The following is a 56,381-nucleotide window of genomic DNA, read 5'->3' on the forward strand; positions in this document are numbered from 1 at the left end:
CCTGGCCTATCTGAAGAAATTCCCGATCAGCACCCTGAAGATCGACCGCTCCTTTGTCATCGGCCTGCCGTATGAAGAAAACGATTGCGCCATCGCGCGCGCCATCGTCACCATGGGGCAGCAGCTGCGCCAGGAGATCGTGGCCGAGGGCGTCGAGACGGCCGAGCAGATGAGCTTCCTGCGCGAGCTGGGCTGCGACCAGCTGCAAGGCTATCTGTTCAGCCAGCCGATCCCGGCGGCCGACTTCGCCGGCATGCTGCGCGAAGGCAAGCGCCTGGCCTTCGGCGGGCGTTGACGTGCGGCCCGATTGGCCTCCTGAAAAATCCCGCGATTGGCATGCCGCCGGCGGGTCGTCCCGGTGCACAATAAAAACATGATAGATCTCTACTACGCCGCCACCCCCAACGGCTTGAAAATGACCATGTACATGGAAGAGTCCGGTCTCGACTACCGCTTGATCCGTGTGAACATCGGCAAGGGTGAACAGTTTGCGCCGGAGTACCTGCGCATCTCGCCGAACAACAAGATCCCGGCGCTGGTGGACCACGCGCCGGCCGACGGCGGCCCGCCGCTGAGCATGTTCGAGTCCGGCGCCATGCTGCAGTACCTGGCCGACAAGAGCGGCTTCGGCCTGCCGCGCGATCCGCGCGCGCGGCTGGAGGCGCTGCAATGGCTGACCTGGCAGGTGGCCGGGCTGGGGCCGATGGCGGGACAGATCGGCCACTTCAACATCTACGCGCCGGAGACCGTGCCTTACGCCATCGACCGCTACACGCGCGAGACCAGCCGCCTGTACGGCGTGCTGGACAAGCAGCTGCAAGGGCGCGACTTCATCGCCGGCGAATTCTCGATCGCCGACATCGCCTGCTATCCGTGGATCGTGCCGCACGAGGGACACGGACAGAAGCTGGCCGATTTCCCCGACCTGCAACGCTGGTTCGAAGCGATGCGCGCGCGGCCGGCCACCGTCAAGGCCTACGTCGGCGTGGAGAACGTCTACGCCCGCAAGGAGCGCAATATCTCGGCCGAAGAGCGCGCCATCCTGTTTGGGCAGGCACGGCCCGTTTGATACGGATGGGACAAAGCATGAAATCCCGGAAGATGACAGAATAGGGACGGCCATGGTTATTATGGCAACCCACAGCTCATACATTTCTTTCGGAGACTTCCATGCAAAAACGTACTTTCCTGGTCCGTAGCACCGCAGCGCTGATGTTCGCCGGCCTGGCGCTGGGCGGTTGCACCACCACCACCTCGGCCGGCAAGGCCGATTCGTCTGCCGTGCGCACCGAGATCGAGCAGGGTTCCTACGCGACGCTGGAGCGCCTGTATTCGGAAGTGAAGGGTTCGCGCGAACTGGTGCGCAAATCGGCCGGCGTGCTGGTGTTCCCGCGCGTGCTGGCGGCCGGCCTGGTGGTGGGCGGCGAATATGGCAAGGGCGTGCTGCGCACCGGCGGCCAGTCGGTTGACTACTACAGCGTGGCCTCGGTGTCGGTCGGCTTCCAGGCCGGCGCGCAATCGAAGGCCGTGGTGCTGCTGTTCATGACCCGTGAAGCGCTGGATAAATTCCGCAACAGCAAAGGCTGGACGGCCGGCGTCGACGGTTCGGTGGCGCTGCTGAAAATCGGCGCCAACGGCGAGCTCGACACCACCACCGCCAACAATCCGGTGCAGGCGCTGGTGCTGACCAACGCCGGCCTGATGGCCAACCTCAACCTCGAAGGCACCAAGATCACCAAGCTGGCGCTCTGATCCTTGGGCCCGGCGCGGAAAAGGCTATGCCGCCGCGCCGGTTTGCGGCTACTCTTACTCATCTATCATTCATGAGGAATACCGATGAGCCGTAACATCCTGGACGAAGCCCACATCCACCCGGCCGTGCGCGAGCGCGTGGGCGGCTATCACCGCGACCTGGTGGCCGAAGTACAGGCCGCCGTGGCGGCCAATGCCGTGGTGGTGGTCGGCATGGGCTTGAATCCTTTCCCGCGCAAGGCCCGTAAAATCCTCGACGGCCTCGGCACTCCCTACCAATACCTGAGCTATGGCAGCTACCTGTCCGAATGGCGTCCACGCACGGCGCTGAAGATGTGGACCGGCTGGCCGAGCTTCCCGATGATCTTTGTGAAAGGCACGCTGATCGGCGGCGCCGACGATCTGCAAAAGCTGGTCGAGCAGGGCGAATTCGCGCGCATGGTGGCCTGATGCAAACGCTGGCGCTGCGGCTGGCTCCCGGCGACGATCTGCGCGCCTCGGTGGTGGCGGCGCTGGTCGCCAGCGGCCACCAGGCGGGCTTCGTGTTGCAGGGCATTGGCAGCCTGAACCTGGCGCAGTTGCGTTACGCCGGCGCGCCGCAGCCGGACGAATTGCGCGGCGACCTGGAGATCCTGAGCTTGGCCGGATCGATCTCGGCCGACGGCGCGCATCTGCATATGTCGGTGTCGGACGCGCAGGGGCGGGTGCTGGGCGGCCACGTGTGTGCGGGCTGCATCGTGCGCACCACGGCGGAACTGCTGCTGGCGCTGCTGCCCGGCCGGCGCTTCACGCGCGAGCTGGATGCGCGCACCGGTTATCCGGAATTAAAGATCGGCTAGTCGGGCTCGACTTCCGAGAGCTTGTCGGTGAGTTCCTTCAGCGGCGGCGGCACGGCGTCCAGGTGATAGCGGATGCAGTGCGCCTGCGGGCCCTGGTCCACCTTGAGGTCGTACAAAAAATCCGACGAGCGCGGTGCTGGCTTGAGCAGCTTGTCCGGCAGCGCGAAAAAGTCGGAGGCCGCCAACAGGTGCTCCAGCTCATGCGCCTGGTGCGGCGGCAGCAGCGACAGGTCGACGGTGCGCGTCTGCGCGCCGGCCGGGCCGGTAAATCCTCCGGTGCATCGCAACGATAAACGTGTCATACGATTTCCCCTAAACGACGCCGACCACTTTCCATGCCGCCCGCACCGCGTGCTGCTCGGCCGAATCGACGCCATACAGCAGCGTGGCCGCCTGCGTGGTGGCTTTGGCCATGTCGGCAAAGGTGGCGTTCGATGTCAGCAGGCCGAGCGCCTTGTACCAGACCGGTCCGGCCTTGTCCCACGAGTTGCCCTTGAGCGCGATGGCGGCCGCGTAAAAAGCATGGTTGGGTATGCCGGAATTGATGTGCACATCACCGCCCTCCACATATCCTGCCATGGTTTTCGGTTGATCGTCGCCCGACCAGGTGAGTTCCTTGTTGCCGGGATCGGCCATCGAACGCAGCGCCTTGCCGACGCTGGGCGCCAGGATGCCGGCGCCGATCAGCCAGTCGGCCTGATCGACGCTCTGCTTGAGCTTCCATTGCTTGACGATGCTGCCGAACACGTCCGAGATCGATTCGTTCAGTGCGCCGCTCTGGTTTTCGTAGACCAGGCCGCCTGGCACGGCGTGCTGGGTCACGCCGTGGGTCAGTTCGTGCGCGATGACGTCGAGCGCGCCGGTGAAGCCCAGGAACAGTTTGCCGTCACCATCGCCGTAGACCATTTGCTGGCCGTTCCAGAAGGCGTTGTTGAACTTGTTCAGGTAGTGGACGGTGGAATCGATGCGCAGACCCTTGTTGTCGATCGAATTGCGCTTGAGCACTTCGCGATAGAAATCGTAGGTGGTGCCGGCGCCGTCGTAGGCCTGGTTGACGGAGGCGTCGGCCACCGCCACGCCGCCTTCGCTGCGCGCCAGCTTGCCGGGCAGGGTGGCTTTGTGTTTGGCGTCGAAGATGGTGCGGCGTTTTTCGCCGACCGAGGCGATGCCGGCCACGACCGGCGTGACCGAACGCTGGCCCCGCACGTAGGCCGAGGATTCACACTGGTCCAGCAGCAGGTGGCGGTCGGCCGGCGTGGTGGCGGCATCGGCCAGCTTGCGCAGCATACTGGACGGGATGATGAAGCAAGTGCAGCTGTGCGGCTCGGTCGCCATGACGTTCTCCTTCGGAATTGCAATAGTGCCTTCTTTATACACTTGTTTGCTGGGTCGGGACGTCACGATTGCCCGCCAAGACATGCGGCTTATCTGTTATCTTGTTGTCATTCTAAAATATTAATGCGTAGCCCGGAGTTCCTGCATGCCCAAATTCAGCATCATCTCGTTTGTGTTGGTTCTATTGATTGGCAACGTTCCTGCACAAGCGGAGACTTGGCAACCATCGTCGGGTCGGGAGCAGGTGCCGATCTGGCCCGGCGCGGTACCTGATGCGATATCCGCGCCGAAGGCGGAGTCGGTCGCGCCGCGCGACGGGCACGGCGGCTGGCTCCAGGTCAGCGATGTCAGCCAGCCAACCATGACGGTGTACCCGCCCAAGGGCCGGAACACCGAGGCGGCGGTCGTGGTCTTTCCCGGTGGCGGATTCAAGGTGCTGGCCATGGACTTGGAAGGCACTGAAATCTGCGATTGGCTGACCTCGCGCGGCATCGCCTGCGTGCTGCTCAAGTACCGCGTCCCCAACGGGAATCATCACTGGGACGAGCAGTGTCAATGCCACATCACGCCCAAGGTTCCGCGCGCGTTGCAGGACGCGCAAAGGACGATCCGGCTGGTCCGATCCAAGGCCCAGGAACTGCACATCAATCCCGGTAAAATCGGCGTGATCGGCTTCTCGGCGGGCGGCTATCTGGTGGCGCAGACCAGCAACATGGTCGCGCCGACATACCAGTCCGTCGATGCGATCGACAAGCTCAGCAGCCGCCCCGACTTTGCCATTGCGCTGTATCCAGGCCATCTGTGTCGCGCCGGCGGCAAGTTCGACCCCGGCATCCGCGTCACCAGCCAGGCGCCGCCAACGTTTCTGTTGCAAGCCTGGGACGACCCTGTCGACCCGATCTGTAACAGCATCCTCTACGCGCGGGCGCTGGACCAGGCCGGCGTACCGGCGGAGCTCCATCTGTTTGCCAAGGGCGGGCACGCCTTCGGCCTCAGGGACAAGGAACATCCGGTTTCGTCGTGGCCGTCGCTGGTTGAAAACTGGCTCAAGGATATCGGGATGCTGTAGAACGGGGCCGCAGCATGTTGGCGACGATCTGTAATATTGTTTGCCTCGGTAGCATTCGAGGCAACCATCCAAGCATCCGATTTGCTCCGCCGGGAACGATGTGGCTGCGGCCGTGATCCAACGCCTGCAAGCTGGCGTCGACCACCGTATCGGCGGACATGCGCGTGCCGACTCCGGCCTCCGCAGCGCCGACCACATCAAAGAAAGCGGTATCGGTGGCGCCCGGACACACGGCCAGCACGCGCACGCCGCGGGTGCGATATTCCTGCCACAAGGCTTCCGAAAACGAGAGCACGAAAGCCTTGGTGGCGCCGTAGATGGCCATGTAGGGCAGGGGCTGCAAGGCGGCGGTCGACGCCACGTTGATGATTGCGCCTTCTCCCTGTTGCAACATGGCGGGCAATACCGCGTGGCTGAGCTCGACTACGGCCCGGCAATTGAGCGCTATCTCGTCAAGCTGCCGTTCCAGCGACAGCGCTTCGAAATGGCCGTGCGTCGCAAAGCCGGCGTTGTTGATCAGGATGTCAGGCCTTAGCCCCAGCGCGCTTGCCCTTGCATGGACGCCGGTGGCGGCGCCAGCCTCGGTCAGGTCGGCAGCCAGAGCGTGGGCCCGGATGCCGTGGCGCTGCGCCAGTTCCCGCGCCAGGACGTTGAGCTTGTCCTCCGACCGCGCGACAAGGAGCAAGTTCGCGCCGCGTGCCGCCAGCGTGTGGGCGTATGCCAGGCCGATTCCGGATGAGGCGCCTGTTACCATGATGGTGGTGTTGCGATAGTTGAGTGGTCGCATGATGAAATGATTTGTTGAGAGAGCATTGACTGTAAAGCGTGGACCAAGGTCCACGGTCAATCACTGTTTTCAACGATAAGAAGGGAAATGCTAATGCGCATTGGTGAAATTGCATCCAGGTCCGGCGTGTCGCGCGACACGGTCCGATTCTATGAACGCATGGGCTTGCTCAGCGAGGCCGCCCAGCCGCATCTGAGCAACAACTACAAGGAGTATTCGGCGCTGGCATTGCGGCGCATCGAGCTCATTACGCACGCCAAGGCGCTCGGCTTTACGCTGAAGGAGATCGCCGGCGTGATCGGCGCCTGGGAGCAGGAAGCGCTGGCGCCAAGCAAAAAACGCCTGCTGATACGCGAAAAAATTCGTGAAGTGGAGAGCAAGGCGCACTCGCTGTCGGTGCTACGCCTTGCGCTGTCAGAAGCGTTGGATAAAGTGGAAAGCGGTTGCAGCGACGAGGACCCGGTGCGGCAGGCGGGGTGACCTGACAGACCGGCCGCTCAGCGCGACCGCCCCCGGCGCAGTGGATCGAGCAGGCTGCGCAGGTCGTTGTGGTCGAGCTCGTACATCAGCGCGATCAGGCCGCCCAGTTCGCCGGAGGGGAAGCCCTCGCGCGCGAACCAGCCCAGGTAGTGGCCGGGCAGGTCGGCGATGACGCGGCCTTTGTATTTACCGTAGGGCATTTCACGCGTCAGCAGCAGGGCAAGTTTCTCGGAATTCATCGTGGCGCCATAGTACAACCGGTTGCTATTCTACCTATCTTAACTCCGAGCGAAGATGGCTGTCAGGTCAAAATGACCGCCGATGGTGCGGAGCCGACCAGGGTGGAATAATGATTGTTGCTGTTACTTCAAATATCTTTGCCAGTTTGGAGTCTTTTTCTCATCAAAGAAAATCCTGATACTGCATGACATCAACTTTTCAGGAGTGAATGTCATGCCTATTGCCTTGCTGGCGCTGACCATCAGCGCTTTTGCCATCGGGACCACCGAATTTGTCATCGTCGGCCTGTTGCCGACCATCGCCGCCGATCTGGGAGTGAACCTGCCCTCGGCCGGCCTGCTGGTCAGCCTGTACGCGCTGGGCGTGGCCGTCGGCGCGCCGGTGCTGACCGCGCTGACCGGCAAGGTGCCGCGCAAGGCGCTGCTGGTGTCGCTGATGGTCCTGTTCACCCTCGGCAATCTGCTGGCGTGGAAAGCGCCCAGCTACGAATCATTGGTGATCGCCCGCATCCTGACCGGCTTGGCGCACGGCGTGTTCTTCTCGATCGGTTCGACCATCGCCACCTCGCTGGTGCCCAAGGAGAAGGCCGCCAGCGCGATCGCCATCATGTTCACCGGCCTGACCGTGGCGCTGGTGACCGGCGTGCCGCTGGGCACCTTCATCGGCCAGCACTTCGGCTGGCGCGAGACTTTCCTCGCCGTGTCCGCGCTGGGCGTGCTGGCCTTTGTCGGCAGCCTGCTGTTCGTGCCGTCCACCATCAAGCACAGCAAGCCGGCCTCGCTGCTGCAACAGGTCAAGGTGCTGGGTGAACCGCGCCTGCTGCTGGTGTATGCGATCACCGCGCTGGGCTACGGCGGCTCGTTCACCGCCTTCACCTACCTGGCACCGATCCTGCAAGACGTCACCGGTTTCAGCGCCAACACGGTGGGCCTGGTGATGCTGGTGTACGGCGTGTCTGTCGCCGTGGGCAATATCTGGGGCGGCAAGCTGGCCGACAAGCGCGGCCCGATCGGCGCGTTGAAGATCATCTTCCTCGGCCTGGCCGCCGTGCTGTTCGTGCTGAGCTTTGCCGCGCCGTACAAATGGCTGGTGCTGGCGACCGTGCTGGCGTGGGGCGCCGTGGCCTTCGGTAATGTCGCCGGCTTGCAGGTGTATGTGGTGCAGCAGGCCGAGCACTTCACGCCGCGCGCCGTTGACGTGGCCTCGGGCCTGAACATCGCCGCCTTCAACGTCGGCATCGCCGGCGGCGCCTGGGGCGGCGGTTTGATCGTCGATCACTTCGGCCTGGTGCATACCGGTTGGGTAGGCGGCCTGGTGGTATTGGGTGCGCTGGGCCTTACCGTGCTGAGCGGCCGCCTGGACCGCCTGAATCCGCGTCCCGCCAGCGTCGGCGGCGAGAAATCGCTGCATGCGGTAACCCATTGAAGGTGTTGCACTTGGTTCTTGAGAATGCCGATTCTAGAGTTTGGCGGAGTCTCATTAAAATCCGCCTAGATAGAATTGGAGAGATTATGAGAAATTCCGCCGTGTTAATCTTCGAGGCTGTTAAAGGAAACTCATGAATATTCGTACGGTAAATTTTTCAACGCTGGCATTGGTTTTCTCCTTGACGCACTCTCAGTTTGCTTATGCCGATAACCCGCCACTTGCAGTGCAAAGCATCTCTGCTGCTGGGGAGGAGGCGGTTCGCTTCGCCCAGTACTTCGCGATGCATCCGGAAAAAATCTCGATGGATAGTTTTAAGCGGGTTATCTCTCACTTTGATTTGGCAGAGTGTTTTGATTCGGAATCAAATCGGCGTTGCACTTATAGAAGGCCCAAAGCAAATGCGACCGAGACGCTGAGTTTGATTACCTTGGTAACCAAGAAAGATGGCTCTTCGCTCGGTGGCATACTGATCTGGGAGCTATCAACCGAGCATTTCTGTATCAACGATCGCGATGTGAAAAGAATTTTGAAAACCGCGCCTGACTCTCCCGGTTTGCCGACCACCACGTACGCTGGACCAAGTAGTCCCGCCGCTCCACCGCCAGTGTCGAAGCGTTTAATTTACCCGATTGATAACGCCGACGTTACTACTGAATCGGGAGATTGTGTAACGCGCATTGAAGTCAACGCTGTGCTCTCCTCAACCTTAGCTAAGGACAACTAATGGCCCATACGTCGATCAGCTTTCCGATTGAAACCACGCTGAGGAACATTCAAACCCCGACTATAACGCCGGTCATTAATAATTATTTCAATAATGGCGGTAAGATTGTCATGATGGAGTCTTCGGTTGCGCAGTACACCAGTGGTGGGCATCTGAATAACAACGGGCTTGAAAAAAATGGGACTATCGTCATCGGAACTTTTGCCATAGACGCTTACGCAAAGACAATGAATATTTCTCCGTTGTGGGCCGCACGTGATTTGACGGTGCATGAGTTAGGACATGCTTACTACCAGCAGCGAGATTACATCACTAATCCTGGCGATAACGCACCTATCGCGGCAAAAGTAGAGTGGTGCATGACCAGGGAGGCCGAAGCCACATTTTTCTCATTCACCGTGGCCGTCGAGAACCATGCGCAAGGTGGAAATCTTCGGGTGCCAGGTACCGACTCGCAGCCTGATCTCTACAGTGCGATGCTGTCGGCAATCGGTGGCATCGATCCGAGGTCCAGTCAGTATGAAATTCAGGGAATCGCGTTTGCGAAAAATATATTCAAGAACGATACGAAGTATGTCAGTTATTGTAGTAACCCAGACAACTGGAAGCGACCTTCCTATCTGCCTCCCGAGGATTTTGTCGACGATGGTGGCCACGGAGGTGGCTTTGGTGGAGCATGGAATGCGCTTGGTGTTTATGTCCCAGAACGAATACCTGGAGGATACTGGCAGACACCGCCGCCGTTGCCGAGCGATGCAACCGGCCCGCATACGGAGGTTACGCCACTGGATATAGCGTTAGTGGGAATTGCGTCAACTTCTGGTTATAAGTTGGACGTCATGGTTTAACCGCAAGCGACGCGGGCAGAGAACCATTAACGAGAACAGCAGAGAACTGCCGCGCAGCCAGCACGGCCGGTGTATATTGGCGGCGAATTGAATCATTGGATCGCCTCTCATGTCTGCTGTTTCCCTGTTCTGCCTCGTGTTCGCTTATTTCGCCTTGCTGCTGGCCGTGGCCTGGCGCACCTCCCGCAACGCCACCAACGACAGCTTCTTCATCGGTGACAAGCGCAGCAACTGGATGCTGGTTGCGTTCGGCATGGTCGGCACCACGCTGAGCGGGGTCACCTTCATCAGCGTGCCCGGCGCCGTCGGCCGCGACGGCTTCGGCTACCTGCAAGTGATACTCGGCTATGTGCTGGGCTACATCGCCGTCGCCTGCATCCTGTTGCCGCTGTACTACCGCCTCAAGCTGACCTCGATCTACAGCTATCTCGACCAGCGGCTGGGCCCGCGCTCCTGCCAGAGCGGCGCCGCCTTCTTCATCCTGTCGCGCACCTTGAGCGCGTCGGCGCGGCTTTACCTGGTGGTCAACATCCTGCAAGCGACCATCCTCGACAGCCTGGGCGTGCCGTTCTGGCTGACCACGCTGGTGATCCTGGCCATGATCCTGCTATACACCTACGAAGGCGGCGTCCAGACCATCGTCTGGACCGACACGCTGCAAACCTCCGGCATGCTGCTGGGCCTGGTGATCTGCGCCGGATGGCTGCTGGCCCAGCTGGACCTGAGCCTGCCCGCCAGCCTGGCGGCGATGGAGGCGCGCGGCCTGACCCATGTCGTCACCAGCTCGGTCGACAGCCCCGCGTATTTCTGGAAGCAGGTGCTGGCCGGCTTCTTCATCGTGCTGGCGATGACCGGCATGGACCAGGAGATCATGCAGAAAAACATCTCGGTGCAGACGCTGCGCGATTCGCAAAAGAACATGCTGCTGCTGACCGTGATCTTGACCGGCGTGCTGCTGCTGTTCATGTTCCTCGGCGGCCTGCTGTCCCTGTACGCGCCCACGGTGGGCCTGGCCGCGACCGGCGACAAGCTGTTCCCGGCCGTGGTGATGCAGCACATGCCGGCCGCCGTGCAGCTGATCTTTTTCATCGGCCTGGTGTCCGCGCTATTCCCCAGCGCGGACGGCGCCATGACCGCGCTGACCGCGACCTTCTGCATCGACATCCTCGGCATCCAGCGCCGCGCCGACCTGCCGGACGCGGCCAAGGTGCGCCTGCGCCACCGCGTCCACCTGGGCTTCTGCGCGCTGTTCCTGCTGCTGGTGCTGCTGTTCAAATGGGTGGATAACGCCAGCATGATCGGCCTTGTATTGAAGCTGACCGGCTATACCTATGGCCCATTACTCGGCCTGTTCGCCTTCGGCATCCTGACCCGCCGCAGCGTGCGCGACCGCTGGGTGCCGCTGGCGGCGCTGGCCGGCCCGGCCCTGTGCTATGTCATTGATTACAATCAAAAATTGCTGTTCGGAAGCTATCGCCTGGGCCTGGAGTTGCTTATCATGAACGGCTTGCTGGTGTTCACCGGGCTGCTGCTGATTTCCAAACCGAGACAGTAACGATGGCATGCAGTATCATCCTTGCAAATTACGCAATCACTTGGAGTACAAATGAGCAGATCCCCGTTTTCCTACATACGCAGCGGCTTCGCCTTTTGCTGGCGCGCGCTGGACACCGGCCGTCGCGCACTGCTGAACCTGCTGTTCCTGCTGGTGCTGATTATTCTGCTGTATGCCATCTTCGGCGGCGGCGCCAAGCCGCTGTCGCCCAAGACCACGCTGGTGCTGAACCTGAAGGGCCAGCTGGTCGAACAGTCCAACACCAACGCGCGCGACGCGCTGCTGACCAGCGTGCGCGGCGGCGAGACCCACAAGATGATGCAGCTGCGCGATGTGCTGTCCGTGCTGGAGACGGCCGCCAAGGACCCTGAGATCACCGGCGCCGTGCTGCTGACCGACGAGATGGAAGGCGGCGGCCAGGCCATGCTGCGCGAAGTGGCGGCCGGCATCGACCGCTTCAAGGCCTCCGGCAAGCCGGTGGTGGCCTGGGGCTCCAGCTACGACCAGCGCCAATACCTGCTGGCCGCACACGCCAGCGAGGTGTATCTGCACCCGATGGGCATGGTGCTACTGGAAGGCTTTGGCCGCTATCGCAACTACTACCGCGATGCGCTCGACAAGCTGGGCGTGACGGTCAACCTGCTGCGCGTGGGCACCTACAAGAGCTTCGGCGAACCCTATATCGCCAACGGCCCGTCGCCTGCGGCGGTCGAGGCGGAGTCCTACCTGAACAACGCGCTGTGGGCTTCCTACACCGGCGACATCGAGAAGGCGCGCAAGCTGCCGCAAGGCCAGGTCATGAAGACCATCAACGACCTGCCGTCGCAAGTGGCCGCCGTCAATGGCGACCTGGCCAAGGTGACCCTGTCGGCCAAGTGGGTCGACGGCCTGAAGACCAAGGACGAAGTGCGCGACATGATGATCAAGCGCGGCGCCCGCGACACCGAAGGCAAGAGCTTCCGCCAGATCAATTTTGAAGACTACCTGGCCCGCGTGCACACCAAGTTCACCGGCGACGCCATCGGCGTGATCGTGGCGCAGGGCGAGATCAGCGACGGCACCGCCGGTCCGGGCGCCATCGGCGGCGATTCCACCTCCAAGCTGATACGCGCCGCGCGCGAGGACGACCATATCAAGGCCGTGGTGCTGCGCGTCGATTCGCCTGGCGGCAGCGCCTTCGCTTCGGAGCTGATCCGCCGCGAGCTGGAACTGACCCGCGCCGCCGGCAAGCCGGTGGTGGTCTCGATGGGCAACGTCGCCGCATCCGGCGGCTACTGGATCTCGATGTCGTCGGATGAGGTGATCGCCGATCCGAACACCATCACCGGTTCGATCGGCGTGTTCGCCATCCTGCCGACCGCCGACAAGGTGATCGACAAGCTGGGCATCCACACCGCCGGCCAGCCGACCACCTGGCTGGGCGACGCCGGCAATCCACTGCGTCCGCTGGACCCGCGTTTCGGCCAAGTGATCCAGGGCAGCATCAACCACATCTACGCCGAGTTCACCGGCCGCGCCGCCAAGGCCCGCAAGACCACGCCGGAGAAGATCGACGCCGTGGCGCAGGGCCGCGTATGGACCGGCGCGCAAGCCAAGGAGCGCGGCCTGGTCGACACGCTGGGCAGCTACAACGACGCGCTCAAGTCGGCCGCCAAGCGCGCCAAGCTGACCGACTATCGTGTGGTGTATATCGAACGTGAAGCCAGCAAGTTCGACCGCATCATCGACATGGTCGGCGGTTCGGCGGCGCAGGCGGTGGCGCAATCGGTGACGCAAACCCTCGGCGCACAGCTCAAGCTGGGCGTGACCGCCAGCACCGGCTTGCCGCCCAACGCGGCGGCCGGCATCGTCAACGACCTGGGTTGGCTGTCGGAGATCACGGCGGCGCACAAGCCGTTCACCGCGATCACCCACTGCCTTTGCGAATCGCCTTAACGTGAGCGGCGCCGCTGCTTATAGCGGCATCATGCGGGCGCTGTCGCCAGCGGCAGCGTAATCTCGAAGCTGCTGCGGCCATCGGGCAGCAGCACGCAGCGGGCCTCGCCGCCGTGACGGCGGGCGATCTGGCGCACCAGCGCCAGGCCGAGGCCCGCGCCGCTGTTGTCGCGCGTGCCGCGACGGCGATAGAACGGCTCGAACACGCGCTCGAATTCCGCTTCCGGTATCCCCGGACCGCTGTCCCATACGGCCAGCCTGGCCAGCCCCTCGTCGCAGGCGATGGTCACGTGCGCCGGCGGCACGCCGTGGCGGTGCGCGTTCTCCAGCAGGTTGCGCAGCAGCCGGCGCAGCAGGCGCGGGTCGCCCTGCAGCACGGCCGAGGCGCCGTTGAGCACCGCGTCGTCGTAGCGCGCGCATTCCTCGGCGGCCAGCGCCAACAGATCCAGTTCTTCCAGCTCCGCGTTGTCGCAGACGGCGCCCAGGCGGCTGGCCAGCAGGATCTCGTCCAGCAGGTCGTTCAACTCGGCGATGTCCTGTTCCAGTCCGGCGCGGCGCTTCGGATCGACGCCGTCCTTGATCAGCTCCAGCGCCAGGCGGATGCGCGCCAGCGGCGTGCGCAGCTCGTGCGAGGCGTTGGCCAGCAGCGTCTTGTGCGCGCCGACCAGTTGTTCGATCTGGTCGGCGGCGCGGTTGAAGCTTTGCGCCAGCCGCGCGATTTCATCCTTGCCTTCGACCGGCACGCGCGCCGTCAGGTCGCCGGCGCCCAGCGATTCCACGCCTTGCTGCAACCGTTCCAGCCGCTTGGTCAGCCGCCGCACCAGCGGAAAGGCGGCGATGCCTATGCCCAGCGCCAGCAGCAGCAGGGCGTTGTGCAGCATGGCCTTGGGCCGCGTGAAGCCGAGCGGCTCGCTCGATAGCAAGCGGCGGCCGTCCGGCAGGTGTACATAGGATTCGGGTGGTGGTCCGCCCATGCCGTGCTGCTGCCAATGATGCGACGGCAGGGGCATGCCGACCACCGCCAGCGGCTGCCAGTTGCGGTTGAACAGCGTCATGTGCGCATTCATGCCGGTAGCCATGCGTTCCAGCGCGGCCTGTTGTTCGGCCGGCGGCGCATCGACCGGCGCCAGCGAATTCTGGATCACCATCGCCAGCGTGGCGTTGGAGCGCTCCAGCGGCCCGCCGCTGCGGTGCCACACCAGCACCACGGCCAGCGCGAACAGCAGCAGGCTGAAAAGCAGGGCCACGTAAAAGCGGAAGTAGAGGCGCGGCAGGCCCCAGCTGAAGCGCGGGGCGGCCATCAGTCCTGCACCTTGGCGAACAGATAGCCGGCGCCGCGCACGGTGATGATGCGGCGTGGTTTCTTGGGATCGTCCTCGACGGCGGCGCGGATGCGCGACATGTGGACGTCGATCGAGCGGTCGAAGGCTTCCAGCGGTTCGCCCTTGAGCAGGTCCATCAGGCTCTCGCGCGACAGCACGCGGCCGGCGTGGCGGGCCAGCACCAGCAGCAGGTCGAACTGGTAGGCAGTCAGCTCGCAGGACACGCCGTCCAGCCGCGCGGCGTGGGCGGCCGGGTCGATCTCCAGCCGGCCGAAGCGCAGGAACTCGGCGTCGTGCCGGGCCGCGCCGTCGGGCTGGTGGCGGTGCTCGACGCGGCGGCGCAGGATGGCGCGCAGGCGGGCCAGCAGCTCGCGCGGTTCGAATGGTTTGGGCAGGTAGTCGTCGGCGCCGATCTCCAGGCCGATGATGCGGTCGATCGCGTCGCCGCGCGCGGTCAGCATCAGCACCGGGATGTCGGATATGGCACGCAGCTGGCGGCAGACATCGAGGCCGTCCATGTCGGGCAGCATCAGGTCCAGGATCACGGCGTCGATGTCGCCGGCCGTGATGTGCTCCAGCGCCGCGCGGCCGTTGGGCGCGTGCGTGACGCGAAAAGCCGCCTGGCTCAGATACTCGGTGAGCATCTCGGCCAGGCGGGGGTCGTCTTCGACCAGCAGAATATGGTCAGGCATGGGATTCATGGTTGGGGTTCACGCAGACCATTCTACGGACAGGCGACCGGCTTCACAAGACGGCTTAGCCGTGATGGCCGTGGCGTTCGTGCATCTGGCTCAGGTGCTCGGCCAGCTTCTGGCGCTGGACCGGCGTAAGGGTATCACCTACGTCGGCCAGCAGTTGCACGATGCGCTTCGACGCCTGGTCGGCCAGCGCCACGCCTTGCGCGCGGGTGGTTTCCAGCGCCGAGCGGTCGATGGTAGTGGCCGACATCTGCTCGATCAACTGCTTGTGGATCTGTGGCAGCTGCTCATGCAGTGGCTTGATGTCGGCCATGGCGGCCTTGACCAGCGGCTCGATCTTGGCCTTCTGCGCATCGGTGGCGTCGACTTCGACATACAGGTGCTTGAGCATGCGCTCCATATGGGCGCTGGCGTCGATGGCGGCGTGTGGCCCGCCCATGCCCATGTGGCGTTCGACTGCGAAGGCGCCGACGCCCACGACCAGCGTGGAACCCAGCAGGAATGCGGCGACGGTTTGGCGATTAAAGATACTCATGTTTTATCCTCGTTTGGTGAATGTGGGAGACAACGAGGCCAGTGTGCGCCGCCAGCGTGAAGCAGCGATGTCGCGCCGGTAAAGATATGTAAAGCAACCTTAACGCCATGTACGCGCCAAGTGCGCAAAGTCCTTGATTTGTATCGAGTTTGTAACCTTCGGGGAGCCGCGACTGACAGCGGCAGGGTGCCTGTGCTAGAGTCCACGGATTGATCGCCATGGGGTATTTGCCATGGACACGCACGCATAAAAAAGGACCAAGATGGAATCGCAAGCCAAGCCGAGTTTGAACGCCGCCCCACCACAACGCAGCCGCCGTTCCAAGGTCGTCGGCAGCGTCATCGCCGTCGCCGCCATGGCGGGCCTGGGCGGCCTGGCCTGGTACCTGACGCACCAGGCGCCGAGCACCGGCGCGCCTGGCGCGCAAGGCGCTGGCGGTCCTCCCGGTCCTGGTGGTCCCGGCGGCGGCGCCGGTGGCCGGCGCGGCGGCCCGGCCACCACGGTCGGCGTGGCGACGGCTGACAAAGCCGATATTCCGGTTACGCTGGAAGCGCTGGGCACGGTCACCGCCGCGGCCACCACCGTGCGTCCGCAGGTGTCGGGCATCCTGCAGCAAGTGCTGTTCAAGGAAGGCCAGATGGTCAAGGCCGGGCAGGTGCTGGCGCAGATCGATCCACGACAGTTTGAAATGGCGCTGTTGCAGGCTTCCGGCCAACGCCAGCGCGACGAGGCGCAGCTGGAAAACGCCAGGCTGACGCTGAACCGCTATCGCACGCTGCTGGGCCAGGACTCGATCGCCCGCCAGGATGTGGACACGCAGGCCTCGCTGGTCAAGCAGCTGGAAGGCACGGTCATGACCGACCGCGCGCAGGAAGGCTCGGCCAAGCTCAATCTGGGCTACACCAAAGTGATCGCGCCGATCACCGGCCGCGTGGGCTTGCGGGTGGTCGATATCGGTAACCTGGTCAGCTCCGGCGACGCCAACGGCCTTGCCGTGATTACCCAGCTGTCGCCTATCGATGTGGAGTTCTCGATTCCGCAGGACAGCGTGCCGCTCGTGATGCAGCAGGTGAATGGCGGCGCGCAGTTGCCGGCCATCGCGCTGGACCGCACCCGCACCAATGCGCTCGACAACGGCAAATTCGCGGCGATGGACAACCAGGTCGACGTGCAGACCGGCACCGTGAAGGCCAAGGCGCGCTTCACCAACGCCAAGTCGACGCTGTTCCCTAGCCAGTTTGTCAACGTGCGGCTGGAGCTGCGCACCATCAAGGATGCGGTGATGGTGCCGGTGACGGCGGTGCGCCACGGCGCCAACGGCGATTTCGTCTACGTGCTCAAGGAAGACAAGACCGTCACCATCCGTCCGGTCACGCGCGGCCAGGCGACGGTCGACAAAGTGCAGATCGCCAGCGGCCTGCAAGTGGGCGAGCAGGTCATCACCGAAGGCGGCGACCGTCTGAAGGAAGGCGCCAAGGTCACGCTGCCGGGCGCCGGCAAGGGCAAACGCGATGGCGCGTCGGCGGCCGATGGTGCTTCCGCGCCGGCGGCGGGTGAACTCCGTCATCGCAAAGAACAGGGCGCGGCACAACAATGAGTCCATCAGCACCCTTTATCCAGCGGCCGGTAGCGACATCGCTGCTGATGCTGGCGATCGTCCTGGCCGGCATCGTCGGCTTCAAGTTCCTGCCGCTGTCCGCGCTGCCGCAGGTTGACTTCCCCACCATCCAGGTGCAGACGCTGTACCCCGGCGGCAGCCCCGAAGTGATGGGGCAGACCGTGACCGCGCCGCTGGAGCGCCAGTTCGGCCAGATGGCCGGCCTGCAGCGCATGAGCTCCACCAGCGCGGCCGGCGTCTCCATCATCACCCTGCAGTTCGGCCTGGGCCAGACGCTGGACGTGGCCGAGCAGGAAGTGCAGGCCGCGATCAACGCCGGCGCCTCGCTGCTGCCGACCGACCTGCCGGCGCCGCCGGTGTACGCCAAGGTCAACCCGGCCGACGCGCCGGTGCTGACGCTGGCCATCACCTCGGACACGATGCCGCTGACCGAAGTGCAGAACGTGGTCAACACCCGCCTGGCGCTGAAGATCAGCCAGGTCTCCGGCGTCGGCCTGGTCACGCTCAGCGGCGGCCAGCGTCCGGCCGTGCGCATCCAGGCGGACACCAACGCGCTGGCCTCCTACGGCCTGGGGCTGGACACGCTGCGCACCGCGATCACCGCCGCCAACGCCAACGGCGCCAAGGGCAGCTTCGATGGCCCGACCCGCGCCTACAGCATCAACGCCAACGACCAGCTGGTGACGGCCAAGGACTACAAGGACCTGATCCTGTCCTACAAGAACGGCGCCCCGGTGCGCCTGGCCGATGTCGCCACCGTCAAGGACAGCGCCGAAAACGTCGAACTGGGCGCGTGGTCCGGTAACAAGAAAGCCATCATCCTCAACGTGCAGCGCCAGCCGGGCGCCAACGTCATCGCCACCGTCGATGCGATCAAGGCCCGCCTGCCGGAACTGCAAGCGGGCCTGCCTGGCGCGATGAAGGTCGAGGTGCTGAGCGACCGCACCACCGGCATCCGCGCCTCGGTCGAACACGTGGAGACGGAGCTGCTGCTGGCCGTGGTGCTGGTGGTGCTGGTGATCTTCGCCTTCCTGCATAGCCTGCGCGCCACCGTGATCGCCAGCCTGTCGGTGCCGATTTCGCTGATCGGCACCTGCGGCGTGATGTACCTGCTCGGCTATAGCCTGAACAACCTGTCGCTGATGGCGCTGACCATCGCCACCGGTTTCGTGGTCGACGACGCGATCGTCATGATCGAGAACATCGCCCGCTACATCGAAGAGGGCGAAACGCCGATGGCCGCCGCGCTCAAGGGCGCCAAGCAGATCGGCTTCACCATCATCTCGCTGACGGTGTCGCTGATCGCCGTGCTGATTCCGCTGCTGTTCATGGGCGACGTGGTGGGCCGCCTGTTCCGCGAATTCGCGATCTCGCTGGCGATCACCATCCTGATCTCCGCCGTGGTGTCGCTGACGCTGGTGCCGATGATGTCGGCGCGCTGGCTCAAGAGCCACGCCGAGGAAAAGCCGAGCCGCTTCGCGCGCCGTTTCCAGCAGTTCTTCGACTGGGTGATCAACCACTACGACCGTTCCTTGACCTGGGTGCTGGAGCACGCCGGCCTGACGCTGCTGGTCGCACTGGGCACGATGGCGCTGACGGTGCTGCTGTATGTGGTGATCCCGAAAGGCCTGTTCCCGACCCAGGACACCGGCCAGCTGCAAGCGCGCCTGGAGACCGGCAAGGCCGTCTCCTACGCCAAGATGGCGGACCTGCAGCAGCAGGCCGCGCGCCTGATCCTGGAAGACCCGGACGTCGGCACGCTCAGTTCCGTGGTCGGCGTGGACGCCGCCAACAACACCATGCTCCACACCGGCAGCATGCTGATCAACCTGAAGCACGAACGCACCGGCAGCCAGCAGCAGACCATGGACCGCCTGCGCCAGCGCGTGTCGCAGATCCCCGGCCTGACGCTTTACCTGCAACCGACCCAGGACTTGACCATCGACGCCGAATCCGGCCCGACCCAGTTCCGCGTGTCGATCGAAGGCGCGGACAACGCCACCGTCAACCTGTGGGCGACCAAGCTGGCGGAGCAGATGCGCACGAAGCATGAGCTGCGCAACGTGGTGTCGGACGTCGGCGCCAGCGCCAACGCGGCCTACGTCAGCGTGGACCGCGACAGCGCCTCGCGCATGTCGATCACCGCCGCCTCCATCGACGACGCCTTGTACAGCGCCTTCGGCCAGCGCATCGTCTCGACCATCTTCACCGAGACCAACCAGTACCGCGTGATCCTGGAAGCGCGCCGCGACGACATCACCACCCCGGCCGACCTGGGCAACCTGCAGATACGCACCGGTTCCGGCAAGGCCACGCCGCTGTCGGCGGTGGCCACCATCAGCGAGCGCTCGGCGCCGCTGCAGGTGACGCACGTGGCGCAGTATCCGGCCACCACGCTGGGCTTCGACACGGCGCCCGGCGTTTCGCTGGGCACGGCGGTGGACTCGATCAAGCAGGCCGCCGCCGAGATCAAGTTGCCGGCCTCGGTCACGCTGACCTTCCTCGGCGCGTCCGGCGCCTACCAGGCATCGCTGTCGAATCAACTGTGGCTGATCCTGGCCGCCGTGATCTGCGTCTACATTGTGCTGGGCGTGCTGTATGAAAGCTATATCCATCCGCTGACGATTTTGTCGACGCTGCCGTCGGCCGGCGTCGGCGCCTTGCTGGCGCTGCTGGTCAGTGGCCAGGACCTGGGCGTGATCGGCATCATCGGCATCATCCTGTTGATCGGTATCGTCAAGAAGAACGCCATCATGATGATCGACTTCGCCATCGAGGCGGAGCGGGAGCAGGGCAAGCCGCCGCGCGAGGCGATCCACCAGGCCGCGCTGCTGCGTTTCCGTCCGATCTTGATGACGACGCTGGCCGCGCTGTTCGCCGCCGTGCCGCTGATGCTGGGCTGGGGCGAGGGCGCCGAACTGCGTCGTCCCCTGGGCCTGGCCATCTTCGGCGGCTTGATCGTCAGCCAGATGCTGACGCTGTACACCACGCCGGTGATCTACCTGGGCTTCGATAGCCTGGCGCGCCGCGTCCGCCGCAAGTTGGGCAGCCCTCCGGCGCAAGTTGAAGGTGGTGCGCTGTGAATCTGTCGTCACCCTTCGTCAGGCGCCCGATCGCCACCGTCCTGTTGACGTGCGGCCTGGCGCTGGCCGGCATCGGCGCGTTCTTCGTGCTGCCGGTGGCGCCGCTGCCGCAGGTGGATTTCCCGGTCATCTCGGTCAATGCCAACCTGCCGGGCGCCAGCCCGTCCACGATGGCCACCAGCGTCTCCACGCCGCTGGAGCGCCACCTGGGCGTGATCGCCGGCGTCAACGAGATGACGTCGCAATCGAATACCGGCTCATCCAGCGTGACCTTGCAGTTCGACTTGAACCGCAACGTCGACTCGGTCGCGCGCGAGGTGCAGGCGGCGATCAACGCCAGCCGCGTCGACCTGCCGGCCACGCTGCGCAGCAATCCGACCTACCGCAAGGCCAATACCTCCGGCATCCCGGTGATGATCCTGGCGCTGACGTCGGATACCCGCACGCCGGGCCAGATTTTCGACGCCGTCTCCAACACCGTGCTGCAACGCCTGTCGCAAGTGACCGGCGTGGGCGACGTGGAACTGGGCGGCAGCTCGCTGCCGGCGGTGCGGGTCGAGCTGAACCCGTATTCGCTGAACCGCTACGGCCTGTCGGCGGAAGACGTGCGCGCGGCCATCCAGGCCACCAACGCCAACCGTCCGCGCGGCGCCTTGCAGGGCAACGGCCGCCGCTTGCAGATCTATTCCGTCTCGGCCAACGCCAGCGGCGGACGCTCCGCCGCCGACTACCGCAACCTGGTGGTCGGCTGGCGCAACAACACAGCGATCCGCTTGCAGGACGTGGCGCAGGTGAGCGACGGCGTCGAGGACAACAACAACCTTGGCCTGTTCAACGGCAAGCCGGCGATCATCGTCATCCTGCGTTCGCAGGCCGGCGCCAACGTCATCGAGACCGTCAACAGCGTGCGCGCGCAGCTGCCGCTGCTGCAGGCGCAGTTGCCGTCGGACGTCAAGATCGACGTCGCCAGCGACAGCACCAATTCGATCCGCTCGTCGCTGCGCGAGATCGAGATCACGCTGATCATCTCCATCCTGCTGGTGGTGCTGGTGGTCAGCGCCTTCCTGCGCAGCGTGCGCGCCACCGTCGTGCCGGCGGTGGCGACCATCGTCTCGCTGCTGGGCACCTTCGGCGCCATGTATCTGCTGGGCTTCAGCCTGAACAACCTGTCGCTGATGGCGCTGACGGTGGCCACCGGCTTCGTGGTCGACGACGCCATCGTGGTGCTGGAAAATACCACCCGCCATATCGAAGCCGGCATGGACCGCTTCGAGGCGGCGCTGCTGGGCGCGCGCGAGGTGGGCTTCACCGTGCTGTCGATCAGCCTCTCGCTGATCGCCGTGTTCATTCCGCTGCTGTTCATGGGCGGCCAGTTCGGCGCGTTGTTCAAGGAATTCGCCGTGACGCTGTCGGCGGCGGTGATGATTTCGCTGGTGATCTCGCTGACCACCACGCCGATGATGTGCGCCTGGCTGCTCAAGCCCGGCCATGTGCACGCCAAGCCGCCGGGCCGCATCGCGCGCTTCTTCGAGCGCGGTTTCGACTTTATCCTCAAGGGCTACGAGCATAGCCTGGACTGGGCGCTGTCGAGCGTCTGGCTGGTGATGCTGAGCCTTGTGTTCGTGATCGGCCTGAACTTCTACCTGTTTGCGGCGATACCCAAGGGCGGCTTCCCGCAACAGGACACGGGCCAGATCAACGGCGGCATCCGCGCCGACCAGAGCATCTCGTTCCAGGCCATGCAGGGCAAGCTGAAACAGCTGGTCAACATCATCAAGGACGATCCCGACGTCGCCACGGTGGTCGGCTTTACCGGCGGCCGTCGCGCCGGCGGCGGCTTCATGTTCATCAACCTGAAGCCGGCCAACCAGCGCAGCGTGGCGGGGCAGGCGGTGATCGCGCGCCTGCGACCCAAGCTGGCCAGGGTGACGGGTGTGAGCCTGTTCCTGAGCCCCGTGCAGGACCTGCGGGCCGGCGGGCGCCAAGCCAATTCGAACTTCCAGTACACGCTCAAGAGCGACAACCAGGCCGATTTGAAGAAGTGGGCCAGCCGTCTCGCCGATGCGATGAAGGGCCAGAAGGCGCTGACCGATGTCGACACCGACCAGGCGGACAACGGCGTCGAGACCTTCGTCACCATCGACAAGGCCAGCGCCTCGCGCCTCGGCCTGTCGGCGCGCGATGTGGACAACGCCTTGTACAACAGCTTCGGCCAGCGCCAGGTGGCGACCATCTACTCGGAGCTGAACCAGTATCACGTCATCATGGAAGTGCCGCGCGAGTTCGCCAAGAGCCCGGAGGCGCTGAAGGATGTGTATGTGCCATCGAAAGGCCTGCCCGCGCCAAGCGCCAGCAATCCTAACGGCGCACCGGTGGCGGTGACGACTGCCGCTACCGGCGGCACCGGCACCACCACGAGCGGCACCAGTACAACCAGCGCCACCCCGGCCAACGTGGCCGCGCCTGCGGTCAAGGATGCGTCGTCCGGCTCCGCGCTTAGCACCAAGGCCACCACCATGGTGCCGCTGTCGGCGCTGGCCAGCTTCGCCGAAAGCTCGGCGCCGACCTCGATCAACCACCAGGACGGCGAACTGGCGACCACCATCTCCTTCAATCTGCAGACGGGCGCCAGCCTGTCCGACGCGGCGGAGCAGATCAAGGCGGCCGAAGCGGAAATCGGCATGCCGAACAATGTGCGCGGCAGCTTCCAGGGCTCGGCCAAGGCCGCGCAGGACAGCAACAAGTCACTGCCGCTGCTGATCCTGGCCGCCATCGTGGTGATCTACATCGTGCTGGGCATCCTGTACGAAAGCCTGGTGCATCCGATCACCGTGCTGACCACACTGCCGTCGGCGGGCGTGGGCGCGGTGCTGGCGCTGTTGATCTTCAAGATGGAGTTCTCGACCATTTCACTGATCGGCATCTTCCTGCTGATCGGTATCGTCAAGAAGAACGCCATCCTGATCATCGACTTCGCACTGGAGGCGGAGCGCTCGCGCGGCCTGACGCCGTTGCAGGCGGTGCGCGAAGCGTGCCTGCTGCGTTTCCGCCCGATCCTGATGACCACACTGGCCGCCGCGCTGGGCGCGCTGCCGCTGGCGATCGGCTTCGGCGAAGGCTCCGAGCTGCGCCAGCCGCTGGGCGTGGCCATCATAGGCGGCCTGATCGCCAGCCAGGTATTGACGCTGCTGACCACACCGGTGGTCTACATCCTGATGGACAAGCTGCGCCGCCGCGGCAAGTCCGAACAACATTTAAGCCGCATCCACAGCGAAGCGCCGGGCACACCATGAACAACACCGCACCATCCTTCCGTTACACCCTGATCGCGATGGCGGCAATGCTGACCTTGGCCAGCGGTTGCGCCGTCGGTCCGGCTTACCAGCTGCCGTCCACGCCGCAGCCGTCGGCCTACAAGGAAACCGCCAGCCAGGCCGAGAAGGTCGCCGCCGGCTGGACCGCCGCCGCGCCGGCCGACACCCTGGAGCGCGGCCCATGGTGGCAGCTGTTCGGCGATCCGCTGTTGGACCAGATGGCCGACAGCATCGAAGTCTCGAACCAGAACGTCGCCGCCGCCGTCGCCAACTACGCGCAGGCGCGGGCGCTGGTCGAGCAGCAGCGCGCCTCGCTGTTCCCGTCGGCGACGCTGAACGGCAGCGCCAACCGCTCCGGCGGGGGCGGCGACACGCCGACCGGCAACCAGTACCGCGCCAACATCGGCGGCAGCTGGGAGCCGGACGTCTGGGGCAAGCTGCGTGCCGGTACCAACAACGCCAAGGCCAGCATGCAGGCCAGCGCCGCCGAACTGGCCGCCGCGCGCCTGTCGGCGCAGGGCGAGCTGGCCACCAACTACTTCTCGCTGCGCCAGACCGACGCCCAGAAGGCGCTGCTGGACGCCACCACCGAGGGCTACGCGCGCGTGCTGCAAATCACGCAGAACCGCTTCGACGCCGGCATCGCCGCCAAATCGGACCTGCTGCAAGCGCAAACCCAGTTGGCCAACGCCCGCATCGACCAGGTCACGCTGGGCCGCCAGCGCGCCACGCTGGAGCATGCGATCGCGGTCCTGCTGGGCAAGGCCGCCAGCGATTTCACGCTGCCGCCGGCGCCGTGGAAGGTGGTGGTGCCGGATGTGCCGACCGGCGTGCCATCGACGTTGCTGCAGCGCCGCCCCGACATCGCCGCCGCCGAGCGCCGCGTGGCCGCCGCCAATGAGCAGATCGGCGTGGCCCGCAGCGCCTATTTCCCGAGCCTGAACCTGACCGGCGCCTTCGGCTACGGCTCCAGCTCCACCGGCGGCTTGTTCAACGCCTCCAACAACTTGTGGTCACTGGGCTTGTCGGCGGCGCAGACGCTGTTCGACGCCGGCGCCACCAAGGCCCGCGTCAGCGGCGCCGAGGCGCAGCGCGATGCCGCCATCGCCCAGTACCGGCAGACGGTGCTGAGCGCCTTTGCCGACGTCGAGAACCAGCTGGCCGCCACCCGCGCGCTGGCCCAGCAGCAGGACCTGCGCAAGATCGCCTCCGAGGCGGCCGACCAGGTCGAGGCGCAGATGCTCAACCGCTACCGTGCCGGCCAGGTTGGTTACAGCGACGTGGTCACCGCGCAGAACACCGCGCTGGCCGCGCGCCGCGCGCTGGTGCAGTCGCAGGCCGATCGCCAGACCACGGCGGTGGCGCTGATCCAGTCGCTGGGCGGTGGCTGGCATGCGGCAAGTGAGTAGGGTGGTGTAGCGCGGGCGACACAGTTTGGTGTTTGGGGACGGTGTTTGTATAATCATCTGGCAAGATGTTAACAATTACCACTTTCCTCCAAACGCCTGAACGCCGGTGCAGGCTTGTTCCGGTGCTCACCCAGCCATAATGACGAAACTAACCGCTCATGCAGCCGCTGTCGCCGCCATCGAAGTCCCGGTGGCGCAGCCCGCGCTCGGCCTGGTGCCGGTGGTGGGCATCGGCGCGTCCGCGGGCGGCCTCGATCCGATCTGCGAATTCCTGGTCAGCGTGCCGCCGGCCAGCGGCCTCGCCTACGTCGTCGTGCAGCACCTCGATCCGAGCCACAAGGCCATGCTGTCGGAACTGCTGCAACGGGTTACGCGCATGCCGGTGCATGAGATCGAGGATGGCATGCCGGTCGAAGTCGACCATGTGTATGTGATCCCGCCCGGCCGCGACCTCGGTTTCGACGGCGCCAATTTTGCTGTGTTGCCCGCTTCCGGCGCGCGCGGCCACCACTTCCCCATCGATAGCTTCTTCCAGGCGCTGGCCGCGCGCAACCGCGAGCATGCGGTGGCCGCGGTTTTTTCCGGCATGGGCGCCGACGGCACGCGCGGCTTGGCCGCAGTGCGCGAGGCCGGCGGCCTGACGCTGGCGCAGCAGCCGGCGTCGGCGCGTTTCGATCCGATGCCGCTCAGCGCCATCGCCGCCGGCCTGGCCGACATCGTGGCGCTGCCGGGCGAGATGGCGGCGCAGGTGATCAGCTGGTGGAACAGCAACGAATCCGGCCTGCCGGCCCAGGCGGCAGCCCAGCGCGATGCGCTGCGCCAGCTGTTCCAGCTGCTGCTCAATCAAACCGGCGCCAATTTTTCAGACTACAAGCTGAGCACCGTGTTGCGCCGCATCGAGCGCCGCATGAAGGTGCACCAGTGCCTGGCGATGGCCGACTATGTCACCTTCCTGCGCGCCAATCCGGCCGAGATCGAGCTGCTGTTCAAGGAACTGCTGATCGGCGTGACCAACTTTTTCCGCGACCCCAGGGTGTGGGACTATCTGATGGCGACCGCGCTGCCGCAGCTGCTGGAAGCGCACCCCGACGGCGCCGCCTTCAAGGCCTGGGTGCCGGCCTGCTCGACCGGCGAGGAGGCCTATTCGCTGGCGATCGCCTTCAACGAAGTGCTGGAGCGGGTGCGGCCGGCGGCGCGCTACACGTTGCAAATCTTCGCCACCGACCTTGATGACGACGCCATCGAGCGCGCGCGTCATGGCGTGTTTGGCGCAGGCATCGAGGCGGAAATGGCGCCGGAGCTGCTGCAACGCTATTTCATGGCGGCCGAGAAGGGCGGCTTCAGCATCCGCAAGGATGTGCGCAACTCCATCATCTTCGCTCGCCAGAACGTCATTTCCGACCCGCCGTTCACCAAGCTCGATATACTGTGCTGTCGCAACCTGCTGATTTATTTCACGGCCAAATTGCAGGAACAGTTGATCCCGTTGTTCCACTATGCGCTCAAGCCCGAGGGGCTGCTGATGCTGGGCAGCGCCGACACGCCCGGCAATTTTCATGAGCTGTTCGCGCCGACCACCAGTGCGGGGCGCATCTACCGGCGCCTGGACGCTTCCGTCCACCGCGTCGCTAATTATTTTCCGACCCGCGTCAATACCGCGTCGATTTCCACTGCCAGCGAAGCTCAACCATCCTCCATGAACGGTAACCTCCAAATTCAAGTCGAGCAGCAGCTGCTCAAGAAGCATACGCCGGCCGCCGTGCTGGTCAACGCCCATGGCGACATTCTGTACATCCATGGCCGTACCGGCGCCTACCTGGAACCGGCCGCCGGCAAGGCCAACTGGAACATCCATGCGATGGCGCGCGAAGGCCTGCGCCACGAGCTGGCCGACCTGCTCAAGCGCGCGACCCAGGGTGAAGGCCAGATCGCCGTGTGCGGCCTGGTCCAACGCGACGAGGCCGGCAAACCCTCGCAGGCGCTCGACCTGACGGCCGAGCCCATGTCCGGCGAAGGCCCGCTGGCCGGCACCGTCATGCTGACGCTGGCCGGCGCGCCGCTGCCGCCGCAAACGCGCCGCAAGCGCTCCAGCAATCCGCGGGTGGTGGAACTGGAGCAGCAGCTGGCGCAGGCGCGGTTGGAGATCCAGGCGGTGCGCGCCGAGATGCAGGCCTCGCGCGAGGAACTCAAGTCGGCCAACGAGGAGCTGCAGTCCACCAACGAGGAACTGCAATCGGCCAACGAGGAGCTGACCACCTCCAAGGAAGAGATGCAATCGCTGAACGAGGAGCTGTACACCGTCAACGCCGAGCTGCAATCGAAGGTCGACGACCTGTCGGTGGTGAACGGCGACATGAAGAATCTGCTCAACAGCACCGACGTCGCCACCATCTTCCTCGACGGCGAGCTGCGCATCCGCCGCTTCACGGACCAGAGCAAGCATATCTACAAGCTGATACCGGGCGACGTCAACCGCCCGCTGAGCGACATCGCCAACGATTTGCAGTATCCCGAGCTGGAGGACGATGCGCGCGAGGTGTTGCGCACGCTGGTGTTCCGTGAACGCCAGATCGCCACCAACGGCGGCGGCTGGTACACGGTGCGCATCATGCCTTACCGGACCGTGGACAATGTGATCGATGGCGTGGTGGTCACCTTCATCAACATCACCGAGTCGAAGCTGCTGGAGGCTCAGCTGCGTTCGATGCAGAAAGGATAGGACCAGCATGAAAAAGCGCCAGCGTCCCGAACTCGATCCCGTGCAGCTGCGCCAGATCGCCGAACTGACGGTGGCGGCGCTGCCGAAAGTGCGGCCGCCGGCCGACGGCGCCGGCAGCGATGAACTCAAGCGCTGGCATGAACTCCAGGTCAGCCAGATCGAGCTCGATATGCAGAACCTGGCGCTGGCCGAGCTGCAGATCGAGCGCGACCTGGCCGAAGAAGGGCGCGACAGCTACGCCGCGCTGTACGACCAGGCGCCGGCCGGCTACCTGTCGCTCGATGCCGACGGCCACATCACGCGCGCCAACCAGGCCGCCGCCGTGTTGCTGGCGCGGCCGATGTCCGAGTTGGCGGGCCGGCGCTTCGAGCAGTTCGTGGCGCCGCAATCGCAGGCGCTGTTGCGCGGCTTCCTGCTCGACTTGCTCGACAGCGGCGGGCGCGGGGTGCTGGAGGCGCCGTTGTTCGATTCCTACACGCGCAGCACCATGCGCGGACTGCGCCAGGTCCGCATCGAAGCCAATATGGATGCGGCGGGCCGCTCCTGCCGCATGATCCTGACCGACATCGGCACCGAGGACGTGCGCGAGGATGCGCGGCGGCGCGCCTTCCAGGTACTCGACAGCATCAACGAGGCGGTGCTGGTGTGCGATGCCGAGCAGAATATCATTTTCGTCAATCCCGCCTTCACCATGCTGACCGGCTACGCGGTGGAGGAGGCGCTGGGCCGCAATCCGCGCTTCCTGGGCCGCCCCGGCGCCCATCCGGCCGGCTATCACTCGGAGGCGCTGCGCTGCCTGCGCAGCTACGGCAGATGGCAGGGCGAGGTGCACAACCGGCGGCGCGACGGCACGCCGTACGTGGCCTCGATGTCGCTGACGGTGGTGCGCGACGACGATGGTTCGATCAGCCATTTCATCGGCGTGTTCTCCGACGTCACGGCGCGCCAGCAGGCCGAGGCGGCGCTGTTGAAGCTGACGCGTGAGCTCGATATGCGGGTGGCCGCGCGCACCGCCGAACTGACCGAGGCCAATCGCCAACTGATGCTGGAGGTGGTGGAGCGCAAACGCACCGAGGCGGCGCTGCATGAATCGCGCGAGCAGTTGCGCAAGCTGGCCGAGCACCTGGAGACGGTCAAGGAAAGCGAACGTACCCGCATCGCCCGCGATATCCACGACGAGCTGGGACAAAACCTGATGGCGCTGCGCATCGATATCTCCATGCTCAGCGCGCGCACCAGCGAGCGCCACGCGCGCCTGCATCAGCGGGTCGATGCGGTGCTGGAGAACGTCGATACCACCATCAGCAGCGTGCGTGGGATCATGAACGAGTTGCGGCCGGCGGTGCTGGACCTGGGCTTGCAGGCGGCGCTGGAATGGCAGGTGGGCGAGTTCCGCAAGCGCAGCGGCCTGGCCTGCTCGCTGACGCTGCCGGACGACGCGGTGTTTGCCGCGATCGCGCCGGAGATGGAAATTGTGCTGTTCCGCAGTTTGCAGGAGGCGCTGAGCAATGTGCGGCGCCATGCGGGCGCCAGCCGGGTAGATGTGTTGCTGGCGCGGCGCGACGGCCACCTGGTGTTCAGCGTCAGCGACAACGGCGTCGGCATCGCGCCGCAGCACCGCGCCAAGAGCGAGTCGTTCGGCTTGATGGGCATGGCGCAGCGCGTGGAATCGCTGGGCGGGCGGCTCGATATCGGCCAGTACGCGCCGGGGCGCGGCTGCACGCTGACGATGGATTTCGAGTTACCCGCTTGACGATCGGAGCGTATGCGTATGGGTGTTGAATATCGACATTTTATGGTGGTGGACGATGCACACTGGCGTCCCCAGAGTGACACGGCGGTCAGAGTCGAAGCAGTGCTGCGCGAGTGGTCGCTCATAGACGGGGTGGGGCACACGATAGACCTCGCGGCGTCTGAACAGAATCGCAGTGACACGTCGAACAGCGCGGCGTCGCCCGGATCGGGAGTCGCGATCGTCTATCCCGGCGCGACTGGGCCAGCGATAGAGTCTCTCGCCGGGCCGTCCTTATATGCCGATATCGCGCCGGATGACCGCTACCTCATGAGAGTGACCTTGGTCATTGGGGATGACTTTCGAGTGCAGCCCGGTTCGGAGAGCATCTATTTCGAGCTGGTGTCGCCACCGCTGGCCAATGGTGTACCGATTGAGGGAGTGGATTACGATTTTAATGACCGCCTGTTTGCCGCATCCTTTCCGTCTGCGGAGGCGAGCTCGCCGCCGGTCGTGATTGCGCACATAGAGGACGGCGCCAAGTCTGGTGTCGCGTGGGATTCCTGTCTTGGATACTGGCGAGGTGGACTCCTGCTTTCCTTTGGCAAGGATCTCCCCGCGTTCAGCGAAAAGCTACAAGCATTGCCTGCCCGCGATTTTGTCGCCGCGATCAGCGCTGCGTGGTTTGTCGCTGATCGTTTTCTGTCGCTTGTGAAAGAGAAATTTGAAGCGTTACAGTGAAAAGGACGGCACGTTCAGTGGATTAATGGGGTCAGTTCCGGCAACCCGCCAAATGGCACTTTGCCGGAACTGACCCCGAAGCGCGGAAGCGCCGAAGCGCGCTGACTATCCTCGCGTTCTCGATGTTAAGACGGCGGTCAACTGTTACAGCTAAATGGTTGGAATTTCAACTGCGACTTTGCGTAGTGGATCTATCATGTGAGTCCGATGCAGCGATGAAATTTCTGATTCATCCACCTCGATTTCAAGCACGTGGTGTTTTCTGGAAGCACCGGGAAGGCATTTGGCGCCGCCAACTGGCTGCCCCACAGCCACAATTTTGCCATCGAGGTCGTGCCATACGTGAACCTTCGTCATACCCATGGATTCCTCCTATCGACATCCTAAAAAAATTCGCTTTGCGCAAGAATTAATGCGTTGATCGCGTGGGACCCGGTATTGGCCACGGTCACAATACGCGCAACACTGCCGTCAACCGACCAACGAATTGTTTCCCCTGGTGAAAGGGTTGCTCTTCCATCTCCAAGGCTTGGAATTTCTACCTTGTTAATGATCATGCTATAGGTTATGAACTCTCTGTCCCCGTAACCATGAATGAAGACATACTGTGATGTACCGGGGGCGATATAACTAAAGAAATATTCGGGTTTTATAGCCATGACTAGCCTCGTCTATTCATTGCAATTCAGGAGCCTTCTGGCGGTGGCGGGTGGTAATCCTTGGGCTGCTCAAAGCTTAAGGCGATTGCGCCGCTCACCATTTAACGCATATCAAGCTGCGTAATGGAACTTTGAATTAGGAAATATCCGCCTCCCCAGTTCAATGCCTGGCAACACATAAAAGCATTTTCAGCTATCCGCAGAAGGAATATACTGCCGCCAGAACTCAAACTGGGGTGTATATCTTGTTAAAATATCTAGTACTTCCGGTGGCCCTGATGGGCGCCGCTGCGGCCCAGGCCGACGAAGGTCAATGGCAGCCATACCAGCTGCCGCAGCTGAAATCCGAATTGAAGCGCATCGGCATCACCATCCCGGCCGAGAAATTGTCCGATCTGTCCAAGCATCCGATGAGCGCCATCGTTTCGCTGGGCGGCTGCTCGGCATCGTTCGTGTCGGACGCCGGCCTGGTGGTGACCAATCACCACTGCGCCTATGGCGCGATCCAGCGCAACGCCACCCCTGAACACAACTACATCGTCGACGGCTACCTGGCCAAGACCCGCGCCGAAGAGCTGCCGGGCGGCCCGAACACGCTGGTCTACGTGACCGACAAGGTCGAAAACGTCACCGACCGCGTGCTCAAGGGCGTCAGCGACACCATGAGCGGCAAGCAGCGCCACGAGGCGGTGGAAAAATCGATCAAGGCGCTGATCGCCGAATGCGAAAACGACAAGATCTACCGCTGCTCGGTGCCGGCTTTCCATCGCGGCCTGGAGTACTACCGCATCCGCCAGATGATGATACGCGACGTGCGCCTGGTGTACGCGCCGGCCGACATGATCGGTAACTTCGGCGGCGACATCGACAACTACGAATGGCCACGCCAGGGCGGCGACTACTCCTTCCTGCGCGCCTACGTGGGCAAGGACGGCCGTCCGGCCGATCCATCGCCGGATAACGTGCCTTACCACTCCAAGGACTTCCTGGTGGTCTCCGCCGCCGGCCTGAAAAACGGCGATCCGGTGCTGCTGGCCGGTTACCCTGGCCGCACCAGCCGTTACAAGCTGCCGTCGGAAATCCGCGCCGCGCGCGATTTCGCCTATCCGGCCAAGGTGGCCGAGATCCAGGCCGACCTGGACGTGATCGCCGCCGCCACCAAGGGCAATGCCGCCGCCGCCGTGCGTTACGCCAGCGTCGACAAGGGCATGAACAACGTGATGAAGAAAACCCAGGGCCTGCTGGACGGCTTTGCGCGCAAGGACATCGCCGCCATCAAGGACGTGCAGGATGCGCAGTTCCGCGCCTGGTACGCCAGGCAGCCGGGCGTGTCGAAAACCCTGCTGGCCGAACTGGACGCGGTGATCGCCGCCGACCTGGCGCTGAGCGACGAGGAATTCGGCTACAGCGTCGCCACCACCGGCGACCTGCTGAAGAGCGCGACCACCTTGTACCGCCTGGCGCGCGAGAGCGCCAAGCCGGACGCGGAACGCGAAACCGGCTACCAGGAGCGCGACCTGACCTTCATCAAGGCCCGCCTGAACCGCCTGGAGCAGTCGTATGTGGGCAGCGTTGACCAGGCGCGCCAGGTCGCCGCCTTGCAGCGCTACGCCAAGCTGCCGAAGTCCATGCACGTCTTCGGCATGGACGCGCTGCTGCCGGCCGTCGATGCGGTGCCGGCCATGTACGTCAAGTCGTCGCTGGGCGATACCGCCAAGCGCCTGGCGTGGGTGGGCAAGGACGCCGCCGCGCTGGCCGCGTCGGACGACGCCTTCCTGCAACTGGCCGTCAAACTGGACGACGTGACGCAGACGCTGAAGGAACGCCGCAAGGAACTGGACGGCAACCTGGAACGCGTGATCCCGCAATACATGCAGGCCGTGATCGCGTGGAAGAAGTCGCAGGGCAAGCCGGTCTATCCGGACGCGAATTCGACGCTGCGCGTGACCTACGGCACGGTGTCGCCTTACTCGCCCAAAGATGGCATCACCAAGGGCCCGTTCACCACGGTCGAGGGCATCGTCGAGAAGAACACCGGCAAGGACCCGTTCAACGCGCCGAAAAAGCTGCTCGACGCGATCAAGGCCAAGCGCTACGGCCAGTTCATGGACCCGATCCTGGGCACGGTGCCGGTTGACTTCCTGACCAGCGCCGACACCACCGGCGGCAATTCCGGCTCGGCGGTGATGAACAAGAACGGCGAGTTGATCGGCCTGAATTTCGATTCGACCTACGAGTCCATCACCAAGGACTGGTACTTCGACACCGCCATCACCCGCGCCATCCACATGGATATCCGCTATATGCTGTGGGTGATGGCCGAAGTGGACCACGCTGATAACGTGCTCAAAGAGCTGACCATCAAGTATCCGGCCAAGAAAAAATAATGAACGAGCTATCGGTTCTCCTGGGGTACCTGAACATGCCGTGGCACCTGGCAGGCGTGGCCACGTCCCCGCTGGAACTGGTGTCCTTCATTTTGTCGGTGGCCACGGTGTGGCTGAACATCCGCCAGAGCCATTGGGGCTGGCTGTTCGCCATCATCTCGTCGGCCACCTACGGGCTGGTGTTCTTCGGTTCGCGGCTGTATGGCGACATGGGCTTGCAGCTGGTGTTCATCGCCGTGTCGTTCTTCGGCTGGTACCAGTGGCTGCACGGCGACGATAGCCACGCGCGCTTGCCCGTGTCCGCGCTGGACGCGCGTGGCCACTGGTGGGCCGCGGGCGGCTGGCTGGCCGGCTTCGCGCTGCTGGCCTGGTTCCTCAAATCGTATACCGACACCGACGTGCCCAACTCCGACGGTTTCCTGACCGCCGGCAGTCTGGTCGGGCAGCTGCTGCTGTCGCGTAAAAAGGTCGAGAATTGGCATGTCTGGATCATCGTCGATGTGTTGTATGTGGCGCTGTACCTGCACAAGCACCTGGTGCTGACGGCGGTGTTGTACGCGGTCTTCGTCGGCATGGCGGTGATCGGACTGCGCGCCTGGAGCCACGACACCACGGACGGCAGCAACGGCCGCATGGCGCTGGAATGAACGCGCACGCGCCGCTACGGGTGGCCATACTGGGCACCACCTCGTCCGGCAAATCGACGCTGGCGGCGGCGCTGGCCGAGCACTATCAAACGCTGTGGGTGCCCGAGTACCTGCGCGAGTTCGTCGACACCGAAGCCCGGATACCGGTGGTGGCCGACCAGTTCCACATCGCCGAAACGCAGCGCGACCGCGAGGATGCGGCCGCGCCGCGCGCCGGCAAGTATCTTTTTTGCGACACCGCGCCGCTGATGACGGTGGTCTACGGCCGCCATTATTTCGGCGGCATCGACGACCAGTTGGCCGCGCTGGCGGCCAGCCACCAGCAGGACTATGCCTGTACGCTGGTGATGGCGGCCGACATACCCTGGGTGGCCGACGGCTTGCAGCGGGAATCCGAGGAAGTGAGCGTCATCATCAACCGCATGCTGCTGGACGAGCTGGCGGCGCGTGGGATACCCTATCTGCTGGTGTCGGGCGATCCCGGCGAGCGATTATCCCAAGTGGAGCGGCATCTACCATGAAGCAACGGCTGGCGGCGATATTGATGTGTGTGTCCCCGCTGGCGTTGGCCGATACCGGCTACTACCTGGTCTCCACCTACGATGTGGAAGGCCAGGCATCCCTCGACTATAAATACTGGAACGCCCACTACAACGGCCGCACCGTGGCGGCGCCGGAAATCGGCATCGGCTACGGCGTCACGTCGCGCTGGTACACGGAGTTGTACGCCAAGTGGAGCAAATTCAACGGCGGCGCCGGCCACTGGGTGGAGACGGCCTGGCAGAACGATTACCTGCTGACGCAAGGCCAGTATCCCTTCGACCTGGCGCTGCACACCAAGCTGGAAAAGGCGCGCAACAATGCCGACGGCTACGCGCTCGAATGGGGCCCGGTGCTGCAAACGGAAATCGGCCGCACCCAGTTCAACGCCAACCTGTTCTTCCAGCGCGACTATCGCGTGGCGCCGGGCGGCGGCGAGCATCCGATGGAGCTGACCTACCAGCTGCAGGTCAAACATAACTGGAAGCCGTGGTTGCAGCCTGGCGTGCAGGCGTTCGGCGAAGTGGGGAAGTGGAATGACTGGCTGCCATACCGGCAGCAGTCGCACCGCGCCGGGCCGGCGGTGTTCGGACACCGCGATATCGGCCGGCAGGAGATCAAGTACGAATTCGCTTACCTGATCGGCAGGAACTCGGCACGCGCAGCGAAGAGTTTTTCGATGCGCGTGCAGCTGGTCTTTTAAAGGTCGAACTGGGCCGACACGCGGAAGGTGCGTGAAGCGCCCGGCATCAGGTAACCACCCAGTTCCGGCGTGACGTCGCGCCAGTAGAACTTGTCGAACGCGTTGTCGATGCTGGCGCGCAGCGTGGTCTGCACGCCGCCGATGCGGGTGGCGTAGGCGCCGCCCAGGTTCATCACATGGTAGCTCGGCACGAACACCTGGTTGGCCTTGTCGAACGCTTTCTTGCCCGAATAGATCCAGTTGGCGCTGATAGACAGGCCGGCCACTTGCGGCACCGCGTAGTTGGCGTAGACGGTCGACTTGAAGGCCGGGACGTCGGCGACGCGCTTGCCGTCCAGTTCCGCCGAGCCGGTGTCGCGCTGCTGCGAGTTCAGCGCCATGGCCGAGACGCCCACCGTCAAGTCACGCGAGGCGCGGCCGTTCAGTGCCATTTCCAGTCCGCGGTGCTGCGCCTGGCCGTTGCGCACGAAGTAGTTCTGGCCATCGGTGTATTCGAGGCCCTTGCGGATCTCGAACATCGCCACACTGGCGCTCAGGTCGGGATGGATGTCGGCCTTGACGCCCACTTCGACCTGCTTCGATTTGCCCGGCGCCAGTGCGCGGCCGGTGTTCTCGGTGCCGATCGGCGCAACGCCGCCATGTTCCAGGCCCTGTGCATACGAGGTGTAGACCGAAACGTTGGGACGCAGGCTGTACACCAGCGCCACATTCGGCAGCCAGAAGCCGACGTTGGTGTGGGCGAACGGCAGCGTCGCATCGACGAATTCGTCGCGCTTGACCTGCACAAAGCGTGCGCCGGCGTGCAGCTTGAGCTGCTCGTTGATGCTCAGGATGTCCTGCGCGAACAAGGCGCGTTCGTTGTCGCTGCGGCGCTCGGAGACCGGTTTGCTGGTGCCGCCGTTCGGCGCCACCATGATCGGATGGTAGATGTTGCTGAATGCGTGGCCGTCGGTGCCTGCCTGGGTGTACAGGTAATCGCCCCATTTCTCGCTGTTCTTGAACAACGATGCGCCGCCGGTGAACTCGTGCTTGAACGAGCCGGTGCTGAACTTGCCCTGCACCAGCGCCTGCACCGTCAGCGGCGATTTCTTCTCGCCCAGGCTGACGTAGTCGTAGACGTCGTAGTCGCCGTTGCCGCAGAAGCCGGAATACAGGCCCTGTGCGGTGCAGCCGCCTGGGAAGGCGGTGTAGTCGTCGCGCTTGAACTGGTGCTGGTTGGCGCTGACGGTGGTGCTCCAGTCGGGCGTGAACTTGTACTCGAAGCGGGCGCCGATGTTGCTGCTGGTGGTCTCGACCGGACGGCTCCACGGCTGGTTGTTGAGCATGGTGTCGGCCGGAATGTTCGGCAGCGTGGTGTTGTTCAACAGCTGGAAGCCGGGCGCGGTCACTTGCGATTTCTTCTGGTAGTCGGCGTCCACTTGCAGCAGCGCCTGCGGCGAGATCTTCCAGTCGAAGGCGGCCGAGACGAACTTGCGGTTGCCGTCGGCGCCCTTGATGTAGGAGCGCAGGCGCTCGCCGGCGGCGTTGAAGCGGTAGCCGAAGCGCTGGTCTTCAAAGCGGCCGCCCAGGTCGACGGCGCCGTACAGTGTACCGCGCTCGCGTTCTTCCAGCACCACCGTGCGCAGCGGCGTATCGGTCGGGCGCTTGGTGACGTAGTTGACGATGCCGCCCGGCGCGGAAACGCCCGCTTGCAGGCCGGACAGGCCTTTCAGCACTTCCAGGCGTTCCTTGTTCTCCAGCGGGATCTGGGTGTCGGCCGGGATGGCCATGCCGTCCTTGCGGTAGCTGGAGGCGTTGTCCAGCTTGAAGCCACGGATCGAGAACTGCTCGGAATAGCCGACCGCGTTGTAGGAGTCGCCGATGCTGGCGTCGTAGCGGGCGGCGTCGGTGGTGGAGCGGATTTGCAGGTCCAGCATCTGCTGCGAAGTCAGTACGCTGACCGAGGCCGGGGTTTCCAGCAGCGGCGCGTTGGAGAAGCCGGCCACGGCGGCGCGGCTGGCCTGCGCCTTGGCGCCGGTAATCACCACTTCGGGCATGGCTTGCTCGGCGGCGGAGGAGGCAGCGACGGCAACGCCGGGGAATGCGTGGAGTACCGCCAGGGCGATGGCGGAAACTGCGAATCTTGGTGTGTTCATGTGCTCTCTCTTTTGTTCTTGGCTGGGAGCCGCGAAGAGAGCCATCAAAGAAGGGGAGAACTACTTTGCGCTTTCCTTCGCTGGCATTATCCAGATCAGGTACGAAGGGTATCTCTCACCCGGCAGCAAAAGCTCCAGGACCCCTAGCGAGGCGCTAGTGTAGCACATGCGGTGCCGTGCGCCGCGATCCGTGCCGCGCCGCTACACTTGCGGTTTGCGCCACACGGCGCCAACGAAGCAGACACAGCTTTTAACGGAGGCGCCATCATGTCCATACATTTTGGCGACACTCTGCTGCATCGTGCAAGTGAAAGGGTGGGAATGAGGCAGTCGTATCAAGAGGGAAGCTGGTTTGCCATACCGTTGCTGGATGGCGGCTATGGCTGGGGCCTGGTGGCGCGTTTGTCGCCAGGCAGCAAGATCATGCTGGCGTATCTGTTCGGGCCCAAGCTGCCGCGCTTGCCGTCGCTGGAGGAGCTCAATACGCTGCAACCGCAGGACGCCGTCAAGGTGCTGCGGGTGGGCGACATGGCGCTGGCCAGCGGCCACTGGCGCGTGCTGGGCGATATCGTCGACTGGAATCCGGCGCTGTGGCCGATGCCGCAGTTCCTGCGCCGCGCCGATTCGCTCAAGCGCGCCTGGCGCGTGACGTATTCGGACGCCGACCCGAGCCGCTCGGAGCGCGAGGAGTCCGTGCCCTACGATACGCAAGGCCTGGAGGCGGATTCGCTGTACGGCTACGGCTCGACCGAGCTGCTGCTGACCAGGCTGCTTGAGCCGGAGGACCACCCGATCAACCGCGGCAGCAGCGTCAGTCGCAGCTGACGTTCCAGGCCGCATACTCGCCGCGGTGCTTGCGCACGGCGACGCGGGCGATGGTGTCGCGGTCGCTTTCAAATACCAGGCTGAACATTACGGGTGCGCCGGCCACCGGTGCCGCCGGCCCGATCGCGCGCAGCGTGAAGGGCAGGGCGCGCTGGCGTATGCATTGCGAGTTGCCGGCGAATAGCAGGCGCGCGCGGCTCAGCAGTTCAGGATATTGGCGCAGCAGCGCCACCACGTCCTCCGGCGGCAGCGCCTGGTCCATCAACACCGTGTGCGGCGCGGCGGTGCAGATAGTCTTGGGCTGGGCCAGCCATACATGCCAGCTCGGCGGCTGGGCCGACTCGGTCCAGCGGCTATCCTGGGGCGCCTTGGCGTCGTAGACAAAACTCGAACGGATTTGCCGGCACAGGTCGACCGCCGAATGGCGCGGCGCCGAGTCGACGCGCGCCACCACCTGCCACGGCTTGCCGCGCTGGCGCTGGATGTCGAACTCCGGCGCGAACAGCGGCGGCACCGGGCGCGCGCCCCTGGACTCGGCCAGCATCTTCTGGCGGAAGTAGTCGTCGAAGGAGCTGCGTTCCTCGTCGCTGGGGGCGCGCTGTTCGATCGGCGGAGGCGCGGGCGGCTTGGCCGGTTTGGCCACTGCCGGCCCGGCCGCCGCCAGCAACATCGCAAAATACCTTGCCAGCATCAAGCCGCCTTCATCACGATCTGGATCAGCAGGCCGCCGCCTTCGCGGTTGCGCACGTGCAGCTCGGCGCCGTGGCGCAGCATCACGCGGTCGACGATGGCCAGGCCCAGCCCGGCGCCGTTGGCCTGGCCGCGCGCGGTGTCGAGCCGGGTGAAGGGCTTGAGCAGCTGTTCGATCTGGTCGGCCGGCACGCCGTTGCCGTGGTCCTGCACCTCGACGATCACGCGGCGCGAGGTGTGCATGCCCTTCATGCTGCACTTGATGTCGATCTCGGTCAGCTCGCTGCCGGGCGTCTTGCCGTAGCGGCGGGCGTTCTCGATCAGGTTGTTGATGACGCGCTTGATGTCGGTGGCGTTGCCCATCACGTGGGCGTTGGCCACGATGTCGGTGCTGATGCGCACGTCCGGCAGGCGGCCGGCTTCATGTGCGGTGTCCTGCAGCAGCTCGCTGAGGTCGACGTTGATGAAGCTCGACACCTCGGTCGGCTTGGCGTAGTCGAGGAACTGGCCAATGATGTCGTCCATCTGGCCGATGTCGGACTGGATGCCCTCGCGCGCCTCGCTCGACAGGTTGGCCATCTCCACCTCCAGCTGCATGCGCGCCAGCGGCGTGCGCAGGTCGTGCGAGATGCCGGCCAGGATCACGGCGCGGTCCGACTCCACCTGCTGCAGCTGCACCACCATCTGGTTGAAGCTGCGGTTCGCCTCCATGATTTCCATCGGGCCTTTTTCCGGCAGCCGTTCCGGCCGCTTGCCCTGGGCGAAGGCGCGCGTGGCTTGCGTCAGGCGCCGCAGCGGCAGGTTGATCAGGCTGGAGATGAAGGCCGCGCCCAGCAGCGACACCACCGACACCACGCTGGCCCAGCCCAGCCACTGGATGCCGGTCAGGCCGCGGATGCGTTCGCGTTCCAGCATCAGCCAGTAGGCGTCGTCATCGATCTTGAAGCTGACCCAGAAGCCGGCCACGCCGTTGACGCGCGCCGAGAAGCGGGTGTCCTCGCCCAGCTTGGCCTTGACCAGCTTCTGAATGTCGGGCATCAGCGCGTTGTCGGGCGGCGGATCGACCTTGTCGTCGTCCTCCAGCGTGAACACGCGGATGCCCTCGTTGGACACCAGATCGAACAGCAGTTCGCGCCGCAGTTCGGGCGCGGAGTGGGTGAGGGCGGCGTGGGTGATGGTGACCACCGAGATCACCTGCGAGGAGATCTGCTGCACCTGCGGCTCGTGCTGCACCGCGCTGATCATGGCGACCCAGGCGGTCATGCTGGTGGTGGTCAGCGCGCCCAGCAGGAAGAAGGTGCGCCAGAACAAGCCGCTTTTCAGGCTGGCGGCTCTAAACGTAAACGGAAACTTCGACGGAAACTTCGACGGAAACTTCATGCGCACGCCCGCGCTTTAGCGCGGCTGCCCCTCCGGAATGAACACATAGCCCAGGCCCCAGACGGTCTGGATGTACAGCGGGCTCGACGGATCGGGCTCGATCAGCTTGCGCAGGCGCGAGATCTGCACGTCCAGGCTGCGGTCGAACACTTCGTATTCGCGGCCGCGCGCCAGTTCCATCAGCTTTTCGCGCGATAGCGGCTGGCGCGCGTGGCGGGCGAATACTTTCAGTACCGAGAATTCGCCGGTGGTCAGCGGCACGGTCTCGCCGGCCTTCTTCAGCGTGCGGGTACCCAGGTCCAGCACGAACTGGCCGAACTCGAACGACTGCGGGGTTTCCGACGGCGCGCCGGGGATCTCGTCCGGGCCGCGGCGGCGCAGCACGGCGCCGATGCGGGCCACCAGCTCGCGCGGGTTGAACGGCTTCGGCAGGTAGTCGTCGGCGCCCATTTCGAGGCCGACGATGCGGTCCACGTCTTCGCCCTTGGCGGTCAGCATGATGATCGGCGTCTGGTCGCCGGCGCCGCGCAGGCGGCGGCAGATCGACAGGCCGTCTTCGCCCGGCAGCATCAGGTCCAGCACCAGCAGGTCGTAGCGCTCGCGCAGCCACAGCTTGTTCATGGCGGTCGCGCTCTCGGCGGTGAAGACGTTGAAGCCTTGTTCGGTCAGGTAGCGGCGCAGCAGGTCGCGCAGGCGCACGTCGTCGTCCACTACCATGATTTTGGCCTGGTGGCCATGCTGGTTGGCGGAGGTGTTGCCGGATTCTGTCGTTGTGCTTGTCATTTGGCTGCCAGATTTGTCATATTCATGTTGCTATGGTAACGTCATATTCGCATTGCGAAAACGTCTGTGACAACCCATTACAAAGTGTTACAAACTTTACCCAATTCGTCTTACCCCCTCAGGTAAAGCATCATACACTCTGGTCACAGATTCAGCTTTTTAGGAACGTCATGGGCATCGATCACAAAAAAAACTACGCGGCAGCAAGCGCAAATTTTTGCGTTCGATCCCTGCTGGGTGTTCTGTTGCTGAGCGGCGCCGCGATGGCGCATGACGGGTCGTCGGAGCGTGACGCTCCGCGCCGTGAAGAACCCCGCGCCCTGCCTGCGCGCGACGCCCAGCCGACCCGCCAGGCCGAGCCGCGCCAGCTCGATCCGCGCAGCTACGAGGCCCGCGCCGAAGAGCAGCGCCGCGCCATGCAGGAAGCCGGCCGCAACGCCGAAATGAATCGCCGCGCCGGCCGCCTGACGCCGGATGAGCGCCGCGACCTGCGCCGCCAGATCAACGAAGCCGGCCAGGACATCTACGCCAACCCTCCTCGCCATTGACGACTTGATACTTTGTTATTGATCCAATATTGATCTGTAGCAATAAGTTCACAGTTGTGTCGTCTACGCCACGAAAATCACTTTCTTTTCCTTAGTCTAAGTGTAAGATTAGTTAATTGCACGCAATGCCCTTCGGCCGCGTGCCGTTCGGAGGAAGATGGTGGTTCAAGAGGTTGCCCCTGCCGTGCCAGGCCAGGAGACTCACGCTCCGGGAAGCGGCTTGCCTGTCGGTTTGCTGAAGCGGCCGGACGGCATCTATATCGACCTGTCGCTGTCGCCGCTGACGCTGACCGCCGCCATCAATGAAGTCTTCCATTCCCACTGCTATTTCGTCGGCTTGAATTATCCCTTGCTGGTCAAGGCGCTGTACGGCGTCGGCCCCGATACCGGCGTGCCGGCCCCGGCGCGGCTGGCGACGGAGTTGCGCGTGATGGAGCCGGAGCGCATCGCGCTGTACAAGAATCCCAAGATGGGGCGCGGCTACGCCGAATACTATTTCGAGACGCTGTACCTGGACGAGATGACGCTGCCCGACGGCACCGTGATCCCGGAGCGGCCGACCAAGCTGGACGTCGACGAGTTCGTGGCCGAAATGTGGAACAAGGGCATCCTGTTCGGCATCGAGGTGGCGGCCGTGGCGGCGGCCATCGCCTCCACCAAGGCCGACCGCATCACCGTGGCCACCGAGCTGGAACCGGAGCCGGGCCAGGACGCGACCGTGGTCGAAGTGTCGTCCGACCTGCACCGCAGCGACGCACCCAAGACCAAGGCCGACGGCCGCATCGACCTGGGCAGCTTCGAGAACCGCTTCCCGCAGATCAAGGCCAATGTGCGGCTGTTGAAAAAGCTGCCCGCCGTGCCGGGGCAGCCGGGCTTCGACCTGGCCGGCCGCATGACGCCGGCCGCGACGCCCAAGGACCTGACGCTGCGCTTCTTCGCCGGCGACGGCACCGATGCCGTGATGGTCGGCGACGACGAGTACCTGGTGTCGACCCGCGAAGGCTTCCTGAACGTCGATTCCAAGTCCAACCGCATCTCCATCACCGATAAAATCGTCAGCAAGGACGGCGTCAGCGGCCGCACCACCGGCAATCTGGAACTGGCCGGCGCCTACGAGGAATTCGGCGACGTGCAGGAGCAGCGCGACGTCACCGGCGGCGACATCACGGTGCACGGCAACGTCTACGGCAATATCCATTCGCGCGGCGGCACCGTGGTGCTGGACCAGAACCTGGTCAGCGGCAGTATCGCCAACGCGGCCGGCAACATCACCGTCACCGGCGTCGCTTCCGGCTCGGTGATCTCCACCCGCAGCGGCGCGATCCACATCGGCCGGGCCGAGAACTGCGTCATCTCCGGCACCAGCGTTATCTTGGGCGAGGCCTCCAACTGCGAGATCATCGCCGAAGAAATCCGCATCGAAGTGGCCGAGGGCTGCGCGGTGGCCGGCCGCAATGTCGAAATCGAAAACGCCGGGCCGCGCCGCCGCACCGAGATGGTCATCTATGTGCTGGTGAAGGATGTCAGCCAGTTCGACCAGGAGATCGCCGACCTGGAACTGCGGGTGGCGGGCTTCGAGGCGGCCAACCTGGCCGCGCGCGAGGAGGCCGAGCGCATCGCGGCGGTACCGGACGTGCGGCGCTACCTGGCGCTGGCCGAAAGGCTGCGGGTGCAGGAGCTGCAACTGACCGCCGACCAGGGCCAGCACCTGCGCAAGATCGCCGGCGCGGTGGCGACCGAGTTGCAGGCCATCTCCAGGCTGCGCACCGAGCTGCAAGCAGGCCAGACGCAGCAAAAGCTGTTGCAGGATAAGCTGGTGCGGGTGCTCGAGCAGAAGGCGGAAGCGGCGGGCGTGGCGCGCTGCGGCCTGCACATGGTCAGCGGCGACACGGTGGTGCGCACCATGCCGTTCCAGGCCGACGTCGCAGCGCTGACGCAGCTGCCTGCCAAGGATATCAAGCAGCGCCTGCGCGGCACGCCCAACGGCGGCGAGGTGCTGTTCAGCGACAGCGCCGGTTCGCTGGACTGGCACCTCAACGCGCGGCAGCGGCCAGTGGCTGGCTAGCCCAGGTGCGCGCACAATGCCTGCGGTTCATGCTAATCTAGATTCAACATTACAAAGTGAAGAAGCGACGCCTGGCCGGGCGGCGTTTCGACGTACATTTTCCTGGGGATTACTGTGTCTGATGACGCGACGGCGCTGGATTTGAACGCGGAGAGCGAGCTGCCCGCAGCGATCGTCAAGCGCGCGGACGGCGTCTTTTTCGCCGCCGACGCCTCGGCCGTTTCCTGCCTGTCGGCGGTCAGCCAGGTGTTCCTCGGCAGCGCCTATTTCGCCAAGCTCGATTACGCGGTCTTCGTCAAGCTGCTCTACAACTGCGGCCCGGACCTGCCGGCCAATGTGACCAGCAAGCCGATGATACGCTTCGCCGACAGCATCGAGCCGTTTCATCCGCCGCGCCGGTCGCTGTACAAGTCCGTCAAGATCATCAACGGCGAGGCTGAATACTATTTCGAGCCGGTGTTCTTCGAGGTGCCGGACATGCCGCCGCAACCGGCGCGCCTGAACTTCGACGAATTCGTTTCCGACATGTGGGTCAAGGGCATACGCTTCGGCATCGACGCGCCGGCCGTGCGCGACGTGATCACGAGCGGGCGGCTGGCGCGCATCATCGTCGCCCGCCGCCTCAACCCCACGGCGGGACGCGACGCCACCATCGTCGAAGTGTCGCAGGATATCCATCGCAGCAATGCGCCGCGCGAAAGGTCGGACGGCAAGCTCGATTTGCAGGCCTTCCAGAACCGCTTCCCGCAGGTCAAACCCAATGTCAAGCTGCTGCGCAAGGTGCCGCGCACGGCGGGTGTGCGCGGCTATGAATTGTCGGGCATCGTGCTGGAGCCGCCGGTCCCGCGCGACATCGAATTGAGCAGCGTGGCCGGCGAGGGCACGGTGATCGAGAACCTGCGCGACGGCGAGTACCTGGTGTCGGCGGTGGAGGGCTTCCTCAGCGTGGACCCGGCCAGCAAGCGGCTGTCGATCGGCCCCAAGATCATCAGCCGTGAAGGCGTCAGCGCGCGCACCACCGGCAATTTGCAGCTGACCGGCGAGTACGAGGAATTCGGCGATGTGCAGGAACAGCGCTCGGTCGAAGGCGGCAGCATCACCATCCACGGCGACGTGTTCGGCATCATCACCTCGCGCGGCGGCGACATCGTCCTGAGCCGCAACCTGATGGGCGGCACAGTCACCAACGCCGACGGCGCCATACGGGTGCAGGGCGTGGCCTCCGGCGCGGTGCTGCAGACCAGGCGCGGCGAGGTGACGCTGGCGCGCGCGGAGAGCTGCATCATCTCCGGCACGCGGGTGGTGATCGGCGAGGCGAGCAACTGCGAGATCATGGCCGAGGAAGTGGTGATCAAGGTGGCCGAGGGCTGCGCCATCGCCGCCCGCAAGATCGAGATCGCCAACGCCGGGCCGCGCAAGCAGAACGAAATGCTGCTCTACACGCTGGTGCCGGACACCTCCAAGTTCGACAAGAAGATCGCCGAGTTGCAGCCCAGGGTGCAGCACGCGGCGCACGAGGCCAATATGCGCAAGGTGGAGATCGACACCATCACCGGCCAGACCGAGGTGCGCAACTACCTGACGCTGGCCACGCGCGTGCGCAAGCGCGAGGTGATGCTGACGCCGGAGCAGGAGCCGTTGTTCCACCGGATGGCGGCGGCGGTGGGGCCGTCGCTGAAGGCGGTGGCGAAGATTTCGCTGGCGATGAAGGCGGCGCAGGTGCAGCAGGAGCAGGCGCAGGAAGAGGTCAACCAGGTGCAGCGGCAGAAGGCTTCCGTGATGAGCGGCTCGCGTTGCATGGTCGAGACCCTGACCGGCGACGTGCTGCTGCGGACCATGACCTTTGTGCCGGACGGCCCGCCCGCGCATGACCGGCCGGCCAAGGAGGTCAAGGCCAAGGTGCGCGCCACGGCGGCCGGCATGAGCACCATCTATTCCGGCGCCGCCGGGCCGATCTCCTGGGCGCCGGACACGGACTAGCTTACAGGCTGATTTTGCCGCGCAGTTGTTTGCGTTCGCCGTCCTTGGTCTTGCCGTCCAGGCGCTTGCGCTGCGAGCTGCGGGTGGGCCGGGTGGGGCGGCGCACCGTGGGCAGCACGGCCACGCTGTCGACCAGTTCCTGCAGGCGGCGCAAGGCCTCTTCCTTGTTGGCTTCCTGGCTGCGCGATTGTTGCGCCTTCAATACCACCACGCCGTCCTTGGTGATGCGCTGGTCGCGCATGGCCAGCAGGCGCTCCTTGATGTGCTCCGGCAGCGACGAGTTGACGATGTCGAAGCGCAGGTGCACCGCGCTGGATACCTTGTTGACGTTCTGCCCGCCCGGCCCCTGGGCGCGGATGGCGTTGAACTCCACTTCGTTCACATCGATCACGGCGCGAACCTCACCGGTTGCGCCACCGACCACGACTCGCCTTCGGTGTCGTGCGGGCGGCGGCTGACGATGTCGCGGAACAGCGGATGCCGCAAGGCTTCCTCGGTGCGCAGCACCGGCGAAACGCAGCAGTCGGCGCTGGCGAAGGCCTCGGTCCATTGCGCCAGCGTGCGGGTGGCGAACAGCGCCTCCAGCTCCGTCTTGAGCGCCACCGCGTCCGCGCCACCGATCTGCTGGCCAAGTTGCCAGTGGCGCGGCTTCAGGTCCGGTCGTTGCAGCACGTCGCAGCAGGCCTGCCAGAACTTGAGCTCCAGCGCGCCGACCGCCATGTAGCGGCCGTCGGCCGTGCGGTAGACGTTGTAGCAGGGGACGCCGCCGGTCAGCAGGTCGCGGCCCGGAATGGCGGGCGCGCCGTTGTTGACCGCCACCAGCGGCATGATGTTATGTGCCATCACGGCGGCCGTCATCGAGACGTCGACAAAGCGCCCGGCGCCGCCCATCTTGACCGCCACCAGCGCCGCCAGGATGCCTTGCAGCGCCGATTGCGCGCCGCCCAGCAGGTCGCCCACTTGCAGGTTGGGCAGCGCGGGCACGCCGTCGGCGCCGGCGTTCTGGTCCAGCATGCCGGCGTAGCCGATGTAGTTGATGTCGTGCCCCGCCAACTGGGCAAAGGGGCCGTGCTGGCCGTAGCCGGAAATCGCGCACATCACCAGCCTGGGATTGCGCTGGCGCAGCGTGTGCCAGCCCAGGCCCAGCTTGTCCATCACGCCGGGGCGGAAGCTTTCGACCAGCACGTCGGCCGTCTCCACCATCGCCAGCAGCTGCTCGCGGTGCGCGGCGTCCTTCAGGTCGAGCCGCATCATCCGCTTGCCGCGGTTGACGGCGACGAAGAACTGCGACACTTGATTGCGCACCGGCCCCATGACGCGCGCGTAGTCGCCGGGACCGGGGTCTTCGATCTTGATCACTTCCGCGCCCATGTCCGCCAGGTGCATGGTGGCGACGGGGCCGGGCAGCAAGCGGGTCAGGTCCAGTACGCGGATGCCGCTGAGAGGGAGTTCTGTCGTCATGAATTCATTGTAGCAAATCAGCAACCGGGAGCCGGGTGAATATTGACGCCGCTCAACGACCGCGGCGGGGGGCGAAGGTAGGATGGCACATGCCTGTTACCGCACGTCCCGGACGAAAGGATCATCATGCCTTCATTGACAACGCAAGCCGCCAGCGCAAACGCCACCGCCGCGCCGGGCCAATATCTGGTGTTCCGGCTCGGTGGCCTGGACTACGCGCTGGACTTCAGCAAGGTGCAAGAGCTGCGGCCCTTGAAGGCGCTGGAGCGGTTTTCCTCGGAGGGGGAGATCGTGGCCGGGGTGGCGGTCTCGCGCGGGGTGATCATGCCGATCGTCGACATGCGCATCGCCTTCGGGCCCCGGCCGCCGGAGCACGATCCGCTGACGGACGTGATCATCCTCAAGCTGTCGAGCTGCGTGATGGGGATGGTGGTGGATGGGGTGACGGATATCGTCCAGCTGACGCTGGGGCAGATCCAGCCGATACCCGGCGCCAGCGCGGTGGAGTACCTGGTCGGTATCGGCGAAGCGGACGGGCGCCGGCTGATCGTGGTCGACATCGATAAGCTGATGTCGATCCAAAAAGTCAAAATCGGCGCCCGCCAGGCGGCTTAGGCCAGCGCTTCCAGCTGTTCCTGCAACTCCAGCCATTCAGCTTCCAGCTGGCCGAGGTCCTTGGTGAAGAAGGATTGATCGGCCAGCAGCTGTTTCAGCTTGGCCTTGTTGGCGGCGTCGTAGATCGACGATTCGCCCAGGGCCGCATCCACATCGGCTTTCTGCGCGCTGCGCTTGGCGATCTGGTCGTCCAGGCGCTTGATCTTCTGCTCCAGCGGCTTGCGCAGCGTGGCCAGGCGCTGGCGGTCTTCGGCCTGCTGGCGCTTCTGGTCCTTGCTGAGCGCAGCCGGCGCGGCGGCGGTCGGCGGCGCGACCGGCGAGGTCACGGGGAAGTCGGTCTTGTTGGCCTTGCCCGCGGCCGGCAGCACGTCGGTGCCCTTACCCAGCTTGGTCTTGAACAGCCAATCCTTGTAGTCGTCCAGATCGCCGTCGAACGGCTGCAGCTTGCCGTCGGCGACGATGATGAATTCGTCGGTGGTGGCGCGCAGCAAGTGGCGATCGTGGGAGACGACGACCAGCGTGCCTTCGAACTGCGCCAGCGCTTCGGTCAGCGCCTCGCGGGTTTCCAGGTCCAGGTGATTGGTTGGTTCATCGAGCAGCAGCAGGTTAGGGCGCTGCCAGACGATCAAGGCCAATGCCAGGCGGGCCTTCTCGCCGCCGGAGAACGGCGCGATCGAGCTGGTGACCATGGTGCCGGGGAAGTTGAAGCCGCCCAGGAAGTTGCGCAGCTCTTGTTCGCGCACGGTCGGCGCGATCTTGGCCAGGTGCCACAGCGGCGATTCGTCGTGGCGCAGCATCTCCACCTGGTGCTGGGCGAAGTAGCCGATGTTGAGGCCCTTGCCCATGGTGGCGTCGCCGGTCAGCGGCGACAGCTCGCCGGCGATGGTCTTGATCAGCGTCGATTTGCCGGCGCCGTTCACGCCCAGCAGGCCGATACGCTGGCCGATCTGCAGCGAGAACTTGATCTTGTTGACGATGGTCTTGTGGGTGATCTCGCCGGTTTCGTCGTTCTCGATCTTGTAGCCGGCGTCGACGTCTTCCATCACCAGCAGCGGATTCGGGGCGCTGAGCGGCTCGCGGAACTCGAACGAGAATTCGGCGGCGGCGCGCAGCGGCGCCAGTTCTTCCATCTTGGCCAGCGCCTTCATGCGGCTCTGCGCCTGGCGGGCCTTGGAGGCCTGGGCCTTGAAGCGGTTGACGAACGATTCCAGGTGGGCGCGCTTGCGCTGCTGCTTTTCCAGCGCGCCGGCGGCCAGGATCATCTGCGCCGCGCGCTGACGTTCGAAGGACGAGTAGTTGCCCGAGTAGCGTTTCAGCTTGCGCTCGTCGATGTGCACCACCACGTTCACCACTTCGTCGAGGAAGTCGCGATCGTGGGAGATGATCAGCAGCGTGCCGGCGTAGCGTTTGAGCCAGTCCTCCAGCCAGATGATCGCGTCCAGATCCAGGTGGTTGGTCGGTTCATCGAGCAGCAGCAGGTCGGAAGGGCACATCAGCGCCTGCGCCAGGTTCAGGCGCATGCGCCAGCCGCCGGAGAAGCTGGCCACCGGCTGCCGCATCTGGTCGATCGAGAAGCCAAGGCCCAGCAGCAGCTGTTCGCCGCGCGACTGCACGGTGTAGGCGTCGGCGTCGGCCAGGGCGCTGTAGATCTCGCCGATGGCGATGCCGTTCTCGGACGATTCAGGCTCCGATTCCAGGCGTGCCAGTTCGGCTTCCAGCTTGCGCAGGGTGACGTCGCCGTCGATGGCGTAGTCGAGCGCCGCGCGGTCCAGCGGCGGGGTTTCCTGCGCCACGTAAGCGACGCGCCATTTGGCCGGGAAATCGATCTCGCCCTGGTCCGGGTGCAGCTCGCCGCGCATCATCGCGAACAGGCTGGATTTGCCGGCGCCGTTGGCGCCGATCAGGCCAATCTTGTCGCCTGGGTTGAGGGTGACATCGACCTGTTCCAGCAGCGGTTTAATACCGCGCATCAGGCTTACTTGAATAAAGCGAATCATTAGTTGTTCTTCTTAGAGTTTAAGCTGGTCTGCGGTCAGCAGGAATACCATGTCGTCACCGTTGCTGGTGGTGAGCCAGGTCAGGCCCAGTTCACCGAAGGCCGCTTCGGCGAACTCGCGTTCATTGCCGATTTCGACGATCAGGATGCCGTCGTCGGTGAGGCGCTCCGCCGCGCCGGCGACGATCTTGCGCACCAGGTCCATGCCGTCCTTGCCGCCGTCCAGCGCCAGTTCAGGCTCGGCGCGGTACTCCATCGGCAGCTTGCTCATCGATGACGAGTTGACGTACGGCGGGTTGGTGATGATCAGGTCATACTTCTTGTCCGGTACATTGGCGTACAGGTCGGACTGGATCAGCGTCAAGCGGTCTTCCAGCTTGTAGGTGACGACGTTCTTCTTCGCCACTTCCAGCGCGTCGGCCGAGATGTCGACCGCGTCCACGTGCGCGTCCGGGAAGGCGTCGGCCAGCATGATGGCCAGGCAGCCGGAGCCCGTGCACAGTTCCAGCACGTTGGCGACGTTTTCAGGTTCGTTGACCCACGGCGCGAAGTACTGCGGGATCAGTTCCGCGATGAAGGAGCGCGGCACGATGGTGCGCTCGTCCACGTAGAAGCTGTAGGTGCCCAGCCACGCCTCGTTGGTGATGTAGGCGGCCGGCACGCGCTCGTTGGTGCGGCGGTCGATGACGGCCATGACCGCGGCGATTTCCTCCGGCAGCAGCTTGGCGTCGAGGAACGGGTCCAGGTGGTCCAGCGGCAGCTTGAGTGTGTGCAGGATCAGGTAGGCCGCTTCGTCGAACGCTTCGACGCTGCCGTGGCCGAAGAACAGCTTGGCGGTGTTGAAGCGGGTGACGGCGTAGCGCAACAGGTCGCGCGGCGTGGTGAAAGGAGTCGTGTTCATGGCTATCTCGGTAAAACAGTAATCGGTTTGCGCACGCCGCGCCGCCAGCGGTCAGGCCAGCAGGTTTTCCAGTGTACGGCGATAGATATTCTTCAGCGGATCGACAAAACGCAGCTCGATATGCTCGTCGATCTTGTGGATACTTGCGTTGGGAGGCCCGAATTCTATCACCTGAGGGCAGATCTGAGCGATAAAGCGTCCATCCGAGGTGCCGCCGGTGGTCGATAATTCGGTGGTGACGCCGGTTTCCGACTTGATCGCGGCCGACAGCGCGTCGCTCAAGGTGCCGCGCGGCGTCAGGAAGGGCAAGCCGCTCAGCGCCCATTTCAGGTCGTAGTGCAGGTTGTGCTTGTCCAGGATGGCGTGCACGCGGCGCTTCAGCTCCTCGTGGGTGCTGGCGGTCGAGAAGCGGAAGTTGAAGTCGATGATCATCTCGCCGGGGATGACGTTGTTGGCGCCCGTGCCGCCGTTGATGTTGGACATCTGCCAGGAGGTTGGCAAATAGTACTCGTTGCCTTCGTCCCAACGTTCCGCCACCAGCTCGGCCAGCGCAGGCGCGGCCAGGTGGATCGGGTTCTTGGCCAGCTGCGGGTAGGCGATGTGGCCCTGCACGCCCTTGATCGTCAGCTTGCCGGACAGCGAACCGCGGCGGCCGTTCTTGATCATGTCGCCCAGGGTTTCGTCGGAGGTCGGCTCGCCGACGATGCAGTAGTCCAGCGTCTCGCCGCGTTCCTTGAGCATATTGCAGACGATGACGGTGCCGTCGGTGGCCGGGCCTTCCTCGTCGCTGGTGATCAGGAAGGCGATCGAGCCTTTATGGTCGGCGTGGGCGGCGACAAACTCCTCGCAGGCCACCACGAAGGCGGCGATCGAGGTCTTCATGTCGGCCGCGCCACGGCCATACAGCTTGCCGTCGCGGTGGGTCGGGTTGAAGGGCTCCGAGCGCCATTGCTCGACCGGGCCGGTGGGCACGACGTCGGTATGGCCGGCGAACACCAGCAGCGGCGCGGTGGTGCCGCGGCGGGCCCACAGATTGGTCACGCCGTTCGATTCGATCACCTCGCAGGCGAAGCCCAGCGGCGACAGCAAATCGATCAAGTGCTGCTGGCAGCCTTTATCGTCCGGGGTGACAGAGGAGAGGGCGATCAGCTTTTCGGTCAGCGCCAGGGTCTTGGAAGGTGTCATATTATTTGTCGAAGATTTGTTTGTACTGGGCGTCGGAGAAGGAAACGGCGAAGCTGCCGTCCTTGTCCAGCACCGGGCGCTTGATCACGGACGGATTTTCCAGCATCAGCGCGATGGCGCTTTCGTCGTCGACGATGGCGGCTTTACGCTCGTCGGACAGCGCGCGCCAGGTCGTGCCTTTTTTGTTCACCAGCACATCGCGCGACAGGTGCTGGAGCCAGCCGGCGACGATTTCGCGGCTCAGTCCCTGTTTTTTAAAATCGTGGAAGACAAAATCGTGCTGCTGGTCGGCCAGCCAGACGCGGGCCTTTTTGACGGTATCGCAGTTCGGGATGCCGTAGAGGGTCGTTTTCATGTGCGGGTGAGCGAGAGCTAGTGTTAAAGGCGAAGGGCGACAGAATACCATGGCTGGCCCGTGTTGATCTGCGACCGAGGCTCCTTAGTTGCAAGCTATGCACTTGGGACCCGGGGAAAGAAATATCGAATAGACATCGCCAGGGCTGTCTGGAACAATATCGGAGCTGACCGCAACCACCCCAGGAGAAATAATATGAAAAAGACGCTGTTGGTATTGGCGCTGAGTGGCGCCGCCGCGCTGGCGCAGGCAGGCGTGATCGACTTCAATCCGCCCGCCAGCGTCTGTAACAATGCGGCGGACGGCTACGGCAGCATCGTCGGCTGCACCAATTACGGCTCTATCGCCCAGTCCTACGGCGACGTGGCCGGCGTGCTCGATGTGCGGTACTCGGCCCCGCGCGTGAGCGACACCAGTTTGAGCTGGTGGGACGCCAACTACAACACCCTGCGCGGCGTGGCCTGGGCGGTCGGCGGCGACGGCAACTCGGCGGCGCGGATCGACCTGGTGCCGCTGAACGGCCAGGCCGTCACCCTCGGCCACTTCGACCTCGGCGCCTATGCCGACACCACGCGCGGCACGCACCTGACGATTTCCGCGATCGACGGTCCTCTGCTCTACAGCTACGATGGCAATGTCGGCGGCCTGCCTGGCAATACCGCCAGCAGTTTCAATGGCAGCTGGACCTCGCTGAGCGGCATCCGCATCGAGTGGAGCGACAGCGCCTACAACGTCGGCATCGACAACATCACCTATGACATCAACCCGGTGCCGGAGCCGTCTGCCTGGCTGATGCTGTCGCTTGGCCTGTTCGGCATCGCCGTCGCGGCCCGCCGCCGCACTTGATACGACCCTGACCACACCGACCTGGGCGCGGCGGCGCCCGCGCAGTCCTGCGCCGCGTGGTGGCAACGCCGCCACGGCGCCCCAGCTTTCGCCCCACATCCTCCTGCTTTGCGCTTACAATCCCACTCAAGAACATTCTTTGTGGAAATGCTAATATTGGGGGCCTGAGGCGCCGCCGCGCCCCTTGCCGCCCACGCTGCCGACTGCACCCATGACCGAGTCTGAAGCCTCTTTATCTCAACCCGCCGATTCGCTGGTACAGCGCCTGACCCGCATGAATTTGCAGCTGCTCAGCGTGACCATGCTGCTGACCTTCGCCCTGCTGGCGACGGCCACGTGGTATGTCGCGCGCGGCCGCCAGGTGCACGCGGCGCAGCTGAGCGCGCGGCTGCTGGCCAACAGCGTCTCGCCGATGATGGTGTTTGCCGACCGTCCCGCCGCGCAGGTCGAACTCGAAGCGTTTTCCCGCCGCAGCGATCTGCTGCTGGTGCAGGTGCAAACACCGGCCGGCGCGGTGTTCGCCCAGTGGCAGGCCGACGCCAGCGCGCCGACGCCCCCCATCGTGCCGCCGCTCGCCCCGCAGCTGCTGGCCGACGCGGCCTCGGTGACGATGCAGGAGCTGGAAGTATGGGCGCCGATCCGCCTGAAGGACGAGGTGGTCGGCGTGCTGGTGCTGCGCGAGAGCCTGGACGGCTTGCTGATGGCGGTGTTGACGCTCAGCGCGGCGTCGGCGGCCTTGATCGCGGTGGCGATCCTGGTCGCCTGGCGCGGGCTGCTGCTGGTGCAGCGCCGCGCCCTGGCGCCGCTGGTGGAGTTGTCCCGGCTGGCCGAACACATCGCCCGCGAACGCGATTACGGCAAGCGCGCCACAGTCTACCGGCGCGACGAGGTCGGCCGCCTGACCGAGCGCTTCAACGACATGCTGAAACGGATCGAGATATGGCAGGCCGACCTGCACCTTCAACTGGAGCAGGAGCAGGAGGCCGGCCAGCAGTTCCAGCAGCTGGCCCACAAGGACAGCCTGACCGGCCTGCCCAACCGCCTGTTCTTCCAGGGCGAGTTGCAGCGCTACCTGGCGATGAGCGTGGAGCACGGCGAGTTGATGGCGCTGATGTTCATCGACCTGGATAACTTCAAGACCGTCAACGACCAGCATGGCCATGACGCGGGCGATGAAGTGCTGTGCGAAGTGTCGCGCCGCATGGCCAGCGTGGTGCGTTCGCGCGATGTGCTGTGCCGCCTGGGCGGCGACGAATTCGCGCTGATCCTGCCGGCGCTGCCGGACCAGGCGGCGGCCGAGCAGCTGGCGCAGCGCCTGATCGACGCGGTGCACGTAACGATGACGATACGCGGCGAGGTCATGCCGATCGGCGCCACCGTGGGCCTGGCGTTCGCGCCGTTGGACGCCAGCGACGCCACCGCCTTGCTCAACGCGTCCGACCAGGCCATGTATGAAGCCAAGCGGGCCGGCAAGAACACCTTCAGGAGAGCGCGGCATGCGGATGCGTAAGACCTGTTTGCTGCTGGCCGCCGTTTGCGGGGCGCCTGCTGCCGCGCTGGCGCAGCAGCAGGCGCCGGCCAGCCTGGAAGAGCTGTTGCGGCAGACCTCGACCGACGTCACGCGCGACATCGAGGAATCCACCTCATCGCGCTTCGCGCAGAGCGCGTCGCAGGCGCCGTCGGTCACCTACGTGGTCACGGCCATCGACATCGCCCGCCATGGCATGCGCAATATGGCCGACATCCTGCGCAGCATGCCGGGCCTGTACGTGACCGGGGACGGCAATTTTAGCTACGTCGGCGCGCGCGGCCTGGGGCGGCCGGGCGACTTCAATGCGCGCCTGCTGTTCCTGGTCGACGGCATGCGCATCAACGAGAACATCTACGACGCCGGCTTGCTCGGCGCCGAGTTCTTTGTCGACGTCGACCTGATCGACCGCGTCGAATATGCGCCGGGGCCGGGCTCCGCGCTGTATGGCAACAACGCCTTCTTCGGCGTGGTCAACATCATCACCAAGGGCACGGACAAGCTGCATGGCCTGCAAGTGCGGGCCAATGTGGACTCGGACCGCAAGCGCGAGGTGCGCGCCAGCGTCGGCCACCGCTCGGAGCAGGGCTGGGAAGCGTGGCTGGCGCTGAGCGCCTTCCGACAGGACGGCATCGCCGCGCCCTTTTCGGTGCTGCCGCAGGACGAAGGGCTCTACAAGGATCACAACTGGGACCGCGGCCAGCGCCTGCTGGCCATGGGGCGCTACGGTGGCTGGACGCTGCGCGCTGGCCTGAGTCATCGCGAGCAAGGCGCGCCGCGCATCCTGCCGCCGGAGGCGCCCCTGCCCGTGGTCCAGAACCGCAACATCTACAACAATAACTTCCTGTCGGCCGAATATCGGCGGGACCTGGGCAATGACTGGAGCTTGTATGGCGCCGTGTCGTCCAAGCGCAGCGATTATCTGAGCGTCTATCCCTTTGTTCGCATGGACGCGGCGGTGCTCGAATTCGACAATCTCGCGCTGGGCCGCTGGTACAACCTGGACCTGCGCATCAGCACCCAGCGATGGCGCGATCACGAATTGATGGCGGGCTTCGAATACCAGTACGACCGCACCCAGTCGATTGTCGCCGGCCCGGCGGGGGAAGAGCCTGATGCCGCCTTTTACGGCAATAACCGGCGGCGCGGCCTGTTCGTGCAGGACTCTTGGCGTTTGAACGATGCTCACCGCGTGACGCTCGGCGTGCGCCGCGACAGCACCATGGTGGGCGGCACCAATACCAATCCACGCTTCGCATGGATCTGGAGCGGTGTGCCCGATGCGTCGCTCAAGCTGATGTACGGCAGCGCCTACCGCGAGGCCAACCTGTTCGAGTTCCAGGTCAACGCGCCGCTGGAGGCGCCGCTGCCATCGCCGGAACGGATACGCACGCTGGAGCTGGCGTGGGAGCACGCGCTGAACCACAATTTTCAGTACCGGGCCTCGGTGTATGCGTCGCGCCTGCGGGACCTGATCAGCATTAACCGGGAATCCACGGTGTTTGAAAACAGCGACAGCATCCGCAACGTCGGCGCGGAGCTGGGGCTGGAGCGGCGCTGGTCCGGCGGCCAGCAATTGCAGGCGGCGTTGTCCCTGCAGCGGACCGCCGATACGGCCGGACGGCGCCTGGATAATTCGCCGCGCGCGCTGGCCAAGCTGCTGTACAGTCAGCCGCTGCAAGGCGACCGGCTGCGCCTGTCGTGGCAGATGCTGGGCCAGAGCCGCCGTTCGATCGGACCCGTGGCGCTGCCGGGGTATGCTCTGTTCAACAGCACCTTGCTGTGGCGTCCCGGCGTGGGGACGGACATCGCGCTCTCGTTGTACAACATCGCCAATGTGCGCTATTACGATGCGCCGTCCGGCGTGGATGAGCAGTTCAGGCAGGAGGGGCGCGTGCTGCGCTTTTCGTTGACCAGGCAGTTCGGACCATGAGGGCGCGGCGCCTGGCCTGCTTGCTGCTGCCGATGCTGGCCGCGCTGGCGTCGCCC

General features: G+C 64.6%; 51 protein-coding genes and 1 riboswitch (2 of these 52 cut by a window edge). Of the genes, 32 read left to right on the forward strand and 19 right to left on the reverse strand.

The features are described 5' to 3' along the window. From KVP70_RS22085 to KVP70_RS22105, 5 genes are all read left to right on the forward strand, one after another. A protein-coding gene (locus tag KVP70_RS22085; protein WP_217944371.1) for a putative bifunctional diguanylate cyclase/phosphodiesterase crosses the window boundary here: on the forward strand, positions 1–295 show its 3' portion. It extends 1,868 nt beyond the left edge of the window; 295 of the gene's 2,163 nt are visible here — the last part of the coding sequence; the start codon falls outside the window, past its left edge; the stop codon is at positions 293–295. A gap of 78 nt (positions 296–373) precedes the next feature. Beyond that, positions 374–1,069 (forward strand): glutathione S-transferase N-terminal domain-containing protein, encoded by a 696-nt coding sequence (locus tag KVP70_RS22090; protein WP_217944372.1) that lies wholly within the window; start codon positions 374–376, stop codon positions 1,067–1,069. Positions 1,070–1,170: 101 nt separating this feature from the next. Next, entirely contained in the window at positions 1,171–1,752 is a 582-nt protein-coding gene (locus tag KVP70_RS22095; RefSeq protein ID WP_217944374.1) for a BPSL1445 family SYLF domain-containing lipoprotein, read from the forward strand. A gap of 84 nt (positions 1,753–1,836) precedes the next feature. Continuing rightward, the gene (locus KVP70_RS22100) at positions 1,837–2,202 is read left to right on the forward strand and encodes a glutaredoxin (RefSeq protein ID WP_116988067.1); all 366 of its coding nucleotides are present in this window, start codon (positions 1,837–1,839) and stop codon (positions 2,200–2,202) included. Then, positions 2,202–2,591, forward strand: a complete 390-nt coding sequence (locus KVP70_RS22105) for a PPC domain-containing DNA-binding protein (RefSeq protein ID WP_217944376.1) — start codon at positions 2,202–2,204, stop codon at positions 2,589–2,591. Before KVP70_RS22100 ends, KVP70_RS22105 begins: the two co-directional genes overlap by 1 nt. Here the strand turns inward: KVP70_RS22105 and KVP70_RS22110 are convergent. Together KVP70_RS22110 and KVP70_RS22115 are read right to left on the reverse strand one after the other, a co-directional pair. Further along, positions 2,588–2,893: a protealysin inhibitor emfourin gene (locus KVP70_RS22110; RefSeq protein WP_217944378.1), complete on the reverse strand. Its 306-nt coding sequence runs from the start codon at positions 2,891–2,893 to the stop codon at positions 2,588–2,590. The two genes, KVP70_RS22105 and KVP70_RS22110, sit on opposite strands and share 4 nt — an antisense overlap. 10 nt (positions 2,894–2,903) lie before the next feature. After that, the gene (locus KVP70_RS22115; RefSeq protein ID WP_217944380.1) at positions 2,904–3,926 is read right to left on the reverse strand and encodes a M4 family metallopeptidase; all 1,023 of its coding nucleotides are present in this window, start codon (positions 3,924–3,926) and stop codon (positions 2,904–2,906) included. A 145-nt stretch (positions 3,927–4,071) separates the two neighbouring features. Here KVP70_RS22115 and KVP70_RS22120 point away from each other — a divergent pair, with 145 nt between their 5' ends. Then, a complete protein-coding gene (locus KVP70_RS22120) occupies positions 4,072–4,995 on the forward strand; it encodes an alpha/beta hydrolase (protein ID WP_229225010.1) in 924 nt (307 codons plus the stop codon). Here the strand turns inward: KVP70_RS22120 and KVP70_RS22125 are convergent. Beyond that, the gene (locus tag KVP70_RS22125; RefSeq protein ID WP_416053852.1) at positions 4,973–5,785 is read right to left on the reverse strand and encodes an SDR family NAD(P)-dependent oxidoreductase; all 813 of its coding nucleotides are present in this window, start codon (positions 5,783–5,785) and stop codon (positions 4,973–4,975) included. The two genes, KVP70_RS22120 and KVP70_RS22125, sit on opposite strands and share 23 nt — an antisense overlap. Before the next feature lie 90 nt (positions 5,786–5,875). Between KVP70_RS22125 and KVP70_RS22130 the strand changes: the two genes are divergently transcribed. Continuing rightward, positions 5,876–6,262 (forward strand): MerR family transcriptional regulator, encoded by a 387-nt coding sequence (locus tag KVP70_RS22130; protein WP_217944382.1) that lies wholly within the window; start codon positions 5,876–5,878, stop codon positions 6,260–6,262. Positions 6,263–6,279: 17 nt separating this feature from the next. Here KVP70_RS22130 and KVP70_RS22135 read toward each other — a convergent pair whose 3' ends face one another. Beyond that, positions 6,280–6,501, reverse strand: a complete 222-nt coding sequence (locus KVP70_RS22135; protein WP_217944385.1) for a DUF3820 family protein — start codon at positions 6,499–6,501, stop codon at positions 6,280–6,282. 214 nt (positions 6,502–6,715) lie between these two features. Between KVP70_RS22135 and KVP70_RS22140 the strand changes: the two genes are divergently transcribed. The 5 genes from KVP70_RS22140 (at position 6,716) to sppA (ending at position 12,992) form a co-directional block, all read left to right on the forward strand. Beyond that, a complete protein-coding gene (locus KVP70_RS22140; RefSeq protein ID WP_217944387.1) occupies positions 6,716–7,927 on the forward strand; it encodes an MFS transporter in 1,212 nt (403 codons plus the stop codon). 133 nt (positions 7,928–8,060) lie between these two features. Then, a complete protein-coding gene (locus KVP70_RS22145) occupies positions 8,061–8,654 on the forward strand; it encodes a hypothetical protein (protein ID WP_217944389.1) in 594 nt (197 codons plus the stop codon). Beyond that, a complete protein-coding gene (locus KVP70_RS22150) occupies positions 8,654–9,502 on the forward strand; it encodes a gluzincin family metallopeptidase (RefSeq protein WP_217944391.1) in 849 nt (282 codons plus the stop codon). Before KVP70_RS22145 ends, KVP70_RS22150 begins: the two co-directional genes overlap by 1 nt. A 109-nt stretch (positions 9,503–9,611) precedes the next feature. Beyond that, positions 9,612–11,057, forward strand: a complete 1,446-nt coding sequence (locus KVP70_RS22155; protein ID WP_217944394.1) for a sodium:solute symporter — start codon at positions 9,612–9,614, stop codon at positions 11,055–11,057. A 51-nt stretch (positions 11,058–11,108) separates the two neighbouring features. Continuing rightward, entirely contained in the window at positions 11,109–12,992 is a 1,884-nt protein-coding gene (sppA, locus tag KVP70_RS22160) for a signal peptide peptidase SppA (protein ID WP_217944396.1), read from the forward strand. A gap of 29 nt (positions 12,993–13,021) precedes the next feature. Here the strand turns inward: sppA and KVP70_RS22165 are convergent, their stop codons facing one another. The 3 genes from KVP70_RS22165 to KVP70_RS22175 are packed head-to-tail and all read right to left on the reverse strand — an operon-like array spanning position 13,022 to position 15,547. Further along, complete coding sequence (locus KVP70_RS22165) at positions 13,022–14,293, reverse strand: sensor histidine kinase (protein ID WP_217944398.1); 1,272 nt, start codon at positions 14,291–14,293, stop codon at positions 13,022–13,024. Continuing rightward, positions 14,293–15,015 carry a response regulator gene (locus KVP70_RS22170; RefSeq protein ID WP_217944400.1) on the reverse strand — a complete coding sequence of 241 codons (723 nt, stop codon included), beginning with the start codon at positions 15,013–15,015 and terminating at the stop codon, positions 14,293–14,295. Before KVP70_RS22170 ends, KVP70_RS22165 begins: the two co-directional genes overlap by 1 nt. Before the next feature lie 55 nt (positions 15,016–15,070). Continuing rightward, the gene (locus tag KVP70_RS22175; protein WP_217944402.1) at positions 15,071–15,547 is read right to left on the reverse strand and encodes a Spy/CpxP family protein refolding chaperone; all 477 of its coding nucleotides are present in this window, start codon (positions 15,545–15,547) and stop codon (positions 15,071–15,073) included. A 262-nt stretch (positions 15,548–15,809) separates the two neighbouring features. On the opposite strand from KVP70_RS22175, the gene KVP70_RS22180 reads away from it, so the two are divergent. From KVP70_RS22180 to KVP70_RS22210, 7 genes are all read left to right on the forward strand, one after another. Next, entirely contained in the window at positions 15,810–17,144 is a 1,335-nt protein-coding gene (locus KVP70_RS22180; RefSeq protein ID WP_217944404.1) for an efflux RND transporter periplasmic adaptor subunit, read from the forward strand. After that, positions 17,141–20,248 (forward strand): efflux RND transporter permease subunit, encoded by a 3,108-nt coding sequence (locus KVP70_RS22185; protein WP_217944406.1) that lies wholly within the window; start codon positions 17,141–17,143, stop codon positions 20,246–20,248. Before KVP70_RS22180 ends, KVP70_RS22185 begins: the two co-directional genes overlap by 4 nt. Then, positions 20,245–23,541, forward strand: coding sequence for an efflux RND transporter permease subunit (locus KVP70_RS22190; RefSeq protein ID WP_217944408.1), 3,297 nt, complete (start codon positions 20,245–20,247; stop codon positions 23,539–23,541). Before KVP70_RS22185 ends, KVP70_RS22190 begins: the two co-directional genes overlap by 4 nt. Then, complete coding sequence (locus KVP70_RS22195) at positions 23,538–24,971, forward strand: efflux transporter outer membrane subunit (protein WP_217944410.1); 1,434 nt, start codon at positions 23,538–23,540, stop codon at positions 24,969–24,971. Before KVP70_RS22190 ends, KVP70_RS22195 begins: the two co-directional genes overlap by 4 nt. A 139-nt stretch (positions 24,972–25,110) precedes the next feature. After that, positions 25,111–27,690 (forward strand): chemotaxis protein CheB, encoded by a 2,580-nt coding sequence (locus tag KVP70_RS22200; protein ID WP_229225012.1) that lies wholly within the window; start codon positions 25,111–25,113, stop codon positions 27,688–27,690. Positions 27,691–27,697: 7 nt separating this feature from the next. Then, complete coding sequence (locus KVP70_RS22205; RefSeq protein WP_217944411.1) at positions 27,698–29,443, forward strand: PAS domain S-box protein; 1,746 nt, start codon at positions 27,698–27,700, stop codon at positions 29,441–29,443. A gap of 18 nt (positions 29,444–29,461) precedes the next feature. Then, a complete protein-coding gene (locus KVP70_RS22210; protein ID WP_217944412.1) occupies positions 29,462–30,163 on the forward strand; it encodes a hypothetical protein in 702 nt (233 codons plus the stop codon). A gap of 150 nt (positions 30,164–30,313) precedes the next feature. Here KVP70_RS22210 and KVP70_RS22215 read toward each other — a convergent pair whose 3' ends face one another. Beyond that, complete coding sequence (locus KVP70_RS22215; protein WP_217944413.1) at positions 30,314–30,526, reverse strand: hypothetical protein; 213 nt, start codon at positions 30,524–30,526, stop codon at positions 30,314–30,316. A gap of 20 nt (positions 30,527–30,546) precedes the next feature. After that, on the reverse strand, positions 30,547–30,822 hold the full coding sequence (locus KVP70_RS22220) for a hypothetical protein (RefSeq protein WP_217944414.1): 276 nt from the start codon (positions 30,820–30,822) through the stop codon (positions 30,547–30,549). A gap of 245 nt (positions 30,823–31,067) precedes the next feature. On the opposite strand from KVP70_RS22220, the gene KVP70_RS22225 reads away from it, so the two are divergent. Genes KVP70_RS22225 through KVP70_RS22240 form a run of 4 tightly spaced genes read left to right on the forward strand, consistent with a single transcriptional unit; the run spans position 31,068 to position 35,099 of the window. Then, positions 31,068–33,209 carry a S46 family peptidase gene (locus tag KVP70_RS22225; RefSeq protein ID WP_369698894.1) on the forward strand — a complete coding sequence of 714 codons (2,142 nt, stop codon included), beginning with the start codon at positions 31,068–31,070 and terminating at the stop codon, positions 33,207–33,209. Further along, positions 33,209–33,856, forward strand: coding sequence for a nicotinamide riboside transporter PnuC (gene pnuC / locus KVP70_RS22230; RefSeq protein WP_416053851.1), 648 nt, complete (start codon positions 33,209–33,211; stop codon positions 33,854–33,856). Before KVP70_RS22225 ends, pnuC begins: the two co-directional genes overlap by 1 nt. Beyond that, on the forward strand, positions 33,853–34,377 hold the full coding sequence (locus KVP70_RS22235; protein ID WP_217944416.1) for an AAA family ATPase: 525 nt from the start codon (positions 33,853–33,855) through the stop codon (positions 34,375–34,377). The genes pnuC and KVP70_RS22235 overlap by 4 nt, the downstream gene beginning before the upstream one ends. Beyond that, positions 34,374–35,099, forward strand: a complete 726-nt coding sequence (locus KVP70_RS22240; protein ID WP_217944418.1) for a hypothetical protein — start codon at positions 34,374–34,376, stop codon at positions 35,097–35,099. The genes KVP70_RS22235 and KVP70_RS22240 overlap by 4 nt, the downstream gene beginning before the upstream one ends. Here KVP70_RS22240 and KVP70_RS22245 read toward each other — a convergent pair. After that, entirely contained in the window at positions 35,096–37,234 is a 2,139-nt protein-coding gene (locus KVP70_RS22245) for a TonB-dependent siderophore receptor (protein ID WP_217944420.1), read from the reverse strand. The two genes, KVP70_RS22240 and KVP70_RS22245, sit on opposite strands and share 4 nt — an antisense overlap. 55 nt (positions 37,235–37,289) lie before the next feature. Further along, positions 37,290–37,389: riboswitch (TPP riboswitch) on the reverse strand. 166 nt (positions 37,390–37,555) lie between these two features. Here KVP70_RS22245 and KVP70_RS22250 point away from each other — a divergent pair. Beyond that, a complete protein-coding gene (locus KVP70_RS22250; RefSeq protein ID WP_217944422.1) occupies positions 37,556–38,059 on the forward strand; it encodes an Imm26 family immunity protein in 504 nt (167 codons plus the stop codon). Here KVP70_RS22250 and KVP70_RS22255 read toward each other — a convergent pair. The 3 genes from KVP70_RS22255 to ompR are packed head-to-tail and all read right to left on the reverse strand — an operon-like array spanning position 38,046 to position 40,912. After that, positions 38,046–38,750, reverse strand: coding sequence for a hypothetical protein (locus KVP70_RS22255; RefSeq protein WP_229225013.1), 705 nt, complete (start codon positions 38,748–38,750; stop codon positions 38,046–38,048). The two genes, KVP70_RS22250 and KVP70_RS22255, sit on opposite strands and share 14 nt — an antisense overlap. Continuing rightward, positions 38,750–40,129: an ATP-binding protein gene (locus tag KVP70_RS22260; RefSeq protein ID WP_217944424.1), complete on the reverse strand. Its 1,380-nt coding sequence runs from the start codon at positions 40,127–40,129 to the stop codon at positions 38,750–38,752. The genes KVP70_RS22255 and KVP70_RS22260 overlap by 1 nt, the downstream gene beginning before the upstream one ends. Positions 40,130–40,144: 15 nt before the next feature. Next, positions 40,145–40,912: an osmolarity response regulator transcription factor OmpR gene (gene ompR / locus KVP70_RS22265; protein WP_020702208.1), complete on the reverse strand. Its 768-nt coding sequence runs from the start codon at positions 40,910–40,912 to the stop codon at positions 40,145–40,147. Positions 40,913–41,082: 170 nt separating this feature from the next. On the opposite strand from ompR, the gene KVP70_RS22270 reads away from it, so the two are divergent. The 3 genes from KVP70_RS22270 to KVP70_RS22280 all read left to right on the forward strand — a co-directional run bounded on the left by KVP70_RS22270 (position 41,083) and on the right by KVP70_RS22280 (position 45,505). Then, complete coding sequence (locus KVP70_RS22270) at positions 41,083–41,460, forward strand: hypothetical protein (RefSeq protein ID WP_229225014.1); 378 nt, start codon at positions 41,083–41,085, stop codon at positions 41,458–41,460. Positions 41,461–41,680: 220 nt separating this feature from the next. Beyond that, complete coding sequence (locus tag KVP70_RS22275; protein WP_229225015.1) at positions 41,681–43,525, forward strand: flagellar assembly protein A; 1,845 nt, start codon at positions 41,681–41,683, stop codon at positions 43,523–43,525. Between the two features lie 114 nt (positions 43,526–43,639). Then, positions 43,640–45,505, forward strand: coding sequence for a flagellar assembly protein A (locus tag KVP70_RS22280; protein ID WP_262311737.1), 1,866 nt, complete (start codon positions 43,640–43,642; stop codon positions 45,503–45,505). Between the two features lies 1 nt (position 45,506). Here the strand turns inward: KVP70_RS22280 and arfB are convergent, their stop codons facing one another. Both arfB and KVP70_RS22290 read right to left on the reverse strand, forming a co-directional pair. Then, positions 45,507–45,896 (reverse strand): alternative ribosome rescue aminoacyl-tRNA hydrolase ArfB, encoded by a 390-nt coding sequence (gene arfB / locus KVP70_RS22285; RefSeq protein ID WP_217944426.1) that lies wholly within the window; start codon positions 45,894–45,896, stop codon positions 45,507–45,509. Beyond that, positions 45,893–46,966 (reverse strand): CaiB/BaiF CoA transferase family protein, encoded by a 1,074-nt coding sequence (locus KVP70_RS22290; RefSeq protein WP_217944428.1) that lies wholly within the window; start codon positions 46,964–46,966, stop codon positions 45,893–45,895. The genes arfB and KVP70_RS22290 overlap by 4 nt, the downstream gene beginning before the upstream one ends. Positions 46,967–47,092: 126 nt before the next feature. Between KVP70_RS22290 and KVP70_RS22295 the strand changes: the two genes are divergently transcribed. Further along, the gene (locus tag KVP70_RS22295; RefSeq protein WP_217944430.1) at positions 47,093–47,581 is read left to right on the forward strand and encodes a chemotaxis protein CheW; all 489 of its coding nucleotides are present in this window, start codon (positions 47,093–47,095) and stop codon (positions 47,579–47,581) included. Here KVP70_RS22295 and KVP70_RS22300 read toward each other — a convergent pair. Genes KVP70_RS22300 through KVP70_RS22315 form a run of 4 tightly spaced genes read right to left on the reverse strand, consistent with a single transcriptional unit; the run spans position 47,578 to position 52,018 of the window. Beyond that, positions 47,578–49,551, reverse strand: coding sequence for an ATP-binding cassette domain-containing protein (locus KVP70_RS22300; RefSeq protein WP_229225016.1), 1,974 nt, complete (start codon positions 49,549–49,551; stop codon positions 47,578–47,580). The two genes, KVP70_RS22295 and KVP70_RS22300, sit on opposite strands and share 4 nt — an antisense overlap. A gap of 39 nt (positions 49,552–49,590) precedes the next feature. Further along, a complete protein-coding gene (prmB, locus tag KVP70_RS22305) occupies positions 49,591–50,478 on the reverse strand; it encodes a 50S ribosomal protein L3 N(5)-glutamine methyltransferase (RefSeq protein ID WP_217944434.1) in 888 nt (295 codons plus the stop codon). Positions 50,479–50,529: 51 nt separating this feature from the next. Further along, a complete protein-coding gene (dapE, locus tag KVP70_RS22310; RefSeq protein WP_217944435.1) occupies positions 50,530–51,663 on the reverse strand; it encodes a succinyl-diaminopimelate desuccinylase in 1,134 nt (377 codons plus the stop codon). A gap of 1 nt (position 51,664) precedes the next feature. Continuing rightward, positions 51,665–52,018: an ArsC family reductase gene (locus tag KVP70_RS22315; protein WP_217944437.1), complete on the reverse strand. Its 354-nt coding sequence runs from the start codon at positions 52,016–52,018 to the stop codon at positions 51,665–51,667. A 195-nt stretch (positions 52,019–52,213) separates the two neighbouring features. Between KVP70_RS22315 and KVP70_RS22320 the strand changes: the two genes are divergently transcribed. The 4 genes from KVP70_RS22320 to KVP70_RS22335 all read left to right on the forward strand — a co-directional run. Continuing rightward, a complete protein-coding gene (locus tag KVP70_RS22320) occupies positions 52,214–52,864 on the forward strand; it encodes a PEP-CTERM sorting domain-containing protein (RefSeq protein WP_217944439.1) in 651 nt (216 codons plus the stop codon). Between the two features lie 211 nt (positions 52,865–53,075). Beyond that, positions 53,076–54,374, forward strand: coding sequence for a sensor domain-containing diguanylate cyclase (locus KVP70_RS22325; protein WP_229225017.1), 1,299 nt, complete (start codon positions 53,076–53,078; stop codon positions 54,372–54,374). Beyond that, positions 54,361–56,325: a TonB-dependent receptor plug domain-containing protein gene (locus KVP70_RS22330; protein ID WP_217944441.1), complete on the forward strand. Its 1,965-nt coding sequence runs from the start codon at positions 54,361–54,363 to the stop codon at positions 56,323–56,325. The genes KVP70_RS22325 and KVP70_RS22330 overlap by 14 nt, the downstream gene beginning before the upstream one ends. Beyond that, on the forward strand, positions 56,322–56,381 hold the 5' portion of the coding sequence (locus KVP70_RS22335; RefSeq protein WP_217944443.1) for a YfiR family protein. It continues 456 nt past the right edge of the window; only the first 60 of its 516 coding nucleotides appear in the window; the start codon lies at positions 56,322–56,324; its stop codon lies off the right edge, out of view. The genes KVP70_RS22330 and KVP70_RS22335 overlap by 4 nt, the downstream gene beginning before the upstream one ends.

The organism is Duganella violaceipulchra, assembly GCF_019166075.1.
Lineage (GTDB): Bacteria > Pseudomonadota > Gammaproteobacteria > Burkholderiales > Burkholderiaceae_D > Rugamonas > Rugamonas violaceipulchra.

What these genes read in the sequence shown, in the direction of transcription:
- KVP70_RS22090 (WP_217944372.1), top strand. Translation starts at nt 374, where the DNA reads ATGATAGATCTCTACTACGCCGCCACCCCCAACGGCTTGAAAATGACC.
- KVP70_RS22095 (WP_217944374.1), top strand. Translation starts at nt 1,171, where the DNA reads ATGCAAAAACGTACTTTCCTGGTCCGTAGCACCGCAGCGCTGATGTTC.
- KVP70_RS22100 (WP_116988067.1), top strand. Translation starts at nt 1,837, where the DNA reads ATGAGCCGTAACATCCTGGACGAAGCCCACATCCACCCGGCCGTGCGC.
- KVP70_RS22105 (WP_217944376.1), top strand. Translation starts at nt 2,202, where the DNA reads ATGCAAACGCTGGCGCTGCGGCTGGCTCCCGGCGACGATCTGCGCGCC.
- KVP70_RS22110 (WP_217944378.1), bottom strand. Translation starts at nt 2,893, where the DNA reads ATGACACGTTTATCGTTGCGATGCACCGGAGGATTTACCGGCCCGGCC.
- KVP70_RS22115 (WP_217944380.1), bottom strand. Translation starts at nt 3,926, where the DNA reads ATGGCGACCGAGCCGCACAGCTGCACTTGCTTCATCATCCCGTCCAGT.
- KVP70_RS22120 (WP_229225010.1), top strand. Translation starts at nt 4,072, where the DNA reads ATGCCCAAATTCAGCATCATCTCGTTTGTGTTGGTTCTATTGATTGGC.
- KVP70_RS22130 (WP_217944382.1), top strand. Translation starts at nt 5,876, where the DNA reads ATGCGCATTGGTGAAATTGCATCCAGGTCCGGCGTGTCGCGCGACACG.
- KVP70_RS22135 (WP_217944385.1), bottom strand. Translation starts at nt 6,501, where the DNA reads ATGAATTCCGAGAAACTTGCCCTGCTGCTGACGCGTGAAATGCCCTAC.
- KVP70_RS22140 (WP_217944387.1), top strand. Translation starts at nt 6,716, where the DNA reads ATGCCTATTGCCTTGCTGGCGCTGACCATCAGCGCTTTTGCCATCGGG.
- KVP70_RS22145 (WP_217944389.1), top strand. Translation starts at nt 8,061, where the DNA reads ATGAATATTCGTACGGTAAATTTTTCAACGCTGGCATTGGTTTTCTCC.
- KVP70_RS22150 (WP_217944391.1), top strand. Translation starts at nt 8,654, where the DNA reads ATGGCCCATACGTCGATCAGCTTTCCGATTGAAACCACGCTGAGGAAC.
- KVP70_RS22155 (WP_217944394.1), top strand. Translation starts at nt 9,612, where the DNA reads ATGTCTGCTGTTTCCCTGTTCTGCCTCGTGTTCGCTTATTTCGCCTTG.
- sppA (WP_217944396.1), top strand. Translation starts at nt 11,109, where the DNA reads ATGAGCAGATCCCCGTTTTCCTACATACGCAGCGGCTTCGCCTTTTGC.
- KVP70_RS22165 (WP_217944398.1), bottom strand. Translation starts at nt 14,293, where the DNA reads ATGGCCGCCCCGCGCTTCAGCTGGGGCCTGCCGCGCCTCTACTTCCGC.
- KVP70_RS22170 (WP_217944400.1), bottom strand. Translation starts at nt 15,015, where the DNA reads ATGAATCCCATGCCTGACCATATTCTGCTGGTCGAAGACGACCCCCGC.
- KVP70_RS22175 (WP_217944402.1), bottom strand. Translation starts at nt 15,547, where the DNA reads ATGAGTATCTTTAATCGCCAAACCGTCGCCGCATTCCTGCTGGGTTCC.
- KVP70_RS22180 (WP_217944404.1), top strand. Translation starts at nt 15,810, where the DNA reads ATGGAATCGCAAGCCAAGCCGAGTTTGAACGCCGCCCCACCACAACGC.
- KVP70_RS22185 (WP_217944406.1), top strand. Translation starts at nt 17,141, where the DNA reads ATGAGTCCATCAGCACCCTTTATCCAGCGGCCGGTAGCGACATCGCTG.
- KVP70_RS22195 (WP_217944410.1), top strand. Translation starts at nt 23,538, where the DNA reads ATGAACAACACCGCACCATCCTTCCGTTACACCCTGATCGCGATGGCG.
- KVP70_RS22200 (WP_229225012.1), top strand. Translation starts at nt 25,111, where the DNA reads ATGACGAAACTAACCGCTCATGCAGCCGCTGTCGCCGCCATCGAAGTC.
- KVP70_RS22205 (WP_217944411.1), top strand. Translation starts at nt 27,698, where the DNA reads ATGAAAAAGCGCCAGCGTCCCGAACTCGATCCCGTGCAGCTGCGCCAG.
- KVP70_RS22210 (WP_217944412.1), top strand. Translation starts at nt 29,462, where the DNA reads ATGGGTGTTGAATATCGACATTTTATGGTGGTGGACGATGCACACTGG.
- KVP70_RS22215 (WP_217944413.1), bottom strand. Translation starts at nt 30,526, where the DNA reads ATGGGTATGACGAAGGTTCACGTATGGCACGACCTCGATGGCAAAATT.
- KVP70_RS22220 (WP_217944414.1), bottom strand. Translation starts at nt 30,822, where the DNA reads ATGGCTATAAAACCCGAATATTTCTTTAGTTATATCGCCCCCGGTACA.
- pnuC (WP_416053851.1), top strand. Translation starts at nt 33,209, where the DNA reads ATGAACGAGCTATCGGTTCTCCTGGGGTACCTGAACATGCCGTGGCAC.
- KVP70_RS22235 (WP_217944416.1), top strand. Translation starts at nt 33,853, where the DNA reads ATGAACGCGCACGCGCCGCTACGGGTGGCCATACTGGGCACCACCTCG.
- KVP70_RS22240 (WP_217944418.1), top strand. Translation starts at nt 34,374, where the DNA reads ATGAAGCAACGGCTGGCGGCGATATTGATGTGTGTGTCCCCGCTGGCG.
- KVP70_RS22245 (WP_217944420.1), bottom strand. Translation starts at nt 37,234, where the DNA reads ATGAACACACCAAGATTCGCAGTTTCCGCCATCGCCCTGGCGGTACTC.
- KVP70_RS22250 (WP_217944422.1), top strand. Translation starts at nt 37,556, where the DNA reads ATGAGGCAGTCGTATCAAGAGGGAAGCTGGTTTGCCATACCGTTGCTG.
- KVP70_RS22255 (WP_229225013.1), bottom strand. Translation starts at nt 38,750, where the DNA reads ATGCTGGCAAGGTATTTTGCGATGTTGCTGGCGGCGGCCGGGCCGGCA.
- KVP70_RS22260 (WP_217944424.1), bottom strand. Translation starts at nt 40,129, where the DNA reads ATGAAGTTTCCGTCGAAGTTTCCGTCGAAGTTTCCGTTTACGTTTAGA.
- ompR (WP_020702208.1), bottom strand. Translation starts at nt 40,912, where the DNA reads ATGACAAGCACAACGACAGAATCCGGCAACACCTCCGCCAACCAGCAT.
- KVP70_RS22270 (WP_229225014.1), top strand. Translation starts at nt 41,083, where the DNA reads ATGGGCATCGATCACAAAAAAAACTACGCGGCAGCAAGCGCAAATTTT.
- KVP70_RS22290 (WP_217944428.1), bottom strand. Translation starts at nt 46,966, where the DNA reads ATGACGACAGAACTCCCTCTCAGCGGCATCCGCGTACTGGACCTGACC.
- KVP70_RS22295 (WP_217944430.1), top strand. Translation starts at nt 47,093, where the DNA reads ATGCCTTCATTGACAACGCAAGCCGCCAGCGCAAACGCCACCGCCGCG.
- KVP70_RS22300 (WP_229225016.1), bottom strand. Translation starts at nt 49,551, where the DNA reads ATGCGCGGTATTAAACCGCTGCTGGAACAGGTCGATGTCACCCTCAAC.
- prmB (WP_217944434.1), bottom strand. Translation starts at nt 50,478, where the DNA reads ATGAACACGACTCCTTTCACCACGCCGCGCGACCTGTTGCGCTACGCC.
- dapE (WP_217944435.1), bottom strand. Translation starts at nt 51,663, where the DNA reads ATGACACCTTCCAAGACCCTGGCGCTGACCGAAAAGCTGATCGCCCTC.
- KVP70_RS22315 (WP_217944437.1), bottom strand. Translation starts at nt 52,018, where the DNA reads ATGAAAACGACCCTCTACGGCATCCCGAACTGCGATACCGTCAAAAAG.
- KVP70_RS22320 (WP_217944439.1), top strand. Translation starts at nt 52,214, where the DNA reads ATGAAAAAGACGCTGTTGGTATTGGCGCTGAGTGGCGCCGCCGCGCTG.
- KVP70_RS22325 (WP_229225017.1), top strand. Translation starts at nt 53,076, where the DNA reads ATGACCGAGTCTGAAGCCTCTTTATCTCAACCCGCCGATTCGCTGGTA.
- KVP70_RS22330 (WP_217944441.1), top strand. Translation starts at nt 54,361, where the DNA reads ATGCGGATGCGTAAGACCTGTTTGCTGCTGGCCGCCGTTTGCGGGGCG.